The organism is Micrococcus sp. 093350064-1, from assembly GCF_053627955.1.
The window spans coordinates 1-56,215 of the sequence record NZ_JBSEYU010000010.1 but is presented as its reverse complement, the minus strand read 5'-3'; the positions used below and the strand labels follow the sequence as shown (position 1 = coordinate 56,215).

The following is a 56,215-nucleotide window of genomic DNA, read 5'->3' as shown; positions in this document are numbered from 1 at the left end:
ACGCGGGCACGGCGCAGCAGGTCGAACGCGTAGGAGGACCAGGTCCGCACGGGGGTGACGGCGCGGGTGCCCCGACCGGCGGCGGCGAGCCGGCGGGTCAGCGCGTCACGCAGCCGCGCCGCCGCATCCCGGCTCGGGGCCAGCAGCAGGAGGGACTCGGGGTCCAGCCCCGCCTCGATCCGGCGGGCCGCGTACTCGACCGCCACGGTGGTGCGCCCCGTGCCGGGGGCGCCCAGCACGAGCACGGCGCCGTGCCCGGGGGCGAGCGAGGCGATCGCCTCCTGCTCGTCCGTGAGCGTGATCCGGTCCTCGGGCGCGGCGGCCGTGCGCACCAGCCGAGCGGCCCGTTCCGGCGCCGCCGCGTCGTCGTCGAAGGGGTCCACCCCGTGTTCCCTGGTCATGGCCTCATCCTCGCACCGGGCCCGGACACGATACGGTCGGCGATCGCACGGATCGCCCGCGCGGCGCCGTCGTCGGGCTCCCAGCGGGCCCGGGGCAGGTCCATGCGCCCGGCCGGGGTGCGGGGCATGGCCTCGCGTTCGTGCTCGACGGCGGCCCGCGCGGCCAGCTCCGGAGGCAGCGAGCCGTCGGCCCGGACCACGCGCCACCAGGGCGTGCCGGGGCTCGATTCGGCCATCGCCCGGCCGGCCTGCCGCGGACCGCCGACCCCCAGCAGGCCGGCCAGCCCCCCGTAGCTGACGGCGCGTCCGGGCGGGACCAGACGGGCGAGCGCCTCGAGCCCCTCGCCGAGGGTGAGCGGTCCGTCGTCGCGGTGGCGGGCGCCGGGGAGCACAGGGTGATCGGTCACGACCCCATCCTGTCGTGTCCGCCGCTCCGGGTAGCGTGAGGCGCGTGACTTGGCATGAGAGCATCCGCGCCGGCTTCGACCTCGAGACCACCGGACGTGATCCGCGCACCGCGCTGATCGTGACCGCCACCCTGGTGATGGTGGACGAGCAGGGCCGCGCCGCGTCGTCGGCCGAGTGGCTCGTGGACCCGGGCGTGCCCATCCCGGCCGAGGCGGCCGAGGTCCACGGCGTCACCACGGAGCGGGCGCAGGCGGAGGGCATGCCCGCCGCGCAGGGTGTCACGGAGATCACCGAGACCCTGCGGGACCTGTTCGCCGCGGGCATCCCCGTGGTGGCGTTCAACGGCGTGTACGACTTCACGGTGATGGACCGGGAGGCGCGCCGCCACGGGCTGACGCCGCTCGAGGCCCGCCCCGTGATCGACCCGTTCGTGCTGGACAAGCAGGTGGACCGGTTCCGCAAGGGCAAGCGCACGCTCTCCGCGGTGTCCGAGCACTACGGGGTGACCCTGGAGAACGCGCACACCTCCGCGGCGGACGCCCTCGCCGCCGTCCAGGTGGCCGACGCCCTGGCCGCCCGGTACGAGCAGCTGCGCGTCGCGCCGGCGGACCTGCACGAGCGGCAGGTCCGCTGGAAGGCCGAGCAGGCGGAGAGCTTCGAGCAGTACCTGCGGCGCAAGGACCCGCAGGCCACCGTCTCGCGCCACTGGCCGGTCGAGGCCGAGCGCTGAGCGCCCGGCCCCGACCCGCGCTCGGGTCTCAGGCCTGGGGCGTCGCCGCCGCGGCCGCCTTCGCCGCGGCCGGCAGCGCGTCGAGCACCCGGGTGACCGCCGCGTCGTCGTGGGCGGCGGAGACGAACCAGGCCTCGAACACGGACGGCGGCAGGTACACGCCGGAGGCCAGCATCGACTGGAAGAACGGGGCGTAGCGGAAGACCTCCTGGCCCTGGGCGTCCCGGTAGTCCCGCACGCCGGTGCCGGAGGTGCCGAACGCCAGGGAGAACAGGGTGCCGGCCCGCTGGATCGAGTGGTCCACGCCCTCGGCGTCGAGCGCGGCCACGAGGCCCTCGCGCACGGCGTCCGAGGCGCGCGTCACGGCCGCGTAGACGGCCTCGTCGGCGCGGGAGAGCGTGGCGTGGCCGGCGGCCATGGCCACCGGATTCCCGGAGAGGGTGCCGGCCTGGTACACGGGGCCGAGCGGGGCCAGGTGGTCCATGATCTCGGCGGAGCCGCCCAGGGCGGCCGCGGGCATGCCGCCGCCGATCACCTTGCCGAAGCACCAGATGTCCGGGGTCCAGCCCTCGGGCTGTCCGGACAGGCCCCAGCCGCCCGTGGCGGTGGCGCGGAAGCCGGTGAGCACCTCGTCCCAGATCAGCAGCGCGCCGTGGCGGCGGGTGATCTCGCGCAGGAACGCGTTGAAGCCCTCGGCGGGCTCCACGACGCCCATGTTGCAGGGCACGGCCTCCGTGATGAGCGCGGCGATGCGCTCATCGTGCTCGGCGAACACGGCCTCGACGGCGGCGCGGTCGTTGTAGTCCACCACGAGGGTCTCGGAGGCGGCGGCCTCGGTGACGCCCGCGGAGCCGGGCAGGGCGGCGGTCGCCACGCCCGAGCCGGCCGCGGCCAGCAGGCCGTCCGAGTGGCCGTGGTAGCAGCCGGCGAACTTCACGATCAGGTTGCGGCCGGTCACGCCGCGGGCCAGGCGCAGGGCCGTCATGGTGGCCTCGGTGCCGGTGGACACGAAGCGCACGCGCTCGACCGGGACCTTGGAGGCGATCAGCTCGGCCAGCGCGGTCTCCTCCAGCGTGGAGGTGCCGAAGCCGAGGCCGCGGTCCACGGCGGCGTGCACGGCCTCGACGACCTCGGGGTGCTGGTGGCCCAGCAGCATGGGGCCCCACGAGCAGACCAGGTCCACGTACTCGTTGCCCTCGACGTCGGTCAGGTACGGGCCGCGTGCGCCGGCCATGAACCGGGGCGTGCCGCCCACCGAGCCGAAGGCGCGCACGGGTGAGTCGACGCCGCCGGGGATGACGGCCTGGGCCGCGGCGAAGGCGGCGGCGTTGGTGGTCGGCTGGGACGCGGTCACAGGGACCCCTCCTTCATCCAGCGGCCGAGCTCGGCCGCCCAGTAGGTGAGCACGGAGTCGGCGCCGGCGCGCCGGATGGAGAGCACGGACTCGACGATCGAGGCCTTCCGGTCGATCCAGCCGTGCGCGGCGGCGGCCTCGATCATCGCGTACTCCCCCGAGATCTGGTACGCGGAGACGGGCACGTCCGCCATGTCCGCCACGTCGCGCACGATGTCCAGGTAGCTCATCGCGGGCTTGACCATCACCATGTCCGCGCCCTCCTCGAGGTCGAGGGCGACCTCGAGCAGGGCCTCGCTCCGGTTGGCGGCGTCCATCTGGTAGGTCTTGCGGTCGCCCGTGAGCTGGGAGTCGACGGCGTCGCGGAACGGCCCGTAGAACGCCGAGGAGTACTTCGCGGCGTAGGCGAGGATCGCGGTCTCGTGGTGGCCGGCGCCCTCGAGGGCCTCCCGGATCACGCGGACCTGGCCGTCCATCATCCCGGAGGGGCCGAGCACGTCCGCACCGGCCTCGGCCTGCGCGACGCCCATCCGGGCGTAGATCTCCAGCGTCGCGTCGTTGTCCACGGCGCCCTCGGCGGTGAGCACGCCGCAGTGGCCGTGGTCGGTGAACTCGTCCAGGCACAGGTCGGACATCACGACGAGCCCGTCCCCCACCTCCGCCTTCACGTCCCGGATGGCCCGGTTCAGGACGCCGTCCGGGTCCAGGGCGGCGCTGCCGACGGCGTCGCGCGTGGTCGGCACGCCGAACAGCATGATGCCGCCCAGGCCCAGCTCGGCGGCCTCGGCCGCGGCGGCCTTGAGCGAGTCCGCGGTGTGCTGCACGACGCCCGGCATCGAGGCGATCGGCACGGGCTCGGCGGCGCCCTCCTTGATGAAGGCCGGCAGGATCAGCTCGGCGGGGTGCAGGCGCGTCTCGGCGGCGAGGCGGCGCATCGCGGCGGACCGGCGCAGACGCCGGGGACGGTGCAGCGGGAAGGACATGACGGGGTCACACGCTCCTGGTTCGGGGACCCGTCCAGTCTAGGCGCGGAGGCTGACCGCGCGCCGGGTACAGTCATGGCGCCCCGTTCGCCGTCGAGAGGCCCGTGATGCCCCCGCGCCTGCGCCCCGGTCAGACCCTGCTGCTGGCCTCGCTCGTCTTCGGCCTGTTCTTCGGCGCCGGCAACCTGATCTTCCCCGCCGGCCTGGGCCGGGATGCGGGCGCCGCGGTCACGCCGGCCACGCTCGGCTTCCTCGTCACGGCGGTGGGGCTGCCGGTCCTGGGCATCGTCGCCTCGGCGGTGACGGGGGCGCGCTCGGTCCGTGAGATGACGGCGCCCGTCTCCCGGCGCTTCGCCGTGGCGTTCACGTGCCTGCTGTACCTGACGATCGGCCCCCTCTTCGCCATCCCCCGCACCGCCACGGTGTCCTATGAGATCGGTGTCGCGCCCCTGGCGGGCGACGGCGGCCTGCGGCTGCTCGGCTTCACGGCGGCGTTCTTCGCGGTCGCCGCGGTGGCGGCGTTCCGTCCGGGCCGGCTCATGGAGTGGGTGGGGCGCTACCTGACCCCGGCGTTCCTGGTCCTGCTCGGCGCCCTGATGGCGGCCGCCGTCGTGGCCCCGATGAGCACGGGCGCCCTGCCCTCGCCGACCCCCGCCTACGCCGACGGGGCGCTCGTGCGGGGCCTGCTGGACGGCTACAACACCATGGACGCGCTCGCCTCGCTCGCCTTCGCGGTCGTGATCGTCGACGCCGCCCGGCGCCTGGGCGTGACGGGCCCGCGCCGCATGGCGGTGGAGCTGGGCAAGGCGGGGCTGCTCGGCGGTGCGGCGATGGCGGTGGTCTACGCCTCCCTGGCGTACGTCGGCGCCACGAGCCACGGCGCGTTCGCGCAGGCCGCGAACGGCGGCGACGTCCTCGCCCGCAGCGCGAGCCACTTCTTCGGCGCGGCGGGCGTGTACCTCATCGCGGCCATCGTCGTCGTCGCGTGCCTGAAGACCTGCATCGGACTGATCGTGGCGTGCACCGAGATGTTCGCGGAGATGTTCCCCGGGTCCTACCGGCTGTGGGCGAGCCTCTTCCTCGTCGTGTCCTTCGCGCTCGCCAACCTGGGCCTGGAGGCGATCATCGCCTGGTCCGTCCCGGTGCTGATGTTCCTCTACCCGATCGCCGTCGTCGTCATCCTGCTCGGTCTCGCCTGGGCCTGGGTGCGGGACCACCCGGCGGTGGCCCGCTGGGTGGTCGCCTGCACGGGGCTCGCCGCCTTCTTCGACCTGCTGGGCGCCCTGCCGGAGGCGCTCGCGACGACGCCGCCCGTCACCGCCCTGACGGGCCTGGCCGGCCGGGTGCTGCCCGGCTACGCGGTCGGCTTCGGCTGGGTGGTCCCGGCGCTCGTCGGGCTGGTCGTCGGCACAGTGGCCGCCGCCTCGCGGCCCCGCCCCCGCCGGGGCGAGCGGGAGGCGATCCCGGTCACCGCCGGCCACGGGCGCACCGCCGCCGACTAGGGTGGGACACATGCCCGAACCCACCCCCGCATCCCTGCGCATCGCCGTCCTGATGGACAGCGACAACGTCTCCCCCAAGTTCGCCCCCCTGATCCTCGAGGAGCTCGCCACCTACGGCACCCCCACGATCAAGCGCGCGTACGGCGACTGGACCACGACCAACCTCAACGGCTGGAAGAAGGCGCTGAACCACCACGCGATCCAGCCGGTCCAGCAGTTCGCCTACACCGTGGGCAAGAACTCCTCGGACTCCGCGCTCATCATCGACGCGATGGACCTGCTCTGGATGGGCAACGTGGACGCGTTCGCCCTCGTCTCCTCCGACTCCGACTTCACGCGCCTGGCCACCCGCCTGCGCGAGGGCGGCAAGCGCGTGATCGGCCTGGGCGCCCGCAAGACCCCCGCCTCCCTGCGCAACGCCGTGGACCAGTTCATCTACCTCGAGCTGCTCGGCACCGCCACGGACCACGACGTCGACGACGACGAGACCGGCGAGGACGCCCCCGCCAAGGAGGAGAACGCCAAGGCGTCCGAGGGCTCCGGCCGCTCGGGGTCCCGCCGCGGTGGTCGAGGCCGCGGTCGCGGGGCCAAGACCACCGACGCCACCGACACCCCCGAGGCCACCGACGCGGACGCCGAGGCCCCCATTGCCGACGAGGCCCCTGCTGCCGACGAGGCCCCCGCTGCCGACGAGGCGCCCGCCGGGGACGCCGCCGCCGGCAAGGACGGGAAGGCCGCGGAGGCGAAGTCCGGGGCCGGTCGGCGGGGCCGCCGTGCGTCGTCGTCGGACGTCACCGAGGACCCGACCCCGCCCGAGGTGCCGGTCGAGGCCGAGCCCGAGCACGACGAGGCCGACGCCGCCCCGCGCATCGACCTGCAGGCCGCGCTCACCAAGGCCGTCAACGCCACGAGCACCGACGACGGCTGGGCCACGCTGTCCCTGATCGGCCAGCACCTGAGCCGCACCCACGTGGACTTCGACCCGCGCGACTTCGGGCACTCCAAGCTCTCCACCCTCGTGGAGGACCAGCCGTACCTGCGCACCCGCACCGAGGGCCGGACCATGGAGGTCTCGCTGGTCCGCCGCCGCAGCCGCCGCGCCGAGGGCTGAGCGGCACGGCCCGTCGTCCCCCGCGGCCGGCGGGCCGGTCAACCGGCCGTTCACCCGCCGGCCACCCGCCCACCACGCCCGCCCGGTAGGCTCCCCGCCATGGGGAACACTCTGGGCTTCCTGCGCGGCGTCGACCGCCTGCACGCCTTCTACACGGAGAACGTGCGCATGCTCGCGCACGCGTACGACCTGACGGACGAGGAGGCCTCGGAGCTGCTCGCCAACACGGGCTTCACCAACGTCTCGGTCGCCATCCTGCGCGGCCCGCGGGTGGACATCATGGCCGCCGCCACCGGCGTGCCGCAGGACGAGAGGCACGACGCCGGCCCGGCGCCGTCGGAGGACGACGCGCCCGACCCGGACGGCGACCGCCCCGACTGAGCCTCGCCTCGAGTGCGGCCGGGCGGCTCAGGCCGCACCGCGCAGCACGGCCAGCACTCCGGCCGCGTCCGGCGTGGGGGCCGTCCCGAGCAGGGGCAGACCCCGCCGCGCGCACGTGTCACGGGTCGGCGCGCCGATCGCCACGAGCCGCACCCGCTTGCCCACCAGTGGCGTCAGACCCGCGGCCACGAACTCCTCCGCCGCGGAGGAGCTGGTGAGCACCACAGCGGTCCCCGCCGCGACCGCGGCCAGCCGCGCGGGCGTCACGACGTCCCCCCGGCCCTCGTCCGCCGCCCCGTCGAGCAGTCGCCTGCCGGCCTGCGCCGGATACGGCACTGTCCGGTAGGCGAGCCCGGTCCGCACGTCCCAGCCCGCCGCGCGCAGGCCGTCGGCGAGGCGGGACCGGGCCCGATCGGACTGGGGCAGCCACGCGCGGGCGCCGCGGGGATGCAGGGCGGCGAGTCCGGCGATCAGGCCCTCGGCGGAGCGGTCCTCGGGCGGCAGCCACGGCGCCGCGTCGCAGCCCGCCTCGGTCAGCACCCGTGCCGTGCCCGGTCCGGTGACCGCGATCCGCGCGCCCGCCGGGACATGGCCGTCCCAGCCGACGGCCCTGAGCGCGCGCACGGTGTTGGGGCTCGTCACCACGAGCCAGCGGGACCCGTCCGAGCGCACCGGCCCGGCCGCATCACCGTCGGCCCCCGCCCAGTCCGCGAGCAGCGCGCGCAGGGGGCCGTCGTCGTCGGGCAGTGCGAAGTCGGTCAGCGGCAGGAAGCCGACCCGCAGCCGCCGCCCCGCCACCTCGGTGCCGGCGAGACCGGCCTCGAGGTCGCCGGCCTGGGCCGGCTGGCGGGTGAGCAGGACGCGCATCTCAGGCCGGGTCGTCGGGGCGCGGGGCGCCGTCGCCCCGGTCCACCCCGCGCACCGTGCCGGGCAGCAGGTCGGCGCCCTCGGCCACGAACTGCTCGGCCACGTGCACGCCGAGTGCCTCCGCGGCCACGAACAGGGTGTCCTCGAGCCACTCGTCGCCGGCCGCCGGGTCGCCGGCCACGTCGGTCGGCACCGGGTCGAGCTGCACGGACGAGGTCCGGCGCAGCACGCGCGAGCCGTCGAGGGCGGCCACCATCGCGGTCATCTCGATGCGCGGCGCGCCGGCCTCGCCGTCGGTCACGCGGGCCACGGCCCCGATCGGCGCGGCGCAGCCGGCCTCGAGGCGGCGCAGCAGGGCCCGCTCGGCGGTGACCGCCACGTGGGTGTCCCGATCGTCGACCAGCTCGAGGGCGGCGTGCAGCCTCCCGACCGGCGCCTCGGGGTCCAGGAGCGCCCGACCGAGGAAGGACTCGTCCTCGGCCCGGATCTCCACGGCCAGGGCGCCCTGCCCGGGGGCGGGCACCATGACCTCCGGGTCGATCCGCTCGGTGATCACGTGGTCCAGGCCGAGCCGGTTGAGCCCGGCACAGGCCAGGATCACGGCGTCGAGGTCACCGCGGGGCGAACCCGCGGCGGCCGGGGCGTGATCGTCGTGCTGCTCCAGCCCGGGCACGCGGGCCAGGCGGGTCTGCACGTTGCCGCGGATGTCCACCAGCTCCAGATCCGGGCGCAGCGCCTTGAGCTGGGCCACGCGGCGCGGCGAGCCCGTGCCCACCCGGGCGCCCTCGGGCAGGGTCGCCAGGGTGAGGCCGTCGCGGGCGCACAGGGCGTCCCGCAGGTCGGCCCGGGCCGGCACCGCGGCGATCTCGAGGGTCTCCGGCTGGGCGGCCGGCAGGTCCTTGAGCGAGTGCACCGCCGCGTCCACGACGCCGTCGAGCACGGCGGCCCGCAGCGCCGAGGCGAACACGCCGGTGCCGCCCAGCGAGGCCAGCGAGCCGGTGGTGACGTCGCCCTCGGTGCGGATCACCACCAGCTCGTGGGCCAGGCCGGAGCGCTCCGTGAGCGTCTCGGCCACGTGGCTGGTCTGCGTGGTCGCCAGGGCGGAGCCCCGGGTGCCAATGCGCAGGGGGGTCACGGTCTCAGGCCTCCTCGGCGGGGGCCGCGGCGCCCGCCTCGTGCTCGGCCAGCCCGCGCACGGCGGCGTCGACAGCGGACGTCGTCGGCCGCGTCGAGCCGTCCCGCATCACCTTGACGCAGCAGTCCGGCCGGCACACGTCGTACCACGCCGGGAAGCAGCCGACCGCGGCGCGACCCTCGCGCCGGCCCAGCCGCTCCTCCACGATGTCCACGAGCCCGGCCACGAACCGCGGGTCGGTGCCCGGGGTGGGGCTGCGCCGGAACCCCACGCCCAGCCCCTCGGCGGTCTCCTTGGCCTCGGTGTCGAGGTCCCAGACCACCTCCATGTGGTCCGAGACGAACCCCAGCGGCACGACGACGAAGCCCGCCACGGCGCGCCCCTGCGCGTCCGTCTCGGCGCCCTCGCCCGCGAGGTGCTCCATCGCGTCGTTGATGTCCGGCTCGAGCCACGGCACCGAGGGCGGGCCGGAGCGCGACTGGTACACGAGCGACCACGGCACGTCCGCGGCCTCGGGCACGCCGGCGAGGATCTCGCGGGCCACATCGAGGTGCTGCGCCGAGTACACGTCCGCACCCTCATCGCCCGGCTCCGCCCCCGCCTGCGCGCGCAGGTCGGCGGCGAGGCCGCGCGGGCCGGCGGCGGCGGCGTCGGAGGTGGGGATCGAGTGGGTCGCGAAGAGCACGTGGATCCGCGCGTCGTCCCCCAGCTCCGCGCGCAGCGACGCCAGGTCCGCGCGCAGGCCGTCCCGGAACGGCTCGATGAAGCCGGGGTGGTTGAAGTACTGGCGCGTCTTGTCCAGGTCCACCTTCCCGGTCAGGCCGGTCTGCTCCAGGGCCATGCCCATGTCCTCGCGGTACTGGCGGCACGAGGAGTAGCAGGAGTACGCGGAGGTGGTGACCGTCAGGATGCGGCGGTGCCCGTCGGCGTGCATCCGCTCGAGGGTGTCCGGGAAGTAGGGCTCCCAGTTGCGGTTGCCCCAGTACACGGGCAGGTCCAGGCCGCGGGCGGCCAGCTCGGCCTCGATGGCCGCCTTCAGCGCGCGGTTCTGCGCGTTGATGGGGCTGACGCCGCCGTTGGCGCGGTAGTGGGTGGCGACCTCCTCGAGGCGCTCGTCCGGGATGCCGCGCCCGCGCGTGACGTTGCGCAGGAACGGGATCACGTCGTCCTGGCCCTCGGGCCCGCCGAAGGAGGCGAGCAGCAGGGCGTCGTAGTCCTTGGGGGCCATCACGCCGCACACGTCGTAGTCGACGCCGGCGGCGGCCTTCTCGGGCGTCCGGAGGGCCGGGGCGACGCCGGCGTCCGGGCCGGTGTGGACGGGCGCGTCGGCGCGGGGCTCGGGGGCGGCGGTCATCAGGCCAGCACCTCCGCGATCTCGGCGGTCTCCAGACGGCGTCCGGTGTAGAACGGCACCTCGCTGCGCACGTGCAGGCGGGTCTCGTTGTTGCGCAGGTGGCGCATCATGTCCACCAGGTCCGTCAGCTCGTCCGCCTCGAGGCCCAGCAGCCACTCCCAGTCGTTCAGGCCGAACGCGCTGGTGGTGTTCGCCCATACCTGCGGGAAGTCCTGGCCGAGCTGGCCGTGCTCGCGGAGCATGCGGGCCCGCTCCTTCGGGTCCAGCAGGTACCAATCGTACGAGCGCACGAACGGGTAGAAGCACAGCCACTTCAGGGCCTTGCGGCCCATGGCGAAGGCGGGGACGTGGTCCTTGTTGAACTCGGCCATGCGATCGGCGCCCATGGCCGAGAGCACCATCGTGGTGCCCTCGAGCAGACGGGTGCGGCGCAGCTCGCGGATGGCGGCCTGCAGGTCCTCGGGCACCTGGCCGTACATCCACACCATGACGTCGCCGGCCTCGCGCATGCCCGAGACGTCGTAGACGCCGCGCACGGTCACGCCGGTCTGGGCCACCCGCGCGACGGCCTCGTCGAACTCCTTGGCGGCCTTCTTCGCGTCACGGCCCTCCAGTCCCAGCCAGCCGGGCTCGCCCTGTGGGCGGGCGAACACGGTGTAGGTGGTGAACCAGTCCTTGCCGGCCTCGGCAGGGGTGGTGGTGCTGTCCTTGGTCATGGTCCTCTTCCTTGAGATCCGATTGCGTCAGGGGTGGTCTGGGGGCGAGGTCAGCCCGCGGGCGGCGCGTCGGCGCCGAGGGTGCGGTCCACGCCGGCGACGACGGCGGCCAGCCCGGTGCCGTGCACCCAGCTGCCCACGAGGTCGAGGCCGGGCACGTCCCGTGCCCAGTCGATCAGCGTGTCCGCCTTCGCGCGGTCGGGGCCGGCCTGCGGCGGGATGGAGCGGCGCCAGCGGGTGACGGTGCGGGCGACGACGTCCTCCTCCGCCAGCGGCACCCCGGTGAGAGTCGCCGTGTCCACGAGCGCCTGCGCGAGCAGCTCCTCGTCCGCGCTGCGGTGGCCCAGGGCCTCGGGCCCGCCGCCCTGGCGGCCGTAGGACAGGCGCAGCACGTGGCGGTGGGGATGGCGGGCGACACCGTCCTCCTGCGGACGCGCGACGACCTCGCGCAGCCACGCCCACTTGGCGGTGGCGTGGGTCAGGGCCTTGGCGGCCACGTCCGTCCCGGCGCCGACCAGCACTCCGGTGCCGCGTGGCGCGTCGTCCAGGCCCGCGGCCTCGACGACGAGCGTGGCCAGCGCGATGCCCTCGCCGAGGGCGGGGCCGGCGTCGGGGTCCAGGGCCTCGGCCGAGAGCGGGGCCAGCAGGTCCCAGGCGGTGACGCCGTCCACGGCCAGCACGACGCGGTCCACGTCGAGCCCGCGGACGACCTCGTCGTCCCGGTCCGAGATCTGGGCCCACCAGCCGCCGGTGGCGGGCACGCGGGACAGGGCGGCCACCCGGACACCGCGCAGGACGGTGGCCCCGTCCTCGCGCAGCGCCTCGACGAGCCGGCCGGTGAGGCGGACCATGCCGCCGTCCAGACCGGCCACGAGCGAGCCGGGGGTCCCGGTGGACCGCAGCGCGGCGACGCCCGCGGCCAGCCCGCCGTGCTCCACGGCGGCGGCGAGCAGGCCGGGGGCCACGCGCTCCAGCTCGACGACCGCGGGGTCGGCCGAGTGGACTCCGGCGACGACGGGGGCCACGAGGCGGTCGAGCACCTCGTCGCCGAGGCGGTCGGCCACGACCTGCGCGACGGTCACCGGCTCGCCGGCCGCGAGCGCGGCGGCCCAGCGATCCATGGGGGCCTCGGCGTCCTGCCGGGCGCGCTCCAGGCCGGCCGGCGTGAGGGCGGCGGCGAGGTCCTCGGCGTCGAGGTCGCCGGGGATGCCGACGATGCCGAGACGCGGGGCGCGCACGGGGCCGGCGGGACCGTGCAGCCACGAGCCGAGGGGCTCGGGCGCGACGATCTTCTCGCCCAGCCCGAGCTCCTCCACGAGCGCGCGCACGGCGGCGCCGCGGACGGCGAACGACTCGGCGCCGCCGTCGAGTTCGAGGGTCTGGGTCTCGGGGGCCCCGGTCTCGCCGTGCGAGGGGACGTCGAGGAAGCGCGGGGAGACCGCGCCCCCGAGCACGGAGGTGGCCTCGGCGAGGGTCACGTCCCAGCCCGCCGTGGACAGTCGGTGGGCCGCGACGAGGCCGGCGATGCCGCCGCCGACCACGAGCGCCGTGCCGCTCATGCGCGCTCCTCCCGCTCGGCGGTCTCGACCCCCGGTGCCGGGTCCTGGCCCTCCCGCTCCGGCACGGGCAGGGAGTGGATCAGCTCGACCACGCGGGTCAGCACGGCCGCGTCCGTCTCCGGCGGCACGCCGTGGGCGAGGTTGACGACGTGGCCGGGCGCGACGGCGCCGGAGGCGACAACGTCGCGCACGTGGGCCTCGAGGACCTCCCACGGGGCGGCGAGCAGGGCCGGGTCGATGTTGCCCTGCAGGGGCACGGCGCCGCGTCCGTCGGGGCCGGGGTTCGCGCTGAGCCGGCGGTGCGCCTCGGCGAGCGTGAGGCGGTGGTCCACGCCGACGGCGGTCGCGCCCGCGTCACGCATGTGGTGCAGGAACTCTCCGGTGCCCGTGCCGAAGTGCAGGAGCGGGGCGCCGTCGGGGACGCCGGGCCCGGCGAGGTCGGCGACATGGGCGAGGGCCGCCGTCGAGTGCGGCTGCACGTGCTCGAGGTAGTCGTCCGCCGAGAGCGAACCGGCCCACGAGTCGAACAGCTGCGCGGCGGAGGCGCCGGACTCGAGCTGGGCGCGCAGGAACTGGCCGGACACGGTGGCCGCCCAGCCGGCCAGGGCGGCCCAGGTCTCGGGGTCGGCGTGCATCATGCGTCGCGGGCCGAAGTGGTCGCGGGAGGGACGGCCCTCCACCATGTACGCCGCCAGCGTGAAGGGGGCGCCGGCGAAGCCGATCAGGGGGCGCGGGCCCAGCTCGGCGACGGTGGCCGCGACGGCCTCGCGGATGACGTCCAGGGCGGCGTCCTCGAGGACGGGCAGCGCGGCGACGTCGTCGGCGGTGCGGACGGCCTGGCCGAGCACGGGGCCCACGCCGGGCTGGATCTCCACGTCCACGCCCGCCAGGCGCAGGGGGACCACGATGTCCGAGAAGAAGATCGCCGCGTCGACGTCGTGGCGGCGCACCGGCTGCATCGTGATCTCCCGGACCAGGTCCGGCATGAGGCAGGAGTCGAGCATCCCGATCCCCTCGCGCACCTGGCGGTACTCGGGCAGCGAACGGCCGGCCTGCCGCATGAACCACACGGGGTGGCGGTCGGGGCGCTGGCCGCGCAGCGCGCAGAGGAGCGGGCTGGCCACGGTCGAGCGTGACGGATCCTCGGTGCGCAGCGGGTGCTCGGCGGGCAGTGCCGGGACGGCCGCGGGGGTCTCGGGGGTCTGGGACAGGGCGGACATGCCCCCAGTGTCCCACCGGTCGTGTCGCGGTGGCACATCCGCGTCCTCCGTGAGCGTCGTCACACTGGCCGACGGCACCCGGGTCAGGTCCGCCTTCCCGGACGGGCGGGGCGGTCGGGGCTAGACTTGGCCCGCTGTGACTGTCTTCTCTCTCGTCGCCTCCCACCATGATCTGGACCTGGACACGGTCGCCCGCCTCAGCGCCGGCGCGACCGGGGTCGGGCCCGCCCTGCCCGGCAGCGGTGCGGCGGGCGCCGTCGTGCTGGCCACGTGCAACCGCGTGGAGATCTACGCCGAGGCCGACGGGGCCGGCGTCGAGGCCGCTCGCGCGGGGCTGCTGTCCGCCGTCGCCGCCTCCACCTCCCTGCCCGACGAGGACGTGCACGCCGCGTTCCGCACACTCGACGCCGACGCCACGGCCCGTCACCTCTTCGAGGTCGGCGCCGGACTGGACTCCGCCGTGGTGGGCGAGCGCGAGATCGCCGGTCAGGTCCGACGCGCCCTGACGGCGGCCCAGGAGGCCGGCACCGCCTCGGGTCCGCTCGTCCGCCTCTTCGAGTCCGCCACGCGCACGGCCAAGGACGTCGGCTCCCGCACGGCGCTCGGCGCGGCCGGCCGCTCGGTCGTCTCCGTCGCCCTGGACCTCGCGGAGGAGCTGCGCGGTCTCACCGACGCCGCGGCCCAGCGCGACTTCTGGGCCGGGGCCACCATCCTGCTGATCGGCACGGGCGCCTACGCCGGCACCACGCTCGCGCAGCTGGCGGACCGGGGCGCGACCACCGTCGGCGTGCACTCGGCCTCGGGCCGCGCGGAGCAGTTCGTCGCGGACCGCGGCGGCTGGGCCCTCGCGCTCGGCGGCGAGGCCGTGGCCGGCGCCGTCGCCGAGGCGGACGTGATCATCGGCTCCTCCGGCGGCGAACGCCAGATCAGCCCCGAGCGCCTCCAGGAGCTGCGCAAGGGCGGACGGCGTCCGCTCACGGTGGTCGACCTGGCCCTCTCGCGCGACTTCGACCCGGCGGTCGCGGACCTGCCGGACGTCGATCTCATCACCCTCGAGTCGGTGCGGCTGGCCGCACCCGAGCAGGCCCAGGTCGCCGTCGCGGAGGCCCGCGCGCTCGTGGACGACGCCGTCGAGGAGTACCGCGCCGCGCAGCGTGGCCGCAGTGCCGACGCGGCGATCAAGGCCCTGCGCCGCCACACCCTCGGTGTGCTCGACCGGGAGCTTGAGCGCGTGCGCGCCCGCCACGGCTGCACGGCGGCCGCCGAGGAGGTGGAGTTCGCCCTGCGCCGCATGGTGAACCAGCTCCTGCACGAGCCCAGCGTGCGCGCCAAGCGGCTCGCCGCCGAGGGCCGGCTCGACCGCTATGAGGACGCCCTCGAGGCGGTCTTCGGGATCGAGGCCCCCGGCCGCCCCGCCCCCGCCGTGGGCACGGTCGAGGCGGCCTGCCCCGCGCACGAGGACGACGGCGGCGCCGCGCGCATCGCGTGAGCCCGCCCCGCGCCAGGAAGACCCCGTGACCGCCCACCCCGCCGCCACCGCGCCCGACGAGCCCGGGCGAGGCCGTCGTCTGCCCCGGCACAAGCGTCGCCGCCAGCTGCTGGACTGCGCCCGCGCGGTCTTCGCCGCCGAGCGGTACGCGGGGGCCTCCATGGAGCAGATCGCCGAGCGGGCCGAGGTCTCCAAGCCGGTCCTCTACCAGCACTTCCCCAGCAAGCACGAGCTCTTCCTCGAGCTGTTGGACGCCGAGGTCGCGAGCCTGCGCGCGCTCCTCGAGGCGGCGATGGACACCCGCCGGGACAACCGCGAACGGGTGCGGGCCACCGTCGCCGCCGTGTTCGAGTACATGGCCTCCCCCGAGCGGACCCACCGCCTCATCTTCGACTCCGGCATCGACGCGGACCCGGAGGTGCGCACGCGCAGCGAGGCCGTCCACCGGCTGCTCTCCTCCGAGGTCGCGCGCACCATCCGCGCGGACACCACCGTAGCCGAGGCCGAGGCCGAGGTGCTCTCCCGCGGACTCGTCGGCTATCTCCTGGGCGCCGCCCGCCACTGGGCGGACCGGCTCGACGCCGACGCCCGCCCCGCCGCCGCCGAGATGGCCCGCACGGTGGACGCGCTCGTCTGGCGCGGCCTCGCCTCGCTGCCCTCCGCGGACGACGCGCCGCGCTGACCCGGCCGTCCGGCCCGTTTCGCCCGCGGGTGAACCTCGTGGGCGCCCGTCCACCCCGCCGAGCGGTCCCGTAGGCTGACGGTGGACCGCACAGGACGCGACGAAGAGAAGAGGTTCCCCATGGAGATCCGCATCGGTGTGCAGCACGTCGGCCGCGAGGTCGTCATCGACAGCGAGCAGTCGGCGGACGAGGTCCGCTCCCTCGTGGACGCCGCCGTCGCCGACGGCACCCCGCTGGTCCTGGCGGACGCCAAGGGCCGCCAGGTGGTCGTCCCCGGCGACCGCATCGGCTTCGTGGAGATCGGCGCGAAGAAGTCGGGCCCGCTCGGGTTCGCCGCCTCTTGACCCGCCCGCACGCCCCGGTGATCCGCCGGGGCGTGCGTCGTCTCGGCCCCCTGCCCAGGAGCATCGCCATGTCGCCTCACGCCCTCGGCCTCCGCGGCCCCGCCGACCCGGCCCTGCTCGAGCGCCTCGCCGCCCTGCGGACGGAGCTCGAGCTGCCGCCGGCCTTCCCCGCCCCCGTCCTGGCCGAGGCGGAGGCGGCCGCGCGTGAGGTGCACGCGGGCCTGACCGGGAGCCCGGACCACGCGGACCGCACGGCGCTGCCGTTCGTCACCGTGGACCCCGCCGGCTCCACGGACCTGGATCAGGCCCTGCTCCTGACCCCCGCCGACGACGACGGCATCCTCGTCCGCTACGCGATCGCGGACGTGCCCGCCTTCGTGGCCCCGGGCGGCGCCGTGGACGCCGAGGCCCGCCGCCGCGGCCAGACCGTCTACCTGCCCGACGGCCGGGTCCCCCTGCACCCGGAGGTGCTGAGCGAGGACGCCGCCTCCCTGCTCCCCGACCGCGAGCGCCCGGCGTTCGTCTGGACGTTCCTGCTGGACGCCGCGGGCGCCGTCGTCGAGACCGGCCTCGAACGCGCCCGCATCCGCTCCCGGGCGCAGCTGACGTACGGGCAGGTGCAGGCCTTCCTCGACGCACAGCCGGGGGCGCAGGCGCAGACGACGCCGCGTCCCGGGGTCACCGACGCGGACCGGGCCGCCGCCGAGGGGTGGCCGGCCGAGGTGCGCGACTCGCTGACGCTGCTGCCGGAGGTGGGCCGACGGCGGGCCGCGCAGGAGGCCGCCCGCGGCGGCGCCTCCCTGAACCTGCCGGACCAGGAGGTCCGTGTCACCGAGGACGGGGCGCACGAGCTCGTGCACCGGGCGCCGCTGCCGGCGGAGGAGCACAACGCCCAGCTCTCCCTGCTGACCGGCATGGCCGCGGCCGAGCTGATGCTGGCCGCCGGGGTCGGGATCCTGCGCACGATGCCGGCGCCGGACGCCGAGGCCGTCGCCGCCTTCCGAGAGCGCACACGCGCCCTGGGCGCCCCGTGGGACGAGGGCCAGGACTACGGCGCCTACCTGCGTTCCCTCGACCCCGCCGACGCGCGGCACCTGGCGGTGCTGCACGCGGCGACCGGGCTGTTCCGCGGCGCCGGGTACACGGCCTTCGACGCGCAGGCCGAGGACCCGGCCCTGCGCACACCGCCGGATGAACCGGCCCAGGCCGCGCTCGCCGCCCCCTACGCCCACGCCACCGCTCCGCTGCGCCGGCTCGTGGACCGCTTCGTCCTGGCCCTGTGCCACGCCCATGCCATCGGCGCCCCCGCCCCCGCATGGGTCCGCAGCGCCCTGCCCGCGCTGCCCGCCCTCATGGCGGACTCGTCGCGCCGGGCCTCGGCCGCCAGCCGGACGGCGGCGGACCTCGTGGAGGCGGCGGCGCTCGAGTCCCGCGTCGGCGCGGAGCTCGAGGGGATCGCGGTGCGCGAGGCGAAGGACGGCACGGAGGTGTGGCTGCTCGACCCGGCCGTGAGCCTGCGGGTGCCGGGCAGCGTCCCGGCGGGCACCCGGGTGCGCGTGCGGATCGAGGGCGTGGACCGCGCCTCGGGTGCGATCACGGCCGCGGGGGTAGACTGGCCGCACAGCTCACGCTGACCCAGGATGACCGGTCGCTCTCTGATCACCCTGACCCGCCGCCCGCGCCCCTGACGCCCGGGACGGCACCATGACCTGCCGGATCCGGCACGGCCCGCCTCGCACGGCGCGCCCGGCCCGGTTCCACGGGGCGCCGCCCGTCGGCCGCTCCGCGTGCTTGCCTCGCGATCGGCTTCCGCTTGAACCGCGCGCACGGCGGAGCCGGGCCTCCCGCCCGCCGTGACGACGCCCGACCAGGAACGCGAGTCGCCATGACCCAGAACTCCGAGCACACCCCCGCCTCCGCCGACCTCGACCCGACGGTCGCCGCGATCGCGGAGGACATCGTCACCGAGGACGCCGTGCCCGTGGCCCCCGAGCAGACCTTCGCCGACTTCGGGGTGCACCCCGCGATCGTCGAGGCCCTGGAGGCCAAGGGCATCGTCCACCCCTTCCCCATCCAGGCCATGACCCTGCCGGTCGCCCTCGGCGGCCACGACATCATCGGCCAGGCCAAGACCGGCACCGGCAAGACCCTCGGCTTCGGCATCCCCGCACTGCAGCGCGCCATCGGCCCGGGCGAGCCCGGCTGGGACGGCCTCGAGGCCAAGGGCACCGCGGGCGCCCCGCAGGCCCTGATCGTCGCCCCGACGCGCGAGCTCGCCGTCCAGGTGGCCGGCGACCTCACGGCCGCCGCGGCCCGGCGCCCCCTGCGCATCGCCACCATCTACGGCGGCCGCGCCTACGAGCCGCAGATCGAGGAGCTGCAGCGCGGCGTCGAGATCGTCGTCGGCACCCCCGGCCGCCTCATCGACCTGATGCGCCAGCGCCACCTGCGCCTGGACCTGGTGAACACGGTGGTGCTGGACGAGGCCGACGAGATGCTGGACCTCGGCTTCCTCCCCGACGTCGAGACCCTGCTCGCCGCCGTCCCGGCCGTGCGTCAGACCATGCTGTTCTCGGCCACCATGCCGGGTCCCGTGGTCGCGATGGCGCGCCGCTACATGACGCAGCCGACCCACATCCGCGCGGCGGACCCGGAGGACGAGGGCCTGACGAAGAAGGACATCCGTCAGCTCGTCTACCGCGCCCACCACATGGACAAGGACGAGCTCGTGGCCCGCGCCCTGCAGGCCGAGGGCCGCGGCCGGACCATCATCTTCACGCGCACCAAGCGCACGGCCGCTCGCGTGGCGGACGAGCTGACGGCGCGCGGCTTCGCGGCCGGCGCGCTGCACGGCGACCTCGGCCAGGGCGCCCGCGAGCAGGCGCTGCGCGCGTTCCGCAACGGCAAGGTGGACATCCTCGTGGCCACCGACGTCGCGGCGCGCGGCATCGACGTCGACGACGTCACGCACGTGTTCAACTTCCAGGCGCCGGAGGACGAGAAGACCTACGTGCACCGCGTGGGCCGCACGGGCCGCGCCGGCAACAAGGGCGTGGCGGTGACCCTCGTGGACTGGGAGGACATGCCGCGCTGGTCCCTGATCGACAAGGCGCTCGGCCTCGGCCAGCCCGAGCCGGTGGAGACCTACTCCTCCTCCCCGCACCTGTTCTCCGACCTCGGCATCCCGAAGGGCACGAAGGGCCGTCTGCCGCAGGCCAAGCGCGTGCTCGAGGGCCTCGAGGGCGAGACGCTCGAGGACCTCGGCGGCCCCGAGGCGAAGCAGCGCGACGGCGGCCGCGGACGGGGTCGCGACGGCGGCCGTTCCCGTGACGGCGAGCGCGGCGGCCGAGGCCGGGGCGGGCGCTCCGGCGAGGGCCGTGACCGGGCGCGCGGCGGAGGCCGTGGCGAACGGAACCGGGGCGGCCGCTCCGGCGAGGGCCGTGACGATGCACGCGGCGGAGGCCGCGGCGAGCGCTCGGGCCGCGGGCGTGGTGAGGCACCCGCCGAGCAGCGCGCCGAGGGCCGGGGCCGTGGTCGCGGCGAGGGCCGCGAGCGCACCGCCTCACGCCCCGAGACCCCCGCGGCCCGGACGCCGGAGCCGGTGGCCGGCGTCGAGCTCACGGAGGCCCGCCGGGCCGAGCGCGCCGAGGCCCGGGCCGAGGCCCGTCGTCGCCGGGGCGGCCGCACCCGCACGCGCCGCCGCAACGGTGAGGTCGTGGACGGCTGACCGTCCCTCCCGGGCCCCGGGAATCTTCTGCGCGAATGACCCTTCTGACCGCCTGCGCGGCGGCTGGAAGGGTCATTCGCGCAACCGATCCTCCGCCGTCGCCCGGGCTGTCCGGGCTCAGCCGCGGATGATCGCCGTGCCGGTGCCCTGCCGCTCGATCTCGGCGAGCACCTCTGCGCCCGTGCTGTGCTCGCCGATCGGATTGGGCTTGCCGGTGCCGTGGTAGTCGGACGAGCCGGTGACGAACAGCCCGTGCCGGTCCGCGAACGCGCGCAGCCACGTGCGCTCCTCCGCCGGATTGTCCCGGTGCTCGACCTCGACCCCGGCCAGTCCGGCCTCGGCCATCTGCTCGAACACCTCGTCGCCCACCACGCGGCCCCGCATGCGCGCCCGGGGATGCGCGAACACCGGCACCCCGCCGGCGGCCCGGATGAGCGCGACCGCCTCGGCCGGGTCCGGGGCGAAGTGCGGCACGTAGTACTTGGACCGGCCGGCGAGGATCTCCCGGAACGCCGCGGACCGGTCCGGGACGGCCCCGATCGTCACGAGGGCGTCGGCCAGGTGGGGCCGGCCGATCGTCGCGTTCTCCGCCGCGTGCTCCTGGACCAGCTCCCACGTGATCGGGAAGTCCGCCCCCAGCCGCCGCACCATCTCCTGCGCCCGGATCAGCCGCGCGTCGCGGGCCAGGCCGACCTCCCGCAGCAGGGCGGGGTCCTCGGGGTCGTGCAGGTAGCTGAGCACGTGCACGCTCACGCCGTCGGCGGAGGTGCAGGACATCTCCATGCCGGGCACGAGCGTCAGTCCGGTCTCCCGCGCGGCCTGGGCGGCCTCGGCCCAGCCGGCGGTGGTGTCGTGGTCGGTGAGCGCGAGGCCGTCCAGCCCGGCCCGCGCCGCCGCACGCACCACGTCGGCCGGCGGCTCGGTGCCATCGGACTCGGTCGAGTGCGTGTGCAGGTCGTAGCGGGCCATGGCGGCCATGGTACCGAGACCCGCGCGCGGCGGCCCCGACCTGCCCGCGCCCACCGGTGCCATGATGGAGGGCATGACCGATGCCGCACAGCACCCCGCCCAGACCACCCCCGACCAGCCCGCCGCCACCCCCGAGGCGGGCGCCGACGGCACCGGCGCGGTGAACCCCCAGCCGCTGGCCGAGCGCGTCGACAACCGCTCGCAGCGCCCCGCCTCGAACGCCTTCCGCGACTTCATGGCCTCCGGCTGGGCGCCCTCGTCGCAGGCCCTGCCCGATCCCGACGCCTCTGCCCCGTACGCCGCCCGGCGGCGGGCCGCCGTCTCCGCGCGCTTCCCGGGCGAGCGGATCGTGGTGCCGGCCGGCCGCCTCAAGGTCCGCTCGAACGACACCGACTACCGCTTCCGCGCGCACTCCGCGTTCGCCCACCTGACGGGCCTCGGCGTGGACCACGAGCCGGACGCCGTGCTCGTGCTCGAGCCCACGGACCCGGGCGCCGGCGACGACGGCACGGACCACACCGCCACCCTGTACTTCCGTCCCCTGGCCGGCCGGGACACCGAGCAGTTCTACGCGGACTCGCGCTCGGGTGAGTTCTGGATCGGCCCCCGCCCGACCCTTGCCGGCCTGGCCGCCCGCACGGGCCTGCGCACGGCGGGGCTCGAGGAGCTCGAGTCCGCCGTCACCAAGAACGTGGCCGCGGACGGCACCGCGGTGCGGCTGCTGGCCGAGACCGACCAGGACGTGGACGCGCTGCTGGCCGCCGTCCGGACCGAGGCCGGCGTGGACCTGGCCGCCGCGGCCGAGGCCGACACCCAGACCGCCGAGTTCCTCTCCGAGCTGCGCCTGGTGAAGGACGCGTGGGAGGTCGAGCGGATGCGCGCCTCGGTGGCCGCGACCATCGCGGGCTTCGAGGACGTCGTGCGGGCCCTGCCGCGCGCCGTGGGACACGACCGCGGCGAACGCGTGGTCGAGGGCGCCTTCTTCGCCCGCGCCCGCCTCGAGGGCAACGACCTGGGCTACGACACGATCGCGGCCTCCGGCAACAACGCCACGATCCTGCACTGGATCCGCAACACGGGCGCCGTGCGCCCGGGTGAGCTGCTGCTGCTCGACGCCGGCGTCGAGGACGACTCCCTCTACACCGCGGACATCACCCGCACCCTGCCCGTGTCCGGCACGTTCACGGACGTGCAGCGCCGCATCTACCAGGCGGTCCTCGACGCCGCGGACGCCGCCTTCGCGATCGTGCGCCCCGGCATCCGGTTCCGCGAGCTCCACGCCGAGGCCATGCGGGTGCTCGTCGACCGCCTCGACGGCTGGGGCCTGCTGCCGGTCTCGGCCGAGGTCGCGCTATCGGACGAGGGCCAGCACCACCGGCGCTGGATGCCCCACGGCACCTCGCACCACCTCGGCCTCGACGTGCACGACTGCGCGCAGGCCAAGCGGGAGCTCTACCTGGACGGCGTGCTCGAGCCGGGCATGGTCTTCACGATCGAGCCGGGTCTGTACTTCAAGGAGGAGGACCTGGCCGTCCCCGAGGAGTACCGCGGCATCGGCGTGCGCATCGAGGACGACATCCTCGTGACCGAGGACGGGGCCGAGAACCTCTCCGCGGTCCTCCCCCGCACCCCGGACGAGATCGAGGCCTGGATGGCGCGGCTCCAGGCGTGATCCGGCGCGGAGGGCGCCCCTAGGGTTCGGACCATGGGTATCGACCTGACCACCGAGCTCACCGCCCTCCGCGACCGCCTCCTCTCCGCCGAGGCGGAGCACGCCGACCTCATCTCCCGCGTCCGGGAGCGCCACCGGGCCTCGGCCCGGAACCTCGTGCACTACGTCGCCCTGCGCGGCACCGACCTGCGGCCCCTGCAGGAGGCGCTCAGCGACGCCGGACTGTCCTCTCTGGGCCGCATGGAGGCCGGCGTGCTGGGCCACGTGGACGCGGTGCTGGCCGCCGCCCGCGCGCTCGACGGCGACCCCGCCCCCGCGCCCGAGGACGACGCCCTGACCTCCGCCGAGGGCCGCGCCATCCTCGCCCGCAACGCGGCGAGCCTGCTCGGTCCGGCCCGCGGCGACCGGGACGCGCGCATCATGGTGACCATGCCCTCCGAGGCCGCCACGGACCCAGAGCTCGTGGCCCGGATCGCCGAGGCCGGCATGGACCTGGCGCGCGTGAACTGCGCCCACGACGACGAGCAGACGTGGGCCGCCATGATCGCGGCGGTCCGCCGGTGTGCCGGTGCGGGCCGGCCCGCACCCCTGGTCGCGATGGACCTGGCCGGGCCGAAGGTGCGCACCGGCCCCATCGAGCCGGGACCGCGCGTCGTGAAGGTGAAGCCCGCCCGGGACCCCTCCGGGATCGTCACCGAGCCCTCCCGCGTGTGGCTCGCCGCCGGGCCCCACGACGCCGTGGCCGCGACGGACGGGCCGGACGGCGCCGTCGTCGTGCCGCTGGCGGCCCCGGAGGGGAGGACCCTGGCGGGCCTGCAGCGCGGCGACGAGATCGAGCTGACCGATGCGCGGGGTGCACACCGCAGGCTGGAGGTCGAGCAGGTGGACGGCGAGGGCGTGCTCGTGCGGGCGGAGAAGACGGTCTACTGGGCGACGGGCACGGCGCTGACGACGCCGCACGGACCGCTCGAGGTGGGCCAGCTGCCCCCGCTCGAGCAGTCCATGCGCGTGCACGAGGGCGAGCAGATCGTGCTGACCCGCTCGCTCGAGCCGGTCCCGGCGGTCGACGCGCCGCCCTACCGGATCGGCCTCACCCTGGCGCAGGCGTTCGCGGACGCGGAGGTCGGCGACCGGGTCTCCCTCGACGACGGACGGATCGGCGCGCGGATCACGGCGGTGTCCGACGACGAGATCACCCTCGAGGTGACCCAGGCCGGCCCGCGCGGGGCGAAGCTCAAGGCGGAGAAGGGCGTGAACTTCCCGGACACGCACCTGGCCATCCCGGCCCTCACGGACGAGGACCTCGCCCACATCCCGTTCGCGGCCCGCCACGCGGACATGGTGAACATGTCCTTCGTCCGCTCGGCCGAGGACGTGGCCCAGCTGATCGATGCGCTCGAGGCCGAGGACGCGCCGGACGTGGACATCACGCTGAAGATCGAGACGGTGGAGGCCTTCCGTCAGCTGCCGCGGATGCTGCTCGAGGCGATGCGCTGGCGGGACGTCGGGGTGATGATCGCCCGCGGCGACCTGGCGGTGGAGGCCGGCTTCGAACGCATGGCCGAGCTGCAGGAGGAGATCCTGTGGCTGTGCGAGGCCGCGCACGTGCCCGCGATCTGGGCCACCCAGGTCCTCGAGTCCCTCGCCAAGACCGGCCTGCCCTCACGGGCGGAGATCACGGACGCCGCGATGGCGCAGCGGGCCGAGGCCGCGATGCTGAACAAGGGCCCGTACATCGACCGCGCCGTCACCGTCCTCGGCGACATCCTGGGCCGGATGCACGGTCATGCGAGCAAGAAGCGCGACATGCTCCGGCGACTCGAGTCCTGGTCCCTCTGACGGGGCTCAGCCGCGCGGTTCGTCCTGGGGCCGGGGCGGGTGGCCGCCGCGCGCCTCGATGAGCTTGGCGACCTCCTCCGGGGGCAGGGTCACGCCGTAGGAGCGGTCCAGGCCGGTGGGCGCGGTGTCCGCCTCCGGAGTGGGCCGGGCCGACGCCTTGGCTCCGCCGGGGGCCGGCGCCGCGTGGGACCCGCCCGACGACGGCGCGGCGGCCGGGGTGGCCTGCACGGACCCGCCCCCGGCCTCCTCCGCGGCGGGGGCGGGCGCCGGCTGCGGGGCCGGCTGCGGCGTCGGGGCCGCGGCACCGCCCAGGCCCAGCTCCTGGCGGGCGCGGGCGGCGTGGTCGAACGCGACCACGAGGTCGAAGGCCGTCGGCACGACGGCCTGCGAGGACGCGAAGCCGTGCTGGCCCCGACGCATCGCGAAGCCGATCACGCCGAAGATCAGCCACACCGCCAGGCCCAGCAGCATGGAGGTGAGGATCTGCCCCGGGCCGGCCTCGGGGGCCAGCAGGTAGAGGAACATGCCGATCAGTCCGCCGAAGAACACGCCGCGCACACCCGCGGACAACGCCACCTGGGCGTAGTTCAGCCGGCCGCGCACCCGCTCCACGACCCGCAGGTCCTTGCCCACGATCGACACGGCGCTCACGGGGAAGTCCGTGGCGGCGAGGCGGTCCACCTGCTCGCGCGCCTGCGCGTAGGTGGCGTAGGTGGCCAGCAGCTCTCCGCGGGGCAGGCCCTGCTCGGCGCCGGGCTGAGGGTTGGACATCATGAACGACATGGACCCATTGTGCCCGGCCCGGCGCCCGGGCGGGCGGCGGTCCGCCGTACGCGGACACGGAGCCGCGGTCCGGCACGCCGTAGGCTGGGTCGGTGAGCTCCCCCAAGATCTTCGTGGCCCGCCTGCTGGGCCTGGACGTCTTCGACCCCCTCGGCGACCGCCTGGGACGGCTGCGCGACGTCGTCGTGCTGGACCGCGGCCCCGCCGCAGCCCCGTTCGCCACCGGCCTCGTGATCGAGGTCCCCGGCAAGAAGCGCGTCTTCGTCCCGATGACGCGGGTGACGTCCATGGACTCGGGCCGGATCATCACGACCGGGCTGATCAACCTGCGCCGGTTCTCCCGCCGTGGCGCCGAGCAGATGGTGGCCGCCGACCTCTTCGACCGGAAGGTGCGCCTCTCCGACGGGTCGGGCGAGGCCTTCCTGGAGGACATCGGGCTGGAGCAGCAGCGCAACGGCGACTGGCTGGTCTCGGACCTGTACGTGCGCCGCATCGTCGGCCGCGGCCCCTTCGGCCGCGCCCAGCGGGGCGAGCACCTCCTGCTGAACTGGGACGAGGCCCGCTGGACGGCGCAGGCCGACCCGCAGGGGGCCACGAGCTTCCTCGCCGCGCACGAGGACCTCAAGCCCGCCGACCTGGCGGACATGCTCCACGACATGTCGGAGAAGCGCCGCGTCGAGGTCGCCAGGGAGCTGCAGAACGAACGCCTCGCGGACGTGCTCCAGGAGCTGCCCGACGACGACCAGGTGCAGATCCTCTCCCAGCTGGACATCGACCGCGCCGCCGACGTCCTGGAGGAGATGGACCCGGACGACGCGGCGGACCTGCTCCACGAGCTGCCCGACTCCCAGCAGGAGCTGCTGCTCGAACGCATGGAGCCGGAGGACGCCGAGGACGTCCGGCGCCTGCTCGAGTACGAGGAGGGCACGGCGGGCTCGCTCATGACCCCCGTGCCGGTCATCCTCCCCCCGGAGGCCACCGTGGCCGAGGCCATGGCGACCATCCGACAGCAGGAGATCTCCCCCGCGCTGGCCTCGCTCGTGATCGTGGCCCGGCCGCCGTTGGAGACGCCGACGGGCCGGTTCCTCGGCGTCGTCCACTTCCAGCGCCTGCTGCGGTACCCGCCGCCGGAGGCGATCGGCAACATCATGGACAAGGATCTCGAGGCCGTCTCGGACCTCGCCCCCATCGCCCACGTGACCCGCGAGCTCGCGACCTACAACCTCACGTGCATCCCCGTGGTGAACGAGCAGGACCGCGTCGTCGGGGCTGTGAGCGTGGACGACCTGCTCGACCACATCCTGCCCGACGACTGGCGGGCCATGGACCTCGACGACGCCGAGACCCGCCCCGCAACCTGACCCCGCGGCCCGCCGCCGCACGACACCGGAGGTGTGAGCATGACCCAGACCGCGCGATACCTGCGCCCGGGCCGCGGCACCGGCCTGGACACCCCGCTGAGCGCCAGCGGGCGCCGCGTGCCCCGGCTGGCCCCGAACCCGGACGCCTTCGGCGAGGCCACCGAGGGCATCGCCCGCTTCATGGGCACCCCGCAGTTCCTCGTCTGGATGACGCTGTTCTGCGCCGCCTGGCTGGGCTGGAACACGTTCGGCCCGATGGAGTGGCGGTTCGACTCCGCCGAGCTCGGCTTCACCGCGCTCACGCTCATGCTCTCCCTCCAGGCGTCCTACGCCGCACCCCTGCTCCTGCTGGCGCAGAACCGCCAGGACGACCGGGACAAGGTCGCGCTGCGCGAGGACCGTGACCGCGCCGAGCGCAACCTCGCCGACACCGAGTTCCTCACCCGCGAGATCGCCGGTCTGCGGCTGGCCGTCCAGGAGGTCGCCACGCGCGACTTCGTGCGCGGCGAGCTGCGCGGCGTCCAGGACGACCTCAGGGACGACCTCCGCGAGGCGCTGCGCGCCGAGCTCCGGGAGGAGATCCGGGAGGAGATCCGGGAGGAGCTGCGCGCCGGCCTCCCGGGCGCCGAGGCCCAGCCCCGCAAGAACAAGAAGACCAAGGGCCGCGGCCGGGATGCGCGGCGCGGCGACGCCGGCGCCGAGCCCACGACCACCACGCTCGCCACCCTCGCGGCGCAGGAGGCCCGCGAGGCCGGGGGGTCCGGTCCGGTGACCGGCCCCGCCGGCGGTGCGGGCCCGGTGGACGGGGGCGGCCGATGAGCGCCCTGGGCCTGCCCGTGCCCGAGGTCCGCACCGACCTCGAGCGCCGGGTGCTGGAGCGGCTCGCCACGGTCCAGGACCCCGAGATCCGCCGCCCGATCACCGACCTCGGCATGGTGGAGTCGGTCGTGGAGACCGCCCCGGGCGTCGTCGAGGTCGCGGTGCTGCTCACGATCGCCGCGTGCCCCCTGCGCGGGACGATCCAGACGGACGTGGCCGCCGCCGTCGCCGACGTGCCCGGCTGCGGGTCCGTGGACGTGCGCGTCGGGGTCATGGAGCCCGAGCGCCGCCTGGCGCTGCAGGACGCCCTGCGCGCGGCCCGGCCGACGAACCCGTTCGGGAAGGACACGCTCACGCGCGTCCTCGCGGTGGCCTCGGGCAAGGGCGGCGTGGGCAAGTCCTCGGTCACGGCCAACCTCGCGGTCGCGCTCGCCGCGCGCGGGCTCGCCGTCGGCCTGATCGACGCGGACGTGCACGGCTACTCCATCCCCGGGCTCCTGGGCGTGACCGCCACCCCGACCAAGCTGGACCGGATGATCCTGCCACCCGTGGTGCGGGACGTGAAGGTCATCTCGATCGGCATGTTCCTCGACGCGGACCGGCCGGTGGCCTGGCGCGGGCCGATGCTGCACCGCGCGCTCGAGCAGTTCGTCACGGACGTGCACTGGGGCGACCTGGACGTGCTGCTCGTGGACCTGCCCCCGGGCACCGGGGACATCGCGATCTCGACGGCGCAGCTGCTGCCCGCCTCGGAGCTGCTCGTGGTGACCACGCCGCAGCACGCCGCCGCGCAGGTGGCCGCGCGCGCCGGTCAGCTGGCGGAGCAGACGGGGCAGACCGTGGCCGGCGTCGTGGAGAACATGGGGCCGATGACCCTGCCGGACGGCACCGTGCTGGATGTGTTCGGGACCGGCGGCGGTGCCGAGGTGGCGGAGCGGCTGTCCGGGGTGCTGGACACGCAGGTGCCGCTGCTGGGCACCGTCCCCCTGGACCCGGCGCTGCGCGCGGGCGGCGACGCCGGCGAACCCGTGGTGGTGTCCGCGCCGGAGAGCCCCGCGGGCCGGGCGCTGACGCAGATCGCGCAGCGGCTGGCCGTGCGGCCGCGCGGGCTGGCCGGGCGGCCGCTGCCGTTCACCCCGCGCTGACCTCGGGTGCCGGCGCCCCGGCCGGGGCACCCGACGCGCGCGACGGCGTCAGGTCGCGTCGACGTCGAAGGGGGCGGGTGCCAGCCCGAGCAGCTCGAGTGGGTCCGGTGCGGTCTCCACGGCGGCAGGACGCTCCTCGGCGAGGGCCTCGGCGCGGCCGGAGGCCATCAGGGCTGCGGCGGCGCCGCCCACGGCGGCCGCCCCGGCGGCGGGCGCGGTCGACCGGGTCTGTGCGGCGGCACCGGACTCCGCGGCGGCGGTGCTGCCGGCCCCGGCGGGGCGGCGGAAGAGCGTGCGCGGATCCATGTCCGCCAGGTCCTGGCGGGTGAGGCCGCCGTGCACGTCCTCGGCGCTGACGCCCGTCGCCTGCGCCGCCCGGGACGCGGGCGTGGACGAGCCGCCGGCAGGCTCGCGGAGCGCGTCGCGGATGATGCGGCGCGGGTCGTACTGGCGGGGGTCGTACTTGCGCCAGTCCACCTCGTCGAAGTCCGTGCCGGTCTCCTCCTTGAACTGCGCCTTGGCACCCTCGGCCTTGTCGCGCATGACGCGCAGCCAGTCGGTGAAGGCGCGCGTGTACTCGGGGAGCTTCTCCGGCCCGAGGATGACGATCGCGAGCACCGCCAAGATGATGAACTCGCCGCCGTTGATACCAAACACCCTCCCAACTCTACTAGAGCGGCACCGCCCCACAGCCCGGAGCCGCGGGGGCGGGGCGGCTCAGCCGCGGGGGCGCGGCACGGCGTCCGCGATGCGTTCGAGGCCTCGCTCGAGGCGTTCCTCGACGGCGTCGCCGCCGCCCAGCTCGAGCACCCGTGCCCGCTCGGAGACCAGCAGGTGGGTGAGGACCGCGTCGGCGCGCTCGTCCGGCAGGCTGGCCTCCACGCGGTAGGCGGCCTGGGGCGTGGTCAGCTCGGCCGTCCAGCCGTCCTGCTCCCCCGCCGGGACGATCCGGTAGACGCCGCCGCCGGCCAGCCGACGCTCCTGTGCCCCCGTGCTCAGGGGCGCGGTCGAGGCACAGCCCTCCGGGGTGGCTCCCTCGATCCGGGGTCGGCACTCGCGGACGGTCACGGTCGGCTCGTCCCGGCCCCAGCCGACGACGACCTCCACGTCCTCGGCCGTCTGGGTGGTGTCCACGGTGAGCGGCTCCAGTCCGGCCCCCACGAGGGAGGGCACCGTCCAGCCCTGACCCCGCAGCTCCGCGACGGTGCCGCGCCGGTCCGTCGACGCGGTCCCGGCCGCCGGCAGGGCGACGGTGTCCGTCGGGGCCGTGCGCTGGGCCGTGGTGCGGGGCGCGCCGGCCACCCAGACCGCGGTGAACAGCCCGCCGAGCAGGACGACGAAGGTCAGCAGCCCCACCACCAGGCGGCCGGAGACGCCGCGGGCGCGCAGCACCGGGGCGACGACGGCGCCGGCCGGACGCTGGTGCACCGTGCGGGCGGCGTCGAGCACGCGGGCCCGGGCCTGGACGGTGGCGCGGCACTCGGGGCAGCGGTCCAGGTGGCGGGCGATGCGCGCCCGGGACGCGGCGGGGAGGGAGCCCTCGAGGTAGGCGTCCATGTGGCGCTGGGTGTGTCGACGTCCCATGCGGCCACCTCCTCGGTCCTCGCGTCCTCGGTCCGGCGAACGGCCTCCCGCACGGCGGGAGCCGGTTCGTGCCGTGTCCCATCATCGGCCCGCCTCCTGGGAGAACACTGGGTCGCGGCCGCGTGCCGGCCCGTACACTGGCCCGCGTCGCCCGTGCCGCGGGCGAGGTCCCGCCGTCGTCGTCCCGGAGTCAGCCATGAGCGCCCTGCAGCCCCAGCCCACCGACAAGCACGCGTCCTGGGCCTGGTCGGAGAGCCGGGCCACCGAGGACGACGTCGTCCTGCGCGCCCGCGAGCGCGCCGCCGAGCTGGACGTGCCGCCGGTGAGCGAGGGGACGGCGGCCCTGTTGACGGTGCTGGCGGCCACGCGTGCCCCCGCGGCGGTCGTGGAGGTGGGCACGGGCGCCGGCGTCTCGGGCCTCGCCCTGATGCGCGGTCTGCCCGAGCGCACGGTCCTCACCACCGTCGATCCGGACGCGGAGGCCCAGCGTGCGGCCCGCGAGGCGTTCTCGGAGGCCCGCCTGCCCACGAGCCGCACCCGCATGATCACGGGGCGCTCCCGGCTCGTCCTCCCCCGGCTCACGAGCGGCGCCTACGAGATGGTCCTGGTGGACGGGGACCCGGCCGCGCGTCAGTTCGACGTCGAGCAGGCCGCGCGCATGCTCGCCCCCGGCGGCGTGCTCGTCGTGGTGGACGCCCTCGACGGGGACCGCGTTCCCCGGCCCGCCGTGCGCGACGAGTCCACCGTGTCCGCCCGGGCGGTGGACCGCCTCATCCGGGAGGACGAGCACTGGCTGTCCGCCGTCGTCCCCTCCGGCACGGGCGTGCTGATCGCGGTGCGCCGCTGATCCGCGGCGTCGCCGGGGACGCGGACGCCCCGCGCACCGTGACGGTGCGCGGGGCGTCCGCGTCGAAGGGGTCCGGGCTCAGGCCTGGATGACGCCCTCGAGGCACTCCTTGAGCTCGCGGGCCTCGTCCGCGTTGATCTCCAGCACGAGACGGCCGCCGCCGTCGATCGGCACGCGCATGATCAGGCTGCGCCCCTCCTTGGTCACTTCCATGGGACCGTCCCCGGTGCGGGGCTTCATGGCGGCCATTGCGACTTCCCTTCTGGATGATGTTCCCGTCACGGCGTCCGGCGACCGCGGGAGCGGGCGCTGTCCGGACGCCTCCGGCGCCCCCGCACGCGGGCGTGCGCGAGGCCGGTCACATCACCATTATCGCGGATTCCGCGTGCTCGCGCCAAACGATGGCCCGCACCGAGCCCGGCCCGCGACTCAGGCACGCCCCGCCGGATCGCTCCGGGACGGGTCGGCGGCCTCGAGCTCGGCCACCCGGGCCCGCAGGGCGGTCACCTCGTCCTCGCACTGCGCCAGGGCGTCCCGCAGCCGCAGCAGGACGGCGTCCACCTGGTCCCGCTGGTAGCCGGGCACCGCGACGGCCAACCGCAGCAGGTCGACATCCGCCGCGCGCGGCCGCTCCGGCAGCAGCACGGGGTGCCCCGGCGTCCGCCCGGCCGGGTCGTCGGCCCGGAGCGTGAGCCGGCCCGCGAGGGCGGCGGCCAGGGCCGCCAGCACGACGACGAGCACGGCCACCAGGACGATCCACTGCGGCCCGCTCACGCGTCGGCCCTCCCCGCCGAGCGGAGCACGCACGCGACGGCCTCCTCGGCCGTGTCCACGAGGTGGAACAGGTCCGGGTCCTCGGGCGAGATCATGCCGCGCTCCACGAGCGTGCCGCGGATCCAGTCCACGAGCGGGCTCCAGAAGCCGCGGTCCACGAGGACCACGGGAAAGCGGGTGACGGTGCCGGTCTGCACGAGGGTGAGGGCCTCGAAGAGCTCGTCCAGGGTGCCGAGGCCGCCGGGCAGCACGATGAACCCCTGCGCGTACTTGAGGAACATGACCTTGCGGACGAAGAAGTAGCGGAAGTCCACGCCCACGTGCACCCAGGGGTTCAGGCCGGTCTCGAACGGCAGATCGATGCCCAGGCCCACGGACTCTCCACCGGCCTCGTGGGCACCCCGGTTGGCGGCCTCCATGGTGCCGGGCCCCCCGCCGGTGATGACCGTGTACCCGGCCTGGGCCAAGCGGCTCCCGACCTCGTGGGCCAGGGCGTACTCGGCGCTGCCCTCGGGCGTGCGCGCCGAGCCGAACACGGAGACCGCGGGACCCAGCCCCGCGAGGGTGCCGAAGCCCTCGACGAACTCCGCCTGGATGCGCAGGACACGCCAGGCCTCGGACGTCGTCGAGGTGACGTCGGCGGCGGGGCGTGCGGCGTCGCCGGGCCGCCGGCCGTCGAGGAGGAGCTGGTCGAACGTGGGGGTGTGCGCCGCCTCCCCGCGCAGGACCTGCCCGCCGCGACGGACGTGCTCGGGTTCGGCGACGTCGCCGTCGAGGGGGTGCTCGTCTGGGGCCATGGCGCCAGCCTAACGAGCCGGCGGGCCGCCAGGGCCGGCGTCCCACGGCGCACCCCGCCGGGTGTGGCGTGCGCTATATTCCATTGGCATGACGCAGATCACGCCTGAGCAGCCCCACGGCGCCCACCTCCTCGACGAGGCCGGCACGCGGCGCCGTCGCGGTGCCGCAGGCGACGACCTGATCGTCCTCGAGGGCGTGAACAAGCACTTCGGCGACTTCCACGCCCTCCGACAGATCGACCTGCGGATCCCGCGCGGCCAGGTGGCGATCGTCCTCGGCCCGTCGGGCTCCGGCAAGTCGACCCTGTGCCGCACGATCAACCGGCTCGAGACCATCGACGACGACGGCGGCCGCATCCTGATCGACGGGCGGCCGCTCCCCAGCGAGGGCCGGCAGCTCGCCCAACTGCGCGCCGAGATCGGCATGGTCTTCCAGTCTTTCAACCTCTTCGCGCACAAGTCGATCCTGGAGAACGTGACCCTCGGGCCCATCAAGGTGAAGGGCAAGCGCCGGGCGGACGCCGAGCGGCACGCGATGGAGCTGCTCGAGCGCGTGGGCGTGGCCGCCCAGGCCAGGAAGATGCCGGCCCAGCTCTCCGGCGGGCAGCAGCAGCGCGTGGCCATCGCCCGTGCCCTGGCGATGGAGCCGAAGGCCCTGCTCTTCGACGAGCCGACCTCCGCCCTCGATCCCGAGATGGTGCAGGAGGTCCTCGACGTCATGGTCCAGCTCGCCGAGGGGGGCATGACCATGGTCGTGGTCACCCATGAGATGGGCTTCGCCCGCAAGGCCGGGGACCGCGTGGTCTTCATGGCCGACGGCGCCATCCTCGAGGACACCGACCCCGACACCTTCTTCACGAACCCCCGGCACGAGCGCGCCCAGGACTTCCTGGGCAAGATCCTCGCGCACTGACCCCGTCCCCCGTCGCCCCCACCGCACCGAACCAGAGGAGAGCACCATGCTCCGCACGAAGCTCCTGACCCTGTCCGCCGTCACCGCCGCGGCCGCCCTGTCCCTCACCGCCTGCGCCCCCTCCTCGTCGCAGGGCGGCGGTGGCGACGCCGCCGGCTCGTCCTCGGCCGGCGAGTCGACGTCGTCCGGCTCCGGCGAGCGCCTGCGCATCGGCATCAAGTTCGACCAGCCGGGCCTGGGCTACCGCGAGGGCTCGGCCCAGCCCACCGGCTTCGACACGGACGTGGCCCGCTACGTGGCGGACAAGCTCGGCGTGGCCGAGAAGGACATCGAGTGGGTCCAGACCCCGTCCGCGAACCGGGAGAACGCCCTGGAGAACGGCGAGGTCGACATGATCTTCGCGACGTACTCCATCACGGACGCCCGCAAGGAGCGCGTCGACTTCGCGGGCCCGTACTTCGTGGCCGGCCAGGACCTGCTGGTCCGCGCGGACGACACCGCGATCACCGGCCCCGAGTCCCTCGAGGGGAAGAACCTCTGCTCCGTCACCGGCTCCACCTCGGCCCAGAAGATCAAGGACCAGTTCGCCTCCGGCGTGAACCTGGTGGAGCAGGGCGGCTACGCCGAATGCGTGACCTACCTCGAGTCCGGCCAGGTGGACGCCGTGACCACGGACGACATCATCCTCGCGGGCTTGGCCGCCGCCGACGCCAACAAGGGCAAGTTCAAGGTCGTCGGCAACACCTTCACCACGGAGCGCTACGGCGTCGGTCTTCCGAAGGACTCGGAGCGGTGCGAGGACATCAACGAAGCCATCAAGGAGATGAAGGACTCCGGCGAGTGGGAGAAGGCCCTCGAGTCCAACACCGAGGGCACGGGCTACACCTACGACGAGACGCTGAACTCCGGCGAGGACGCCGAGTTCGAGCCCTGCGCCTGACGACCTGCGCCGCCGGGTGGGCCTGGGACGTGAGCTGAACCGGCACCCTCGGCCCGCCCGGCGGCTCCCCTGCCCGTCAGCCTTGTCCCGACCCTCGGAGAACTCATGGAATCGATCTCCTCGCTCCTCGCGGACTACGGCGCGGACATCCCGCTCGCGTTCTGGACGAACATCAGGCTCGCGTTCCTCGCGACCCTCGGCTCGTTCGTCCTCGGCGTGGTGCTCGCCCTGTTCCGCATCTCGCCCGTCCCCTCGCTGCGCGCCCTCGGCGCCGGCTACGTCAACGTGGTCCGCAACACCCCGCTCACGATCATCATGCTGCTCGGCGTGCTCGCCGTCTGGGGACAGCTGAAGATCAGCTTCTCGTCCGACTTCACGCTGAACTTCTTCATCTACGCCGTGATCGCCCTCTCGCTTTACCACGCGGCGTTCATGTGCGAGGCGATCCGCTCCGGCGTCAACACCGTCCCGCTCGGGCAGGCCGAGGCCGCCCGCTCCATCGGCCTGGGCTTCCTGCCCGCGGCCCGCCACGTGATCCTGCCCCAGGCGCTGCGCGGGGCCATCACCCCGCTCGGCAACACCGTGATCGCGCTGACCAAGAACACCACCGTCGCCGCCGCGGCGTCGGTGGCGGAGGCCTCGGGCCTGATGAAGCGCATGATCGAGTTCAGCCCGGACGTGATGGTGGCGATCTTCCTGACCTTCGCGATCGGCTTCTGCCTGATCGTCATCCCCATCGGCCTGCTGACCACGTGGGCCTCGGAGAAATGGGCGGTGGCCCGATGAGCGCCCAGGCCTCCGTCCTCTTCGACGCCCCGGGCCCGATCGCCCGCCGGCGGATCCTCCTCGCCAACCTCGTCGCCCTCGCCGCGGTCCTGACCGTGGCGGTGCTCGTCCTGATCCAGATGAACGCCACCGGCCAGCTCTCCGGCCGCCGCTGGCTGGCCGCCGTCGACGGCAACGCGTGGCGGAACTATTACCTGCCGGGCCTGCAGTTCACCCTGCAGTCCGCGGGCATCGCCGTGGTCTCCTCCGTGGTGTTCGGCCTGGTGTTCGGCTTCCTGCGGCTGGCCCCGGTCGGCCCGGTGCGCTGGCTGGCCGCCGTCGTCGTGGAGTTCTTCCGGGCCGTGCCGGTGCTCGTGATGATGGTGTTCTTCTACCAGCTGTTCGCACAGGTCGCGCGCTCCGGAGCGATCCAGCCCCAGGACGGCCCGTACTACGCGGTGATCGCGGCGCTGACCCTGTACAACGGGTCTGTGATCGCGGAGCTGGTGCGCTCCGGGGTGCGCTCGCTGCCGCGCGGCCAGCGCGAGGCGGCCGCGGCGGTGGGCATGACGAGCACCCAGTCCCTGCGGCTCGTGGAGGTGCCCCAGGCCCTCATCGCCATGCTGCCGTCGCTGCTGAGCCAGTTCGTGGTGATCCTCAAGGACTCGGCGCTGGGCTACCTCATCGGCTTCTTCGAACTCCTGCAGTACGCCCGCCAGCTCGGCTCCGGCAACGGCAACATCCTGCAGTCCCTCGTGGTGGCCGCGATGATCTTCATCGTGATCAACTTCCTCCTCACCTGGGCGGCCACCCGGCTCTCGCGGCGGCTGTCGTCGCGGACGGCCGGCGACGCCAGCGCCCCCACGACCCCGCGCGTCGGGGCGCCCACGGACACGGCGGGCTGACCGGGCGGCGGGCGAGGCGGGCCCGCAGGTCGGGCGGCTGGCACCGGCCGACGTCGTCGGGTCAGCCGGCCAGCCAGGCCGTGAGCGCCGCGAGGCACGCGTGGACCGCCTCGCGGGGCACGTGCTCGTCGTCCGTGTGGGCCAGGAGGGCGTCGCCGGGGCCGAAGTTGACCGCGGGCACGCCCAGCTGGGAGAACCGGGCCACGTCCGTCCACCCGTACTTGGGCTGGGGCTCTCCCCCGACGGCGGCGACGAACGCGGCGGCGGCCGGCCGGTCCAGACCGGGGCGGGCGGCGGGCGAGGCGTCGTCGATCCGCACCTGGGCGTCCCAGTCCACGCCGGCCCCCTCCAGCACCGTGCGGACGTGCGCGTGGGCCTGCTCGAGGGTCTTGTCCGGCGCGAACCGGTAGTTCAGGTCCACGGACGCCTCGTCCGGGATGACGTTGCCCGCGACGCCGCCGGCCACGCGGATCGCGTGCAGCCCCTCGCGGTACTCCAGGCCCTCCACCGTGACCGTGGCCGGCTCGTACGCCGCCAGGGCGGTGAGCACGGGGGCCAGCTTGTGGATCGCGTTGTCGCCGCGCCAGGCGCGGCCCGAGTGCGCCGCGACACCGGAGAAGGTGACGCGGTACCGGCACGTGCCGTTGCAGCCGCCCTCCACGACGCCGTCGGTCGGCTCGAGCAGCACCGCGAAGTCGCCCTCCAGCAGCTCGGGGGCCTGGCGGGCCACGCGGGCGAGGCCCGAGAGGTCCGAGGAGACCTCCTCGTGGTCGTAGAACACCCACGTGACGTCGTGCACGGGGGTCGGGCCGTCCGCGCGGCCGAAGCGGCCGGCCAGGGCCAGCTGCACGGCGACGCCGGACTTCATGTCCACGGCTCCGCGGCCGTACAGCACGTCCCCGTCCCACGCCGAGGGCACGGTCCCGCGCGAGCCCGGCACGGTGGGCAGGGGCACCGTGTCCAGGTGCCCGGCCAGGATCACGCGGGTCGGCCGCCCCAGAGCGGTGCGGGCGACGACGGCGTCCCCGAACCGCCGCACCTCGAGGCCGCCGAGGGCGCGCAGGGCCTGCTCGACGGCGTCGGCCAGCGGCCCCTCCTCCCCCGAGACGGAGCGCACGTCCAGCAGGGTGGCGGTGAGCGCCGCGACGTCGAGGTCCGGATCGGCGAGGTCGGGCAGGGGCACGGGGGTGAGACTCATGTGTCCAGTCTACGGACGCGCCTCCCACCGCCCTGCAGCGTGCCACCGCCACTCAGTAGGCTGAGGCGCATGACCCAGACCGCTGCACAGCAGCCCTCCCCCCGTCTCGTCTCCGGCCACGGCCTGGCCACCACGGCCGCCGACGGCGCCGTCCTGGACGTGTGGTTCCCCGCCCCCGTGGCCGGTCCGCTCTCCGCTGCGGACGCCTCGCTGCGCGACACCCTGCGCGCCCTCGCCGCGGACGACGCGGACCGCGGGACCACGCAGGCCGTCGTCGAGCTGGAGGTCGACCTGGACGCCGCCCCGGCCTCCACCGCGGACGCGTGGCTGCGCCTGCACGTGCTCTCGCACCGCCTGGTGCGGCCGAACGAGCTCAACCTCGACGGCGTCTTCGGGCTGCTCACCAACGTGGTGTGGACGAACCACGGACCCTGCGCGGTCGCGGACTTCGAGCTGACGCGGGCGAGGCTGCGTGCCCGCGGCGCCGTGCAGGTGTACGGCGTGGACAAGTTCCCGCGCATGACGGACTACGTCGTGCCCTCCGGGGTGCGCATCGGCGACGCGGACCGGGTGCGCCTGGGCGCCCACCTGGCCGAGGGGACGACCGTGATGCACGAGGGCTTCGTGAACTTCAACGCGGGCACCCTGGGGCATTCGATGGTGGAGGGCCGGATCTCGGCCGGAGTCGTGGTGGGCGACGGGTCCGACGTCGGAGGCGGCGCGTCCATCATGGGCACGCTCTCCGGCGGCGGCACGCAGCGGATCGTGATCGGCGAGCACGTGCTGCTCGGCGCGAACTCCGGCGTGGGCATCTCCGTCGGCGACGACTGCGTGGTCGAGGCCGGTCTGTACGTCACCGCGGGCACGCGCGTGAGCGTGCTCCAGGACGGCGAGGCGGCGCGGACCGTGAAGGCCGTGGACCTCTCCGGCGTGCCGAACCTGCTGTTCCGCCGCAACTCCACCACGGGCGGGGTCGAGGCCCTCCCCCGCGCCGGCCGGACCGTCGAACTGAACGCGGCGCTGCACGCGAACTGACCCGGCGCACCCGGTCCCCGGCCCGCGACCCTTCCCTCCCCGTTCCCCGCCGCGTTGGGGGGCGATTCCCGGTGGTATCCCGCCGGGATAACGCCCAGTATCGCCCCCGGAACTCCCCGGCGGTCCGGGGGCGGGAAGACGACGACGGCGGCGCGCGGCGCGGGCCGTCGGCTCCTGCACAGCAGCGCCCGCCCCGCGCGTCATCCCCGTGCCGCGGCCAGCGCGCCCCGGGCGCCTCGCCGGCGTCGTCCGATGGGTGCATGCCGCGCGTCGTCATTCCTCTGCCGCCCGACCAGCCCGCCGTCCTGTTGGCCACGGACCTGGCCCGACTGGGGCTGCCGCCCGACCGCGCCCGCCGGTCGGACCTGGAGCGGGTCGGACAGGGCTTCCACCGGCAGCGGGCACGCCCTGGCACGGGCTGGGCCGACCTGGGCCTGCCCGAGCCCGGGCACGGCTTCTCCCCCGATCACCTCGCCGCGCTCCTGCGCCGACGCCCGGATGCCGTCCTCTCCCACGAGACCGCGGCCCACCTGCACGGCCTGCCGATGCCCGCGCGAGCCTGGCGGCGGCGCGACCCGGCGACCGGCGAGCTCGAGGCCGGCCCGCCGGTGCACCTCACCGTGGCCCGGGGGACACGACGCGTCCGGCGGGCCGGGCTGATGGACCACCGGCGGCCGCTGGCGCCCGAGTTCGTCACGCACGTGCACGGCCTGCGCGTCACCACGGTCGATCGCACCTGGCTGGACCTGTGCTCCCTGACTCCCCCATGGACGTTCGAGGACCTCGTGGCCGCCGGGGACCACGCCGTCCGGCACCCGTGGACGCCCGCGGGCCGGACGGATCCGGCCACCACGATCGCCGCGCTGCGGTCGGCGCTGCACGCGTCCGGACGCTTCCACGGCCGCCCGGCCGCCCGGGAGGCGCTGGATTCCGTTCGCGTCGGGGCGGACTCGCCGCCCGAGACCCGCCTGCGCCTCGCCCTCGTGGCCGGCGGGCTGCCGGAGCCGGAGCTGCAGGCCGCGCTCGAACCCGAGGACCCCTTCTCCCCCGTGGCCGACCTCGCCTACCGCCACGTCCGCCTGGCCCTGCAGTACGACGGTGCGGGGCACCGCACGCGGGAGCAGCAGGCGCGCGACGCCCGCCGGGACCGCTACGGCCAGGCGCGCGGCTGGACGACGCTCCGCGTCACCTGGGCGGATGGGCGCGAGGACTTCCGTGGCGTCGTCGCGGTGGTCCGACGCCGCCTCGGCCACTCCGCCTCGACATGAAGACGCTCCGGCGAACGCATTGGGGGCGGTTTCGGGTGGTATTCCGTCGGAATACCACCCGAAACCGCCCCCCAACGCAGGGTCAGCGCCCCCGGGTCAGCGCTGCGGGTACTGGCGCAGCTGCTCGCCCACGTAGATCTGGCGCGGGCGGCCGATCTTGGCGGCCGGGTCCTCCATGAGCTCGCGCCACTGGGCGATCCAGCCGGGCAGGCGGCCGAGGGCGAAGAGGACGGTGAACATCTTCTCCGGGAAGCCCATGGCCTTGTAGATCACGCCGGTGTAGAAGTCGACGTTCGGGTAGAGCTTGCGCTCCACGAAGTAGTCGTCGGCGAGGGCCTTCTCCTCGAGACGCTGGGCAATCTCCAGCAGCTCGTCGTTGCCGCCCATCTTGCCCAGGATGTCCTCGGCGGTCTTCTTGATGATCTTGGCCCGCGGGTCGTAGTTCTTGTACACGCGGTGGCCGAAGCCCATCAGGCGGACGCCGTCCTCCTTGTTCTTCACCTTCTCCATGAAGTCCTCGGGCGTGATGCCCTCCGACTTGATCTTCCGGAGCATGTTCAGCACGGCCTCGTTGGCGCCGCCGTGCAGCGGGCCGTAGAGGGCGTTGATGCCGGCGGACACCGAGGCGAACAGGTTGGCCTGGGTGGAGCCGACCAGGCGCACCGTGGAGGTGGAGGCGTTCTGCTCGTGGTCGGCGTGCAGCATGAGCAGCAGGTCGAGGGCCTTGACCACGTCCGGGTCGATGTCGTATTCCTCGGCCGGCACGCCGAAGCACAGGCGGAGGAAGTTCTCCACGTAGTTCAGTGAGTTGTGCGGGTACATGAACGGCTGGCCCAGCGACTTCTTGAACGCGTAGGAGGCCAGCACCGGCAGCTTGCCGAGCAGGCGCACGGTGGAGATGTGGACCTGCTCCGGGTCGTGCGGGTCCAGGGAGTCCGGGTAGAACGTGGACAGCGCGGACACGGACGAGGACAGCACCGGCATGGGGTGCGCGTCCCGCGGGAAGCCGTTGAAGAACAGCTTGAGGTCCTCGTGCACCATGTTGTGGCGCAGGATGTTGGTCTCCCAGGCCTCCAGGGTCTCCTTGGACTCGGGCAGCTCGCCGTAGATCAGCAGGTAGGCCACCTCCATGAAGGAGGAGTGCTCGGCGAGGTCCTCGATGGCGTAGCCGCGGTAGCGCAGGATGCCCTGGTCACCGTCGATGTACGTGACGGCCGACTTGGCGTTCGCCGTGTTCATGAAGCCCGGGTCGTAGGTGACGTCGCCGGTCTCCTTCAGGAGCGGGGCGATGTTGATGCCGTTGTTGCCCTCTGTGGCGTGCTCGACGCCCAGGTCCAGGCTCTGCTCGCCGACGGTCAGCCGGACGGACTCGTGATGGGTCACGGGTGTGCTCCCTCGTCTTGTCTTCTCGATGGCCCGGGTTCGCACGCCCATGTGGGCGCGCCCACACGGGGACGACTCTGCTCCAAACTATCAAGGACCGGCCCGGGACGCGCGGTCGCTTCCCCCGACGACGGCCCCCGACCCCGGCTCAGCCGGTCCGCGGCCCGCGGGCGGTGAGTCTCGCCGCGGCCCGGGCGACCGCCTCGTCCGTGGCGGTGATCGCCACGCGGACGTAGCCGTCGCCGCCGGCACCGTAGAACACGCCGGGCCCGGCGATGATGCCCAGGTCCGCCAGTTCGCCCAGCAGGTCCCACGAGTCCTGCGCCGTGGCGTCGGCCGGGTCCAGGTCCGCCCGCCGGGTCCACAGGTACAGCCCCGCCTCGGAGTGGTCCACCGTGTGGCCGGAGGCCTCCAGCGCGGTGCGCAGCGCGTCCCGACGGCGGCGGTAGCGGTCCTTCTGCTCCGCCACGTGCGCGTCGTCGGCCAGGGCCACGGCCATCGCATGCTGCACCGGGGCCGGCACGATCATGCCCGCGTGCTTGCGGGTGTTGACCAGGGTCGCCACGAGCTGCGGATCCCCCGCGGCGAACGCGGCGCGGTAGCCGGCGAGGTTGGACTGCTTGGACAGCGAGTAGACGCTCAGCAGGCCCGTCAGGTCGCCGCCGGAGACCTCGTCGGACAGGATGCAGGGCACGACGGCCCCGTCCCACGCGTCCCAGCCGAGCTCGGCGTAGCACTCGTCCCCGCACACCACGGCGCCCACGCCACGGGCGGCGTCGACCGTGCGGCGCAGCGCCGCGGCGTCCAGCACGGCACCGGTGGGGTTGGCCGGCGAGTTGGTCCACACGAGGCGCACCCGCTCACGCACCTCGGGCGCCAGCGCGTCGAGGTCGTCCGCGGCCACGGCCTCCGCCCCGGCCAGCAGCGCGCCCACCGCATAGGTGGGGTAGGCGGCCTCGGGGTGGACGACGACGTCGCCTGCGCCCAGCCCGAGCAGCGTGGGCAGCCACGCGATGAACTCCTTTGACCCGACCGTGGGCACCACGGCCGCCGGGTCCAGCCCGGACACCCCGCGGCGCCGGGCGTACCAGTCGACGACGGCGCGGCGCAGGGCGTCCGTGCCGTGCGTCGTCGGGTAGCCGTGCGCGTCGGCGGCCTCGGTCAGGGCCCGGCGGATCAGGTCCGGCGTCGGATCCACGGGCGTGCCGATGGACAGGTCCGCGACGCCGTCCGGGTGGGCGGCGGCACGCTCACGGTAGGGGGTGAGCGTGTCCCACGGGTAGTCCGGCAGCGTCAGCATGGGGCTCAGGCGTCGGCGTTCTGCAGGGGCAGGGCGGAGATGATCGGGTGGTCCTTGGCGATCATGCCCAGCTTGGCGGCGCCGCCCGGGGAGCCCAGGTCGTCGAAGAACTCGACGTTGGCCTTGTAGTACTCGGCCCACTCGTCGGGGGTGTCGTCCTCGTAGTAGATGGCCTCGACGGGGCACACCGGCTCGCACGCGCCGCAGTCGACGCATTCGTCCGGGTGGATGTAGAGCATGCGCTCACCCTCGTAGATGCAGTCCACGGGGCATTCGTCGATGCACGCCTTGTCCTTGACGTCCACACACGGCAACGCGATCACGTAGGTCATGGCTGACCGTCCACCTCTCTCTGGGCACGGGGTTGCGGGGCTGCGGTCCAGGGTACTCGCTCCCCCGGACGCGTTTCGCGGGCGGTCACAGTGGCCCGGCAGGGGCGCGTGGCGGCCTCGGCGGCCTCCGCGGGTCGGCGGTCCAGCCGCCGGCCCGCGGCCAGCAGGACCAGGCCGAGCGCCGGCTGGCCGACGTTCCAGGCCACGGAGGCGACGACGGCGCCCGGCGCCGCCGCCCACAGGCCGGCCGTCCAGGGCACCCCCAGGGCGTCGTCCACCGGCAGGCGCTGCAGGGCCAGGACGGCGGTGAACGCGCCGGCGACGACCGCGGCCCCCGCCGGCAGGGCGCGCCCGCCGCGGCCCGCGCGTCGGACCATCCACCAGCGCTGTGTCGAGCCGACGAGCACGAGCGCCAGCACCGCACCCCAGGGCAGGGTCCAGCCGCCCGGCAGGGAGGCCAGGTTCAGATGGACGGCGGTGCCGAGCGCGCCGGCGCCGACGCCGAGCAGCGCCCCGCCCACCACGTCGGCGGGCCGGGCGCGGCGGCGGGGACGCTCAGGCACGGGCGCGGGCGCGCGCGGCCTTCAGGCGCTCGTTGGCGTCCAGGACGACCTTGCGGATGCGGATGTCTTCGGGGGTGATCTCCACGCACTCGTCCTCGCGGGCGAACTCGAGGGACTCCTCGAGGGTGAGTCGGCGCGGGGGCGTCAGGCCCTCGAACGACTCGGAGGAGGCCGCACGCATGTTGGTGAGCTTCTTCTCCTTGGTGATGTTCACGTCCATGTCGTCGGCGCGCGAGTTCTCGCCCACGATCATGCCCTCGTACACCTCGGCGCCGGGCTGCACGAAGAAGGTGCCGCGCTCCTGCAGGTTGATCATGGCGAACGGCGTGGCGGAGCCCGCGCGGTCGGCCACGAGGGAGCCGTTGGTGCGGTACTCGATCTCACCGGTCCACGGCTCGTAGCCGGCCGCGTAGGAGGAGGCGATGCCCGCGCCGCGGGTCTCGGTGAGGAAGCGGGTGCGGAAGCCGATCAGGCCGCGGGCCGGGACCAGGAACTCCATGCGGATCCAGCCCGTGCCGTGGTTGGACATCTCCTGCATGCGGCCCTTGCGGGCGGCCATGAGCTGCGTGACCGCGCCCATGAACTCCTCGGGGATGTCGATGGTCATGCGCTCCATCGGCTCGTGGACCTTGCCGTCCACGGTCCGGGTGACCACCTGCGGCTTGCCCACGGTGAGCTCGAAGCCCTCGCGGCGCATCTGCTCGACGAGGATGGCCAGGGCGAGCTCGCCGCGGCCCTGCACCTCCCACGCGTCCGGGCGTTCGGTGGGGAGCACCTTGAGCGAGACGTTGCCGATCAGCTCCTTGTCCAGGCGGTCCTTCACCTGGCGCGCTGTGACCTTGGCGCCCTTGACGCGGCCGGCCAGCGGGGAGGTGTTGATGCCCACGGTCATGGAGATGGCCGGGTCGTCCACCGTGATCAGCGGCAGCGGCTTGGGGTTCTCCGCGTCGGTGAGGGTCTCGCCGATCATGATGTCCTCGATGCCGGCGACGGCGACGATCTCGCCCGGGCCGGCCTCCTCCGCGGGCACGCGCTCGAGGCCCTTGGTGGCCAGCAGCTCGGTGATCTTCACGGTCTTCAGGGCGCCGTCCTGGCGGGCCCACGCGACCTGCTGGCCCTTGCGGAGGGTGCCGTTGAAGATGCGCAGCAGCGCGAGGCGGCCGAGGAATGGGGAGGCGTCCAGGTTGGTGACGTGCGCCTGGAGGACCTCGCCCTCGGTGTAGGACGGGGCCGGGATGTGCTCCATGATCACGTTGAAGAGGGCCTCGAGGTCCTCGGCCTCCGGCAGGGCGCCGTCGGCGGGCTGGGTCAGGGAGGCGCGGCCGGCCTTGCCCGAGGCGTAGACGACCGGGACGTCCAGCACCGAGTCGAGGTCCAGGTCCGGATCCTCCTCGGCCAGGTCCGAGGCCAGGCCGAGCAGCAGGTCCATGGAGTCGGAGACGACCCCGTCGATGCGCGCGTCCGGGCGGTCCGTCTTGTTGACCACGAGGATCACGGGCAGCTTGGCGGCGAGGGCCTTGCGGAGCACGAAGCGGGTCTGGGGCAGCGGGCCCTCGGAGGAGTCCACGAGCAGCACGACGCCGTCCACCATGGACAGGCCGCGCTCCACCTCGCCGCCGAAGTCGGCGTGGCCGGGGGTGTCGATCACGTTGATGGTGACGGTCTCACCCTCGGGGGCGGACGGGCCGGAGTAGAACACCGTGGTGTTCTTCGCGAGGATCGTGATCCCCTTCTCCTTCTCCAGGTCCCCGGAGTCCATGACCCGCTCGGCGACGTCGCCGTGCGTGTTGAAGGCACCGGTCTGGCGCAGCATGGCATCCACCATCGTGGTCTTGCCATGGTCCACGTGGGCCACGATGGCCACGTTGCGCAGATCGGAGCGGCGGGTTTCGGTCGAGGTCATGGGCGTCCTGTCCGGTTCGACATCAAAGGGGTGGAGGCACACGACGACGGCGGCCCCCGTGCGATTGTACGCGCAGGGGCCGCCGTGGACGGGCGGGCCGGTGGGCCCGGGGCCGGCGGCGGGACGCGCCCGCCGCCGACCCGCGCGGTCAGTAGACGCCCTCGCCGAGGGAGGCGAGGAACTCCCGGCGCTCCTGGCGACGCTCCGCCTGCTGGTCCGGGTCCGGCACGGGCGCCGCCGCCAGGAGGCGACGGGTGTACTCCTCCTTCGGACGGTGGAGCACCTCCTCCGTGGGGCCCTGCTCCACCTGGCGGCCGTCCTTGAGGACGAGCACCTTGTGGGCCAGCATGTCCACCACCGCGAGGTCGTGGGACACGAACAGGCACGCGAACTCGTAGCGCTGCTGCAGCTCCGCGAACATGTCCAGCACGGCGGCCTGGACGGACACGTCCAGGGCCGAGGTCGGCTCGTCCGCGATGAGCACCTGGGGGTCCAGGGTCAGGGCGCGGGCGATCGAGATGCGCTGGCGCTGACCGCCGGAGAGCTCGTGCGGGTACCGGTTCACCACGGAGCGCGGCAGACGCACCGCGTCCAGCAGCTCCTCGGCGCGGGCCAGGCGCGAGCGCCGGTCCCCCACCTTGTGCACGACCATCGGCTCGGTGATGATGTCGCCGATCGGGAACCGCGGGTCCAGCGAGGCCGCCGGGTCCTGGAAGACCACGCCGATGTTCTTGCGCAGGGCGCGCTGCTCGGCCTTGGGCATCGTCGCCAGGTCGTGGCCCTGGATGCGCAGCGAGCCCTCCGCGATGGTGAGCAGGCCGAGGACCGACTTGGCGATGGTGGACTTGCCCGAGCCGGACTCGCCCACCAGGCCCAGGATCTCGCCCGGGGCCACCTGGAAGCTGACGTCGTGGACCACGCGGTTCTTCTTGCCGCGGTGGTCGTACTCGAGGTGGAGGTTCTCCGCCTCGATCGCGTACCGGGCCTGCGTCTGCGTGGCCGTGACCGGCTCCGGCTCTGCCACCTCGAGGGGCTCGCCGAGGCGCGGCACCGCCGAGAGCAGCTTCTGGGTGTACGGGTGCCGGGCGTGCTGGAGCACCTGGTGCACCGAGCCCTGCTCCACGAGCTCGCCGTGGAGCATCACGCACACCCGGTCCGCCATGTCCGCCACCACGCCCATGTTGTGCGTGATGAGCAGGATGCCGGTGTTCATCTTGTTCTTCAGGGAGCGCAGCAGCTCCAGGATCTCGGCCTGGACCGTCACGTCGAGCGCCGTGGTGGGCTCGTCCGCGATGATCACCTTCGGCGAGCAGCTGATCGCCATCGCGATGACGATGCGCTGGCGCTGGCCGCCCGAGAACTGGTGGGGGTACTGCTTGAGCCGGGTGGCGGCGTCGGGGATGCCCACCATGGTGAGCAGCTCGACGGCGCGCTTGTCCGCCTCGGTGCCGTAGGCGATGCCGTGCAGCTCGAGGGCCTCCGTGAGCTGGTCGCCCACGGTGAGGACGGGGTTCAGGGCCGTCATGGGCTCCTGGAACACCATCGCCACCTCGTCGCCGCGGATGTCGCGCAGCTGCCCCGGGGTCATGGTGAGCACCTCGCGGCCGGCCAGCTTCACGGAGCCGGTGATGTCCGCATTGCCCGGGAGCAGGCCCATGGCGGTGGCGCTCGTGACGGACTTGCCGGAGCCGGACTCGCCCACGAGGGCGACGACCTCGCCGGGCTTGACGTCGAACGTCACGCCCTTGACCGCGTGCACCTCGCCGAACTCGGTCGCGAACTTCACGTCCACGTCGCGGAAGGCGAGCACCGGCTCGCCGCCCAGGTCGTCGTGGCGGGCCACGACGCCCATCGCGCTCGTCGCGGGGCCCGGAGGCACGCCGCCGGCGCCGGAGGAGCCGGGCACGGCGGCGCCGCGCGCCTCGAGGTCGGCCGACGACGCCGCGTGCGAGCCCTGCCCGCCGGCGGTCACGTCGTTCTGGTTCTTCTTGCCGAACATGGATCGGCCTTTCTTGTCGTTCGCGCTCATCGCTGACCGTCCTCGTCCGCGTCGGAGATCCGTGCGGATCCGCCGGCCGCCTCCACGGGGGCCTCGATCCGGCCGGCCGTCGGGGCCGCGGCCAGACCGCCCGCCGTCGTCGCACCGGCCTCGGTGGCGGCCGCGCGGCGGCCGAAGAAGCGGGGCCTGCGGTGGGCGCCCGCACCCTGGCGCGGGTCGAAGGCGTCGCGCAGGCCGTCACCGAGGAAGTTCACGGACAGGGCGATCGCGAGGATGATCATGCCGGGCCACCAGAACAGCCACGGACGGGTGGTGAACGCGTTCTGATAGTCGGAGATGAGCAGGCCCAGAGACGAGTCCGGCGCCTTCACGCCGAAGCCGAGGAAGGACAGCGAGGTCTCCAGCAGCACCGCGCCCGCGATGGCGAACGTCGCGTTCACGACGATCACGCCGATCGTGTTGGGCAGCAGGTGCTTGAAGATCAGGCGGCCCGGCTTGGCGCCCATGGCGACGGCGGCCGCCACGAACTCCTTCTCGCGCAGGGACAGGACCTCGCCGCGCACGAGGCGGGCCAGGGACGTCCAGGACACGAGGCCGAGCACCACCGCGAGCGGGAGGATGCCCATCTTCATGCCGCTGGCCATCTGGCCGAGCACCGCGGCGAGCACGAGCAGCGGGATGACGATGATCAGGTCGGTCAGGCGCATCAGCACGGAGTCGACCCAGCCGCCGAAGTAGCCGGACACGGCGCCGACGACCGCGCCGATCACGGTGGAGAGCAGGCCCACGATGGCCGCGATGATCATGGACTGCTGGGTCCCGCGCATCACGAGGGCGAAGTAGTCCTTGCCCGTGGTGTCCTGGCCGAAGGGATGCTCGCCCCAGCGGATGCCCTCGCCCCCGAAGGCCTGCGGCACGACCGAGAGCGTCGGGCGACCGCCGTTCACCACGGAGGCCGCGGCCGTGTAGGACTTGTCCCACCAGCCGGGGATGCCGGCGAAGCCGATGGAGGAGAACGCCATCAGCGTGATGAAGACCAGCACGATCAGGGAGATCATCGCCGCCTTGTGGCGGAAGAACCGCTTGCGGACCAGGGCACCCTGGGAGTAGGACTTCCCGGCCTTGGCGCGGAGCTTGGCGTCCTCCGCCTCCGCGAGGTCGAAGATCTGCTTCTCGTCGAGCTGCGCGCCCGTCGTCGAGGAGTTGTTGGTGGTCATCTGGCTCACACTCGAATCCGGGGGTCGAGGACGGCGTAGAGCACGTCCGCCACGAGGTTCATCAGCACGGCGGCGGTGCCCGTCACGAGGAAGAACGCCATCACGGGCATGGGGTCCACGTCGCGCAGGCCGGTGGCGAACAGCTCGCCCATCCCCTTCCAGCCGAACACCTGCTCCGTGATCACGGCGCCGCCGATCAGGCCGGCGAAGTCGAAGGCCATGATCGTGGTGATGGGGATCAGGGAGTTGCGGAACGCATGCTTCAGGATCACCTGGCGCTCCGGCAGGCCCTTGGCGCGCGCGGTGCGGATGTAGTCCTGGCGCGAGACCTCGAGCATGGAGGAGCGCGTGTACCGCGAGTACGTGGCCACCGAGATGATGGTCAGCAGGATGGTGGGCAGCAGCAGCTGCGCACCGCGGTCCAGGAACACCACCCAGAAGTGGGCGTCCAGGTTCGGGGTGCCCGAGCCGATCGTGGAGATCGGGCGCGGCTTGACCTTCAGGAAGGTCGGCCAGTAGTTCATCAGGTGTTCCGCCACGATCGCCACGCCCATGATCAGGGCGGTCACCAGCGAGGCAGACACGGCCGAGCCCTTGGAGAAGCCGCCGAGCAGCCGGCCCACCAGGATGGCCACCAGCACGAGGATGACGCCGAGGCCGGCCAGCAGCAGCGCGGACGGCGTCCGCCACAGCAGGCCGTAGGTGGCGTAGTAGGAGACGAGGCCGATCGCGACCGTGACCAGGGCGGCCTTGAGGACCGACCGGTTGCGCAGACCGGAGATCACCGCGGTGGCGCCGACGGCGGCGGCCAGGCCGATGACCAGCTGCACGACCGGACCCATCTGCGGATGCCGCCAGAAGTCGACGGCGAACAGCACCCAGCCGGCGAGCAGGATGAACGCGGCGGTGGCGCCGAACGTGAACGCGCGCCGCCTGAGGTCCCCGGCCATCACGGCCTGGAGGACGAGGCCGGCGATCACAGCGAACCCGATGAGGAGGGGCCAGTTCAGCTCGGGGCTGTCGATCCAGTCGTTGAACCGGATCCCCATGTACTCCTTCAGGAGCACGGCCGCCCAGAACACGGGCAGCGAGAAGAAGAGGAAGATCAGGAACGTGACCACATAGTCGAGGCCGGAGTACTGGCGGATCGCGGTGACGATGCCGATCGCGATGCCGATGATGATCGCCAGGACGGTCGCGAGCACCACGAGACGCAGCGTGGAGGCCGCGGCGTTGCTCAGCAGGTCGGCGACGGACTGACCGTTCCGGCTGAGGCCGAGGTCGCACTGACCGGTGACGCAGCCGCCGATGCCCTGGAGCCAGTCCCAGTACCGGGCGTACCAGGGCTGGTCCAGCCCCATGAATTCGGTGCGGGCGGCGATGAGGGTCTCGCGGTTGGGGTTCTGTGACTCTCGCAGGTCCTGGAGGGGGTCACCCGAGTGGGCCACGAGGAAGAAGAGCAGGATCGACGCGCCGAACAGCACCAGGAGGGAGCTGCCGAGGCGCTTGAGGATGAATTTCAGCACAACAGGGGGTGACCTTCCGTGCGAGTGCAAGGGAAAGGGAGGGGTGCGGGTTCGCCGCGGTTCACGGCCAGAGCCCGGCCGGTGCCCGGCCGGGCTCTGTCCACGATCCCGACGCCGGCGGTCCGCGGGAGGCGGACCGCCGGGTCAGAGGTCAGCGGGGCGTCACTCCTGGACGCGGACCCACTGCTCCACGTTCCACAGCGCACCCGACTGGGCGGCGGTGTCGCGCACGTTGGCGATGTCGGCCTTGTGGCCGACCAGACCCGGGTGAGCGTACAGCGGGATGGCCTGGAAGTCCTCCCAGAGCAGCTTCTCGATGGTCTTGACCTGCTCCAGCTGCTCGTTCTCGTCCAGCGAGGTGGCGAGCTTGTCCCAGGCAGCGTCCACCTCGGGGTTGTTGTAGCTCTGCTGGTTCTGAGCGCCGTCCGACTGGTAGATGTTCGCGCCGGAGGCCTTCTGGCCCGAGCCGGCCCAGGCGTAGAGGGCGGCGTCGTAGTCACCGGCCGGCATGACCTCCTTGAAGAACACCGGCGAGTTGGCGTCCTGCACGTCGAAGCCGGCCTGGTCGCAGGAGCTCTTGATGAGCGCGACGGTCTCGGTGCGACGCTGGTTGCCGGCCTGGTAGCCGAGGCGGACCGTGGGCTTGGAGACGCCCGACTTCTCGACGAGCTCCTTCGCCTTCTCGATGTTCGGCTCGTCCATCTCCTTCGGGTAGGCCTCGTCCACGACCTCCTGGTACTTGTCCTGGAAGGGGAAGACCTCGCGCAGGTTCATGACCTGGGCGTCCGCGTAGATCGGCTTGATCAGGTTGTCCACGATCTGCTGGCGGGGCAGGCAGAGGGCGAAGGCCTCGCGGAGCTCCGGGGAGTCGGCGAAGACCGAGCCCTCGCCGCGGTTGTAGTCCACGTGCTCCCAGGTCAGCTGGTCACCGGTCTGGACGTTGACGTCGTCGCCGAGGCCCTCGAGCTGCTGGAGGGTGTCCACGGTGGCCTGCGGCTCGATGACGTCGAGGTCGCCGTTCTGCAGGGCCTGCACGTGGGTCTTGGGGTCGGCGAAGCGGAGGACGAGCTCCTTGGTGGCCGCCGGGGTGCCCCAGTATTCGGGGTTGGCCTCGAGGGTGATGGACTGGCCGGCCTGCCAGCCGCCGTCCTTGAACTTGTAGGGGCCCATGGAGGGCACCAGCGAGGCGTCCGGCAGCTCGCCGGGGCTGAAGTCCCAGCCGTCGTTCCAGAACTCGGCCGCCGGGGTGAGCGCCTCGACGTCCTTCTCCTTCGCGGCGGTGACGAGCTCCTCGAAGCTCATGCCCGCCTCCTTGGCGACGATGTGCGCCGGCAGTGCGGTGCTGATGAGGATCTCCCAGTCCGCGTAGGGCTTCGGGTAGGTGACGGTGAACTCCTTGCCGTCGGCCTCGCCCTCGGGCGCCTCCGGGATGTACTTGCCCTGCTCGAAGGAGATCGAGTCGAACAGCGGGGTCTCGGAACCCTCCGCCTTGACCGTGTCATTGTTCGCGGCCCAGTGGACGATGAAGTCGCCCGCGGTGACGGGGGTGCCGTCGGACCACTTGGCGTCGTCGCTGATGGTGTACTTCACGGTCAGCGGGTCGTCCGAGGTCTTCTCGTACGTGCCGAAGTCCTTGTTCGGGATGATCGAGCCGTCGGTGCCGAAGTACCAGAAGGACGAGAACATGCGGTCCACGACGGCCGAGTTGTACGTGGTGTACGTGTTCGACTGCAGGCCGTTGTAGGACAGGAAGTCATCGGCGCCCACCGAGTAGGCGATGGAGCCGTCCTGGGTCTCGACGTCGCCCAGGTCGGCCAGCTCCGGCCCGGAGGCCTCGGCGGTGAGCTTCTGGCCCTTGTCCCCTTCGATGACGTTGCCGGCGCCCGAGTCGCCGCCCTGGCCGGCGCCGGAGCCGTTGCTGCTGGAGTCGCCTGCGTTGCCGCCGCCCGGGGCGCACGCGGAGAGGATGAGGGCCGAGCCGGCGGCCAGGGCCGCGGCAGCGGAGAGCTTCGTGTACTTCATGGAAGGTGCTTCCGTTCATGAGAGGTGCAAGGACGTCGCGCGCCCGCATCCCTGTGGGGATCTGGTGGTGCGAGACGACCCCCGGGCCGTTCCGCCGAGACGGGACGTTCCGTGAGATGGAGCACACTGTAGCGGGCACATTCCGGTTCGCGAAAGTCCGAATCTGGATCCGTCCCGTCCGTGTCGCACAGCGGTCGCCGACACGCCGACGCGCCGGCAGGCCCCGACCCGGCGCCACTGCACCCGGGCGCCGGCGCGGTCAGCGACGACGCTCCGCCAGCAGCGTCCGCACGGCCCACGCCCCGCCCATGCCGTGGACGCCGGCCCCCGGCGGGGTGGAGGCGGAGGCCAGATACAGCCCGGCCCGGCCCGCCCGGTGCGGCCGGGGCGACGCGGCGGGGCGCAGGAGCGCGCGTGCTCCCGCGAGCGATCCCCCCGCGATGTCGCCGCCCACGAGGTTCGGGTTCCACGCCTCCAGATCGGCCGGGCGCATCGCGACCGCGGCCTCGATCCGGTCCCGGAAGCCGGGTGCGTGCCGCTCCACCTCCGCCTCGATCAGCGGACGGACGTCGCCGGGGTGCCCGTGGGGCACATGGGCGTAGGACCAGACGACCGTGTGCCCCCGGGCGGGCCCGGTGGCCCGTGAGGGGTCTGCCGCCTGCTGCTGACAGAGCATGACGAAGGGCCGCGCCGGCATCCGGCCGGCCGCGACGTCGTCCTCGGCCCGCCGGATCTCGGTGGCGGTCCCGCCCAGGTGCACCGTCCCCGCGCCCGCGAGCCGGGCGTCGCGCCACGGGATCGGTCCGTCGAGCAGGAAGTCGACCTTGGACACGGACGGCCCGGGGCGCCACCGGCGCAGGGCCGTGGCGTATCGCGGCGGCAGGCCCGTGCCGGCGACGCGCAGCACCTGGCGCGGGGTCAGGTCCAGCACGACGGCGTCCGCGGCGGGCAGCGCGCGCAGGTCCGTGACCTCCTGACCCAGGTGCAGCCGCCCGCCGTGCGCCCGCAGCACCGCCACGAGCGCGTCGACGATCGCCCCCGACCCGCCGCGCGCCACCGGCCAGCCCGAGCTCATCCCGAGCGCGCCGAAGAGCGCACCGAACGCCGCCGTCAGGGGCCGGCTCGAGGGCAGGATCGCGTGGGCGGCCGAGCCCGTGAACAGGGCGCGGGCGGCCTCCGTGCGGAACATCGCCCGGCCCAGCAGATCGGCCGGCCACGGGGCGCGCAGGCCGAAGCGGGCCATCGCCACCGGATGGGGCGGGGGTCGCAGCACCGGGCCGAGCGCGCCCGCCAGGATCTCGTCGACGTGCGCGACCAGGGCCCCGTGCACGGCCCGCCAGGCCCGCGCGTCGACGCCGAGACCCGCGGCGGTGGCCTCGAGGTCCCGGTGCAGGAGGGCGGCCGGCCCGTCCGGCAGCGGATGTCCCATCGGCATGGCCGGGTGCAGCCAGGCGAGCCCGTGGTCCGTCAGCCCCAGCTCCCGGAACACGGGGCTGGCGACGCCGAACGGATGGCCCGCCGCCCCGAGGTCCACCACGGTCCCCTCCCCCAGCACCGGCGCGGACGCGCACGCGCCGCCGGGCACCGGGGCCCGCTCGAACACGTCCACCTCCCAGCCCTCGCGGGCCAGCAGGGCGGCGGCGGTCAGGCCGTTGGGGCCGGCGCCCACGACGACGGCGCGGCCCGGCTCGACGCCCCGGGGCAGCGCGAATCCGGGGCCGGCGGCGGTGTCGGTCATGGTCTCCTCCTGTGGTCCCTAGGATGGTCCCACCCCGCCCGCCGCCCGTCAGGAGGCCCTCCCCCGTGGACCCGTTCTGGACCGCGCTCGCTCTCACGACGTTCGCCGGGCTGGCCACGGTGCTGGGCGGCGTCCTGGCGATCGTCGGACGCGAGCCCTCGGGCCGCGGGCTGGGGGCCGCCCTCGGCCTCGCCGCGGGCGTCATGCTCGCGGTCTCCTTCCTGGAGATGCTGCCGGCCGCCGTCGAGGGGCTGGGCGGGGCGGTCGGCCCCGCGGCGACCGCCGTCGCGGTGGCCGCCCTGACCCTCGGCGCAGGCGCCTACGTGCTGCTCGAGCGCGCCGTCCCCGACCCCGTCTCGGAGATGCCGGGCGACGTCGCCGACCCGGCCGGCCTGGACCGGCGGCGGATGCTGCGCCTGGGCACGGTGACGGCCCTGGCGATCGGCCTGCACAATCTGCCGGAGGGCTTCGTCACCTTCGCCGGCACCCTGCAGGATCCGTCGGTGGGCCTCGCGCTGGCCGTCGCGATGGCCGTGCACAACGTTCCCGAGGGCGTGGCCGTGGCCGTGCCCGTGCGGCAGGCCACCGGATCGCGGCGCAAGGCCTTCGCGTGGGCCGCGTTCACGGGGATCGCGGAGCCGCTGGGCGCGCTGATCGGCTGGCTGCTGCTGGCCCCGTTCCTCACGCCCGCGCTCGTGGCCGCCGTCTTCGCGGCCGTGGCGGGCGTGATGGTGACCGTGAGCCTCGACGCGCTGCTGCCCGCCGCCCGGGCGGCCGGGGGCCGCGCCGCGGCGCTGGGCGGCGTGCTGCTGGGCGTGGCCGCGATGGCCCTCTCGCTGGACCTGCTCTCCTGAGCGCCGGGGGGCCGGTCAGTTCACGAGGGCCGGCTGCAGGACCGCCTCGGCCTCGCGCACCTCGCCGTCGGCGGTGCGCCACTGGACGGTGATCCGGTCCCCCACGTTGTGGTCGTTGACCAGGCGGGACATCCGGGAGGCGTCGTCGCCGACGGGCCGCCCCTCGATCTCGAGGATCACATCGCCCTCGACCAGGCCGATCTGCTCGGCGGCCGAGCCCGCGTCCACCTGCATGACCACGACGCCGACGTCGGGATCCGCGCCGACCATGATGCCCAGGGCGCCGTCCGCGCCGATGCTCACGGTGTCCGTCTCCTCGCCCGTCAGGACCTGGTCCACCACGTCGAAGGCCACCTCCAGCGGGATCGCGAAGCCGTCCACCTCGTCTGCGGTGGTGCCGTCGCTGGCCGCCACGGTCACGCCGACCACCTGGCCGGCGTCGTCCACCACCGGGCCGCCGGAGTAGCCGGGCACGACGTCCGCGTCCGTCTGGATCAGGCCGGACAGGCGCGCGTACTGATCGGTGCCCTCAGCCGCGGCCATGATCGAGCGGTCCGTGCCGAGCACGGTGCCGCGCACGGCCGTCAGGTGGCCCTGGCCTCCGCCGTTGCCGACGGCGGCCACCTGGTCCCCGCGCCGTACCGGGTCCAGCGAGACGCTGGCCACCGGCAGGTCTGAGACGCCCTCGACGTCGAGCACCGCGATGTCGTGCTCGGCATCGCGCCCGAGCACCGTGGCCGTGTGCCGCGCGCCGGTGTCCGCGACCACCACGTGCACCTCCGAGGAGTCCTCGACCACGTGGTAGTTGGTCACCGCCAGCCCGTCCGGGGAGAGCACCATGCCCGTCCCCGTGCCGGTGCGGGCGCCGAGGGCGGTCTCCACGAGGAGGATGCCCGGGGCGTCCGCGACCGGCTGGCCCGGGTCCAGGGACGATCCGTCGTGGGCCGATGCGGACCAGTCCACCGCCACACCGTCGTGGATGTGGGTCAGGCCCGCCGCGAGCTCGCCCGCCTCCCGGGCGGGGGCCTCGGCGGCGGGCACGGTCGGGGCGGAGTCCGCGGCGACGTCGACCATCCGGCCGGCGAGGAGGGCGGTGAGGCCCCCGGCCAGGACCAGCGCGCCGAGCACGCCGAACAGCGCGATGACGAACGCCAGGGGCGAGCGTCGTGCGCGCGGCGGCCAGCCCGGCGGCGTCACGCTCAGCCCCGGGCGGCCGCCAGGGCGGCCTCGTAGTCCGGCTCCTCGGAGATCTCGGGGACGAGCTGGGCATGACGGACCACGCCGTCGGCATCGACCACGACGACGGCGCGGGCCAGCAGGCCCTCGAGCGGACCGTCGGTCATGCGCACGCCGTAGTCGTCGCCGAACGACGAGCGGAACACAGAGCCGCTGCGGACGTGGTCGATGCCCTCGACCGAGCAGAAGCGCGCGGCGGCGAACGGCAGGTCCGCGGACACGGCCACGACGGTGGTGTCCCCGAGGTCCGCGACGCGGGAGTCGAACTCGCGGACGGAGGCGGCGCACACGCCGGTGTCCAGGGACGGGAAGATGTTCAGGATCACGCGACGGCCGCGCAGCTCCCGCAGGGTCACCGGGGACAGGTCCGCCCCGGTGAGGGTGAAGTCGGGGGCGGGGGCACCCACCTGGGGCAGCCCACCGACGGTGTGGACGGGGGTGCTCTTCATGTGGGTCGTCGCCATGGGGACAGCCTAGGTGTTGTGGGTCATGAGGTTCTTGCCACGAGGCGCCGGCTGAGATGAGACGAGTGGGCCTCTCCCGCAGGATGGAAGTTCCTCAACA

Annotated in this window: 52 protein-coding genes (1 of these 52 cut by a window edge); 22 read left to right on the top strand and 30 right to left on the bottom strand. The window is 74.3% G+C overall.

Annotated features, from left to right (window positions below; genetic code table 11):
* Positions 1 to 401, bottom strand: the 5' portion of a protein-coding gene (locus tag ACUW6W_RS10355) for an ATP-dependent helicase (RefSeq protein ID WP_061867017.1). Its footprint begins 3,040 nt before the window's first position; 401 of the gene's 3,441 nt are visible here — the first part of the coding sequence; its start codon is at positions 399 to 401; the stop codon falls past the left edge of the window.
* A complete protein-coding gene (locus ACUW6W_RS10350; RefSeq protein WP_061867018.1) occupies positions 398 to 808 on the bottom strand; it encodes an MGMT family protein in 411 nt (136 codons plus the stop codon). The genes ACUW6W_RS10355 and ACUW6W_RS10350 overlap by 4 nt, the downstream gene beginning before the upstream one ends.
* A 44-nt stretch (positions 809 to 852) precedes the next feature.
* Between ACUW6W_RS10350 and ACUW6W_RS10345 the strand changes: the two genes are divergently transcribed.
* Positions 853 to 1,539: a 3'-5' exonuclease gene (locus ACUW6W_RS10345; RefSeq protein ID WP_123244208.1), complete on the top strand. Its 687-nt coding sequence runs from the start codon at positions 853 to 855 to the stop codon at positions 1,537 to 1,539.
* Between the two features lie 28 nt (positions 1,540 to 1,567).
* Here ACUW6W_RS10345 and hemL read toward each other — a convergent pair whose 3' ends face one another.
* Positions 1,568 to 2,893: a glutamate-1-semialdehyde 2,1-aminomutase gene (gene hemL, locus ACUW6W_RS10340; protein WP_061867019.1), complete on the bottom strand. Its 1,326-nt coding sequence runs from the start codon at positions 2,891 to 2,893 to the stop codon at positions 1,568 to 1,570.
* Complete coding sequence (hemB, locus tag ACUW6W_RS10335; protein WP_036314332.1) at positions 2,890 to 3,876, bottom strand: porphobilinogen synthase; 987 nt, start codon at positions 3,874 to 3,876, stop codon at positions 2,890 to 2,892. Before hemB ends, hemL begins: the two co-directional genes overlap by 4 nt.
* A gap of 107 nt (positions 3,877 to 3,983) precedes the next feature.
* On the opposite strand from hemB, the gene brnQ reads away from it, so the two are divergent.
* The 3 genes from brnQ to ACUW6W_RS10320 all read left to right on the top strand — a co-directional run bounded on the left by brnQ (position 3,984) and on the right by ACUW6W_RS10320 (position 6,870).
* Complete coding sequence (gene brnQ / locus ACUW6W_RS10330; protein WP_036314330.1) at positions 3,984 to 5,378, top strand: branched-chain amino acid transport system II carrier protein; 1,395 nt, start codon at positions 3,984 to 3,986, stop codon at positions 5,376 to 5,378.
* Positions 5,379 to 5,388: 10 nt separating this feature from the next.
* Entirely contained in the window at positions 5,389 to 6,489 is a 1,101-nt protein-coding gene (locus tag ACUW6W_RS10325) for an NYN domain-containing protein (protein WP_036314328.1), read from the top strand.
* Positions 6,490 to 6,588: 99 nt separating this feature from the next.
* Complete coding sequence (locus ACUW6W_RS10320) at positions 6,589 to 6,870, top strand: hypothetical protein (protein WP_036381106.1); 282 nt, start codon at positions 6,589 to 6,591, stop codon at positions 6,868 to 6,870.
* Between the two features lie 27 nt (positions 6,871 to 6,897).
* Here ACUW6W_RS10320 and ACUW6W_RS10315 read toward each other — a convergent pair whose 3' ends face one another.
* Genes ACUW6W_RS10315 through hemE form a run of 6 tightly spaced genes read right to left on the bottom strand, consistent with a single transcriptional unit; the run spans position 6,898 to position 13,721 of the window.
* Positions 6,898 to 7,737 carry a uroporphyrinogen-III synthase gene (locus ACUW6W_RS10315; protein WP_123244207.1) on the bottom strand — a complete coding sequence of 280 codons (840 nt, stop codon included), beginning with the start codon at positions 7,735 to 7,737 and terminating at the stop codon, positions 6,898 to 6,900.
* 1 nt (position 7,738) lies between these two features.
* A complete protein-coding gene (gene hemC, locus ACUW6W_RS10310) occupies positions 7,739 to 8,872 on the bottom strand; it encodes a hydroxymethylbilane synthase (RefSeq protein ID WP_036314322.1) in 1,134 nt (377 codons plus the stop codon).
* 4 nt (positions 8,873 to 8,876) lie between these two features.
* Positions 8,877 to 10,226, bottom strand: a complete 1,350-nt coding sequence (locus tag ACUW6W_RS10305) for a ferrochelatase (RefSeq protein ID WP_454180171.1) — start codon at positions 10,224 to 10,226, stop codon at positions 8,877 to 8,879.
* Positions 10,226 to 10,942: a hydrogen peroxide-dependent heme synthase gene (gene hemQ / locus ACUW6W_RS10300; RefSeq protein ID WP_036314319.1), complete on the bottom strand. Its 717-nt coding sequence runs from the start codon at positions 10,940 to 10,942 to the stop codon at positions 10,226 to 10,228. The genes ACUW6W_RS10305 and hemQ overlap by 1 nt, the downstream gene beginning before the upstream one ends.
* A 50-nt stretch (positions 10,943 to 10,992) precedes the next feature.
* Positions 10,993 to 12,501: a protoporphyrinogen/coproporphyrinogen oxidase gene (locus ACUW6W_RS10295; protein WP_101965984.1), complete on the bottom strand. Its 1,509-nt coding sequence runs from the start codon at positions 12,499 to 12,501 to the stop codon at positions 10,993 to 10,995.
* Entirely contained in the window at positions 12,498 to 13,721 is a 1,224-nt protein-coding gene (gene hemE, locus ACUW6W_RS10290; RefSeq protein WP_101967521.1) for a uroporphyrinogen decarboxylase, read from the bottom strand. The genes ACUW6W_RS10295 and hemE overlap by 4 nt, the downstream gene beginning before the upstream one ends.
* Positions 13,722 to 13,857: 136 nt before the next feature.
* Here hemE and ACUW6W_RS10285 point away from each other — a divergent pair, with 136 nt between their 5' ends.
* From ACUW6W_RS10285 to ACUW6W_RS10265, 5 genes are all read left to right on the top strand, one after another.
* Complete coding sequence (locus tag ACUW6W_RS10285; protein ID WP_101967522.1) at positions 13,858 to 15,210, top strand: glutamyl-tRNA reductase; 1,353 nt, start codon at positions 13,858 to 13,860, stop codon at positions 15,208 to 15,210.
* Positions 15,211 to 15,235: 25 nt separating this feature from the next.
* Positions 15,236 to 15,892, top strand: a complete 657-nt coding sequence (locus ACUW6W_RS10280) for a TetR/AcrR family transcriptional regulator (protein WP_044659417.1) — start codon at positions 15,236 to 15,238, stop codon at positions 15,890 to 15,892.
* Between the two features lie 120 nt (positions 15,893 to 16,012).
* Entirely contained in the window at positions 16,013 to 16,237 is a 225-nt protein-coding gene (locus ACUW6W_RS10275; protein WP_002854967.1) for a DUF3107 domain-containing protein, read from the top strand.
* A 68-nt stretch (positions 16,238 to 16,305) separates the two neighbouring features.
* On the top strand, positions 16,306 to 17,871 hold the full coding sequence (locus ACUW6W_RS10270) for an RNB domain-containing ribonuclease (RefSeq protein ID WP_063189558.1): 1,566 nt from the start codon (positions 16,306 to 16,308) through the stop codon (positions 17,869 to 17,871).
* A 251-nt stretch (positions 17,872 to 18,122) separates the two neighbouring features.
* Positions 18,123 to 19,964 carry a DEAD/DEAH box helicase gene (locus ACUW6W_RS10265; RefSeq protein ID WP_144826556.1) on the top strand — a complete coding sequence of 614 codons (1,842 nt, stop codon included), beginning with the start codon at positions 18,123 to 18,125 and terminating at the stop codon, positions 19,962 to 19,964.
* A 117-nt stretch (positions 19,965 to 20,081) separates the two neighbouring features.
* Here the strand turns inward: ACUW6W_RS10265 and ACUW6W_RS10260 are convergent, their stop codons facing one another.
* Positions 20,082 to 20,942: a PHP domain-containing protein gene (locus ACUW6W_RS10260; RefSeq protein WP_454180170.1), complete on the bottom strand. Its 861-nt coding sequence runs from the start codon at positions 20,940 to 20,942 to the stop codon at positions 20,082 to 20,084.
* Between the two features lie 64 nt (positions 20,943 to 21,006).
* Between ACUW6W_RS10260 and ACUW6W_RS10255 the strand changes: the two genes are divergently transcribed.
* Together ACUW6W_RS10255 and ACUW6W_RS10250 are read left to right on the top strand one after the other, a co-directional pair.
* A complete protein-coding gene (locus ACUW6W_RS10255) occupies positions 21,007 to 22,605 on the top strand; it encodes an aminopeptidase P family protein (RefSeq protein WP_144825233.1) in 1,599 nt (532 codons plus the stop codon).
* Between the two features lie 33 nt (positions 22,606 to 22,638).
* The gene (locus ACUW6W_RS10250) at positions 22,639 to 24,444 is read left to right on the top strand and encodes a pyruvate kinase (protein ID WP_454180169.1); all 1,806 of its coding nucleotides are present in this window, start codon (positions 22,639 to 22,641) and stop codon (positions 24,442 to 24,444) included.
* A 6-nt stretch (positions 24,445 to 24,450) separates the two neighbouring features.
* Here the strand turns inward: ACUW6W_RS10250 and ACUW6W_RS10245 are convergent, their stop codons facing one another.
* On the bottom strand, positions 24,451 to 25,227 hold the full coding sequence (locus ACUW6W_RS10245; RefSeq protein ID WP_049147247.1) for a general stress protein: 777 nt from the start codon (positions 25,225 to 25,227) through the stop codon (positions 24,451 to 24,453).
* Positions 25,228 to 25,319: 92 nt separating this feature from the next.
* Here ACUW6W_RS10245 and ACUW6W_RS10240 point away from each other — a divergent pair, with 92 nt between their 5' ends.
* The 3 genes from ACUW6W_RS10240 to ACUW6W_RS10230 are packed head-to-tail and all read left to right on the top strand — an operon-like array spanning position 25,320 to position 28,552.
* Complete coding sequence (locus ACUW6W_RS10240; RefSeq protein ID WP_010080556.1) at positions 25,320 to 26,588, top strand: magnesium transporter MgtE N-terminal domain-containing protein; 1,269 nt, start codon at positions 25,320 to 25,322, stop codon at positions 26,586 to 26,588.
* Between the two features lie 39 nt (positions 26,589 to 26,627).
* Entirely contained in the window at positions 26,628 to 27,407 is a 780-nt protein-coding gene (locus ACUW6W_RS10235; RefSeq protein WP_061867034.1) for a DUF1003 domain-containing protein, read from the top strand.
* Positions 27,404 to 28,552 (top strand): Mrp/NBP35 family ATP-binding protein, encoded by a 1,149-nt coding sequence (locus tag ACUW6W_RS10230; RefSeq protein WP_061867035.1) that lies wholly within the window; start codon positions 27,404 to 27,406, stop codon positions 28,550 to 28,552. The genes ACUW6W_RS10235 and ACUW6W_RS10230 overlap by 4 nt, the downstream gene beginning before the upstream one ends.
* 48 nt (positions 28,553 to 28,600) lie before the next feature.
* Here ACUW6W_RS10230 and ACUW6W_RS10225 read toward each other — a convergent pair whose 3' ends face one another.
* Complete coding sequence (locus tag ACUW6W_RS10225) at positions 28,601 to 29,209, bottom strand: twin-arginine translocase TatA/TatE family subunit (RefSeq protein ID WP_049147241.1); 609 nt, start codon at positions 29,207 to 29,209, stop codon at positions 28,601 to 28,603.
* A 60-nt stretch (positions 29,210 to 29,269) separates the two neighbouring features.
* Complete coding sequence (locus ACUW6W_RS10220; RefSeq protein ID WP_061867036.1) at positions 29,270 to 30,136, bottom strand: anti-sigma factor family protein; 867 nt, start codon at positions 30,134 to 30,136, stop codon at positions 29,270 to 29,272.
* 196 nt (positions 30,137 to 30,332) lie between these two features.
* Here ACUW6W_RS10220 and ACUW6W_RS10215 point away from each other — a divergent pair, with 196 nt between their 5' ends.
* Complete coding sequence (locus tag ACUW6W_RS10215) at positions 30,333 to 30,983, top strand: O-methyltransferase (RefSeq protein WP_036316483.1); 651 nt, start codon at positions 30,333 to 30,335, stop codon at positions 30,981 to 30,983.
* A 78-nt stretch (positions 30,984 to 31,061) separates the two neighbouring features.
* Here ACUW6W_RS10215 and ACUW6W_RS10210 read toward each other — a convergent pair whose 3' ends face one another.
* From ACUW6W_RS10210 to ACUW6W_RS10200, 3 genes are all read right to left on the bottom strand, one after another.
* Positions 31,062 to 31,232: a DUF3117 domain-containing protein gene (locus ACUW6W_RS10210; RefSeq protein ID WP_002855133.1), complete on the bottom strand. Its 171-nt coding sequence runs from the start codon at positions 31,230 to 31,232 to the stop codon at positions 31,062 to 31,064.
* Positions 31,233 to 31,412: 180 nt separating this feature from the next.
* Positions 31,413 to 31,757 carry a hypothetical protein gene (locus tag ACUW6W_RS10205; protein ID WP_012751007.1) on the bottom strand — a complete coding sequence of 115 codons (345 nt, stop codon included), beginning with the start codon at positions 31,755 to 31,757 and terminating at the stop codon, positions 31,413 to 31,415.
* The gene (locus ACUW6W_RS10200; RefSeq protein ID WP_036316481.1) at positions 31,754 to 32,554 is read right to left on the bottom strand and encodes an LOG family protein; all 801 of its coding nucleotides are present in this window, start codon (positions 32,552 to 32,554) and stop codon (positions 31,754 to 31,756) included. The genes ACUW6W_RS10205 and ACUW6W_RS10200 overlap by 4 nt, the downstream gene beginning before the upstream one ends.
* 178 nt (positions 32,555 to 32,732) lie before the next feature.
* Here ACUW6W_RS10200 and ACUW6W_RS10195 point away from each other — a divergent pair, with 178 nt between their 5' ends.
* From ACUW6W_RS10195 to ACUW6W_RS10180, 4 genes are all read left to right on the top strand, one after another.
* Positions 32,733 to 33,467, top strand: coding sequence for an amino acid ABC transporter ATP-binding protein (locus ACUW6W_RS10195; RefSeq protein WP_129866787.1), 735 nt, complete (start codon positions 32,733 to 32,735; stop codon positions 33,465 to 33,467).
* Positions 33,468 to 33,513: 46 nt separating this feature from the next.
* On the top strand, positions 33,514 to 34,407 hold the full coding sequence (locus tag ACUW6W_RS10190; RefSeq protein ID WP_060973724.1) for a glutamate ABC transporter substrate-binding protein: 894 nt from the start codon (positions 33,514 to 33,516) through the stop codon (positions 34,405 to 34,407).
* 105 nt (positions 34,408 to 34,512) lie between these two features.
* Positions 34,513 to 35,193, top strand: coding sequence for an amino acid ABC transporter permease (locus tag ACUW6W_RS10185; protein WP_049146610.1), 681 nt, complete (start codon positions 34,513 to 34,515; stop codon positions 35,191 to 35,193).
* Positions 35,190 to 36,077, top strand: coding sequence for an amino acid ABC transporter permease (locus ACUW6W_RS10180; RefSeq protein WP_060973725.1), 888 nt, complete (start codon positions 35,190 to 35,192; stop codon positions 36,075 to 36,077). Before ACUW6W_RS10185 ends, ACUW6W_RS10180 begins: the two co-directional genes overlap by 4 nt.
* Before the next feature lie 61 nt (positions 36,078 to 36,138).
* On the opposite strand, the gene dapE is transcribed toward ACUW6W_RS10180, so the two are convergent.
* Positions 36,139 to 37,275, bottom strand: coding sequence for a succinyl-diaminopimelate desuccinylase (gene dapE, locus ACUW6W_RS10175; RefSeq protein WP_060973726.1), 1,137 nt, complete (start codon positions 37,273 to 37,275; stop codon positions 36,139 to 36,141).
* A gap of 69 nt (positions 37,276 to 37,344) precedes the next feature.
* Here dapE and dapD point away from each other — a divergent pair, with 69 nt between their 5' ends.
* Both dapD and ACUW6W_RS10165 read left to right on the top strand, forming a co-directional pair.
* The gene (gene dapD, locus ACUW6W_RS10170) at positions 37,345 to 38,310 is read left to right on the top strand and encodes a 2,3,4,5-tetrahydropyridine-2,6-dicarboxylate N-succinyltransferase (protein ID WP_036382673.1); all 966 of its coding nucleotides are present in this window, start codon (positions 37,345 to 37,347) and stop codon (positions 38,308 to 38,310) included.
* 260 nt (positions 38,311 to 38,570) lie between these two features.
* Positions 38,571 to 39,578 (top strand): DUF559 domain-containing protein, encoded by a 1,008-nt coding sequence (locus ACUW6W_RS10165; RefSeq protein WP_144825242.1) that lies wholly within the window; start codon positions 38,571 to 38,573, stop codon positions 39,576 to 39,578.
* A gap of 96 nt (positions 39,579 to 39,674) precedes the next feature.
* On the opposite strand, the gene ACUW6W_RS10160 is transcribed toward ACUW6W_RS10165, so the two are convergent.
* From ACUW6W_RS10160 to ACUW6W_RS10115, 10 genes are all read right to left on the bottom strand, one after another.
* On the bottom strand, positions 39,675 to 40,961 hold the full coding sequence (locus tag ACUW6W_RS10160) for a citrate synthase (RefSeq protein WP_080695901.1): 1,287 nt from the start codon (positions 40,959 to 40,961) through the stop codon (positions 39,675 to 39,677).
* Between the two features lie 148 nt (positions 40,962 to 41,109).
* A complete protein-coding gene (gene dapC / locus ACUW6W_RS10155) occupies positions 41,110 to 42,261 on the bottom strand; it encodes a succinyldiaminopimelate transaminase (RefSeq protein ID WP_454180168.1) in 1,152 nt (383 codons plus the stop codon).
* Positions 42,262 to 42,266: 5 nt separating this feature from the next.
* Positions 42,267 to 42,593: a ferredoxin gene (gene fdxA / locus ACUW6W_RS10150; protein WP_002855160.1), complete on the bottom strand. Its 327-nt coding sequence runs from the start codon at positions 42,591 to 42,593 to the stop codon at positions 42,267 to 42,269.
* Positions 42,590 to 43,156: a hypothetical protein gene (locus ACUW6W_RS10145; protein WP_454180167.1), complete on the bottom strand. Its 567-nt coding sequence runs from the start codon at positions 43,154 to 43,156 to the stop codon at positions 42,590 to 42,592. The genes fdxA and ACUW6W_RS10145 overlap by 4 nt, the downstream gene beginning before the upstream one ends.
* Positions 43,149 to 45,059 (bottom strand): translational GTPase TypA, encoded by a 1,911-nt coding sequence (typA, locus tag ACUW6W_RS10140; protein WP_002855163.1) that lies wholly within the window; start codon positions 45,057 to 45,059, stop codon positions 43,149 to 43,151. The genes ACUW6W_RS10145 and typA overlap by 8 nt, the downstream gene beginning before the upstream one ends.
* 148 nt (positions 45,060 to 45,207) lie before the next feature.
* Positions 45,208 to 47,088, bottom strand: coding sequence for an ABC transporter ATP-binding protein (locus ACUW6W_RS10135; protein WP_073117068.1), 1,881 nt, complete (start codon positions 47,086 to 47,088; stop codon positions 45,208 to 45,210).
* A complete protein-coding gene (locus ACUW6W_RS10130; RefSeq protein WP_144826564.1) occupies positions 47,085 to 48,275 on the bottom strand; it encodes an ABC transporter permease in 1,191 nt (396 codons plus the stop codon). Before ACUW6W_RS10130 ends, ACUW6W_RS10135 begins: the two co-directional genes overlap by 4 nt.
* Positions 48,276 to 48,280: 5 nt before the next feature.
* On the bottom strand, positions 48,281 to 49,801 hold the full coding sequence (locus ACUW6W_RS10125) for an ABC transporter permease (protein ID WP_454180166.1): 1,521 nt from the start codon (positions 49,799 to 49,801) through the stop codon (positions 48,281 to 48,283).
* A gap of 162 nt (positions 49,802 to 49,963) precedes the next feature.
* Entirely contained in the window at positions 49,964 to 51,823 is a 1,860-nt protein-coding gene (locus tag ACUW6W_RS10120; protein WP_454180165.1) for an ABC transporter family substrate-binding protein, read from the bottom strand.
* 259 nt (positions 51,824 to 52,082) lie between these two features.
* Positions 52,083 to 53,561, bottom strand: a complete 1,479-nt coding sequence (locus tag ACUW6W_RS10115; protein ID WP_454180164.1) for a phytoene desaturase family protein — start codon at positions 53,559 to 53,561, stop codon at positions 52,083 to 52,085.
* Positions 53,562 to 53,626: 65 nt separating this feature from the next.
* On the opposite strand from ACUW6W_RS10115, the gene zupT reads away from it, so the two are divergent.
* Positions 53,627 to 54,415, top strand: a complete 789-nt coding sequence (gene zupT / locus ACUW6W_RS10110; protein ID WP_063190250.1) for a zinc transporter ZupT — start codon at positions 53,627 to 53,629, stop codon at positions 54,413 to 54,415.
* A gap of 15 nt (positions 54,416 to 54,430) precedes the next feature.
* Here the strand turns inward: zupT and ACUW6W_RS10105 are convergent, their stop codons facing one another.
* Positions 54,431 to 55,612, bottom strand: a complete 1,182-nt coding sequence (locus tag ACUW6W_RS10105; protein ID WP_063190251.1) for a S1C family serine protease — start codon at positions 55,610 to 55,612, stop codon at positions 54,431 to 54,433.
* Positions 55,613 to 55,614: 2 nt separating this feature from the next.
* Complete coding sequence (gene tpx / locus ACUW6W_RS10100; RefSeq protein WP_049147477.1) at positions 55,615 to 56,115, bottom strand: thiol peroxidase; 501 nt, start codon at positions 56,113 to 56,115, stop codon at positions 55,615 to 55,617.
* Positions 56,116 to 56,215 lie beyond the last annotated feature (100 nt).

Coding starts and splice junctions, on each gene's coding strand:
- hemB (WP_036314332.1), bottom strand. CDS start 3,876: ATGTCCTTCCCGCTGCACCGTCCCCGGCGTCTGCGCCGGTCCGCCGCG.
- brnQ (WP_036314330.1), top strand. CDS start 3,984: ATGCCCCCGCGCCTGCGCCCCGGTCAGACCCTGCTGCTGGCCTCGCTC.
- ACUW6W_RS10325 (WP_036314328.1), top strand. CDS start 5,389: ATGCCCGAACCCACCCCCGCATCCCTGCGCATCGCCGTCCTGATGGAC.
- ACUW6W_RS10320 (WP_036381106.1), top strand. CDS start 6,589: ATGGGGAACACTCTGGGCTTCCTGCGCGGCGTCGACCGCCTGCACGCC.
- ACUW6W_RS10315 (WP_123244207.1), bottom strand. CDS start 7,737: ATGCGCGTCCTGCTCACCCGCCAGCCGGCCCAGGCCGGCGACCTCGAG.
- ACUW6W_RS10305 (WP_454180171.1), bottom strand. CDS start 10,226: ATGACCGCCGCCCCCGAGCCCCGCGCCGACGCGCCCGTCCACACCGGC.
- hemQ (WP_036314319.1), bottom strand. CDS start 10,942: ATGACCAAGGACAGCACCACCACCCCTGCCGAGGCCGGCAAGGACTGG.
- ACUW6W_RS10295 (WP_101965984.1), bottom strand. CDS start 12,501: ATGAGCGGCACGGCGCTCGTGGTCGGCGGCGGCATCGCCGGCCTCGTC.
- hemE (WP_101967521.1), bottom strand. CDS start 13,721: ATGTCCGCCCTGTCCCAGACCCCCGAGACCCCCGCGGCCGTCCCGGCA.
- ACUW6W_RS10275 (WP_002854967.1), top strand. CDS start 16,013: ATGGAGATCCGCATCGGTGTGCAGCACGTCGGCCGCGAGGTCGTCATC.
- ACUW6W_RS10270 (WP_063189558.1), top strand. CDS start 16,306: ATGTCGCCTCACGCCCTCGGCCTCCGCGGCCCCGCCGACCCGGCCCTG.
- ACUW6W_RS10265 (WP_144826556.1), top strand. CDS start 18,123: ATGACCCAGAACTCCGAGCACACCCCCGCCTCCGCCGACCTCGACCCG.
- ACUW6W_RS10260 (WP_454180170.1), bottom strand. CDS start 20,942: ATGGCCGCCATGGCCCGCTACGACCTGCACACGCACTCGACCGAGTCC.
- ACUW6W_RS10255 (WP_144825233.1), top strand. CDS start 21,007: ATGACCGATGCCGCACAGCACCCCGCCCAGACCACCCCCGACCAGCCC.
- ACUW6W_RS10250 (WP_454180169.1), top strand. CDS start 22,639: ATGGGTATCGACCTGACCACCGAGCTCACCGCCCTCCGCGACCGCCTC.
- ACUW6W_RS10245 (WP_049147247.1), bottom strand. CDS start 25,227: ATGTCGTTCATGATGTCCAACCCTCAGCCCGGCGCCGAGCAGGGCCTG.
- ACUW6W_RS10235 (WP_061867034.1), top strand. CDS start 26,628: ATGACCCAGACCGCGCGATACCTGCGCCCGGGCCGCGGCACCGGCCTG.
- ACUW6W_RS10230 (WP_061867035.1), top strand. CDS start 27,404: ATGAGCGCCCTGGGCCTGCCCGTGCCCGAGGTCCGCACCGACCTCGAG.
- ACUW6W_RS10220 (WP_061867036.1), bottom strand. CDS start 30,136: ATGGGACGTCGACACACCCAGCGCCACATGGACGCCTACCTCGAGGGC.
- ACUW6W_RS10215 (WP_036316483.1), top strand. CDS start 30,333: ATGAGCGCCCTGCAGCCCCAGCCCACCGACAAGCACGCGTCCTGGGCC.
- ACUW6W_RS10210 (WP_002855133.1), bottom strand. CDS start 31,232: ATGGCCGCCATGAAGCCCCGCACCGGGGACGGTCCCATGGAAGTGACC.
- ACUW6W_RS10200 (WP_036316481.1), bottom strand. CDS start 32,554: ATGGCCCCAGACGAGCACCCCCTCGACGGCGACGTCGCCGAACCCGAG.
- ACUW6W_RS10190 (WP_060973724.1), top strand. CDS start 33,514: ATGCTCCGCACGAAGCTCCTGACCCTGTCCGCCGTCACCGCCGCGGCC.
- ACUW6W_RS10185 (WP_049146610.1), top strand. CDS start 34,513: ATGGAATCGATCTCCTCGCTCCTCGCGGACTACGGCGCGGACATCCCG.
- ACUW6W_RS10180 (WP_060973725.1), top strand. CDS start 35,190: ATGAGCGCCCAGGCCTCCGTCCTCTTCGACGCCCCGGGCCCGATCGCC.
- dapE (WP_060973726.1), bottom strand. CDS start 37,275: ATGAGTCTCACCCCCGTGCCCCTGCCCGACCTCGCCGATCCGGACCTC.
- dapD (WP_036382673.1), top strand. CDS start 37,345: ATGACCCAGACCGCTGCACAGCAGCCCTCCCCCCGTCTCGTCTCCGGC.
- ACUW6W_RS10165 (WP_144825242.1), top strand. CDS start 38,571: ATGCCGCGCGTCGTCATTCCTCTGCCGCCCGACCAGCCCGCCGTCCTG.
- dapC (WP_454180168.1), bottom strand. CDS start 42,261: ATGCTGACGCTGCCGGACTACCCGTGGGACACGCTCACCCCCTACCGT.
- fdxA (WP_002855160.1), bottom strand. CDS start 42,593: ATGACCTACGTGATCGCGTTGCCGTGTGTGGACGTCAAGGACAAGGCG.
- typA (WP_002855163.1), bottom strand. CDS start 45,059: ATGACCTCGACCGAAACCCGCCGCTCCGATCTGCGCAACGTGGCCATC.
- ACUW6W_RS10135 (WP_073117068.1), bottom strand. CDS start 47,088: ATGAGCGCGAACGACAAGAAAGGCCGATCCATGTTCGGCAAGAAGAAC.
- ACUW6W_RS10130 (WP_144826564.1), bottom strand. CDS start 48,275: ATGACCACCAACAACTCCTCGACGACGGGCGCGCAGCTCGACGAGAAG.
- ACUW6W_RS10120 (WP_454180165.1), bottom strand. CDS start 51,823: ATGAAGTACACGAAGCTCTCCGCTGCCGCGGCCCTGGCCGCCGGCTCG.
- ACUW6W_RS10115 (WP_454180164.1), bottom strand. CDS start 53,561: ATGACCGACACCGCCGCCGGCCCCGGATTCGCGCTGCCCCGGGGCGTC.
- tpx (WP_049147477.1), bottom strand. CDS start 56,115: ATGGCGACGACCCACATGAAGAGCACCCCCGTCCACACCGTCGGTGGG.